Source organism: Marinobacter sp. LQ44, from assembly GCF_001447155.2.
Taxonomy (GTDB): Bacteria; Pseudomonadota; Gammaproteobacteria; order Pseudomonadales; family Oleiphilaceae; genus Marinobacter.
The window spans coordinates 798,929-856,599 of sequence record NZ_CP014754.1; the positions used below are offsets into that span (position 1 = coordinate 798,929).

Here is a 57,671-nt window from a genome sequence, read left to right on the forward strand (position 1 = left end):
GTAAAGCGGTGGAAGCAGCGTGGCTTAAGAAATTGCAGGATTTCCGCCCGCAGCTGGTACTGATTTCCGCCGGTTTTGACGGCCATAAACTCGACCCGATGGCAGACCTGAATCTGGAAGTGGACGACTATCGCTGGTTGACGGAAATGCTGATCAGCGTGGCCCATGACCACGCAAACGACCGGATTGTGTCAACTCTGGAGGGGGGATATCACCTGAAAGCGCTGGCCGAAAGCGTCACCGCCCACCTGGACCTGCTCAGCACGGTTTACTGACAAGTCCCGCTCCATTCAGCCTGAGAAATCCATACCCGGGCCGTTCGCCTGCTGTAACTCGGGGCGCTCGCCCTGCCGTTGCAAGCGAATGGTGGTACGGCGATTATCCGCATGCCGGCGGGAAACCGGGAACTGGTCACCGTGCCCACGCACAATCAGAAGGTCATCATCGATACCGCGGGATCGCAGATAGTCCGCCACCACATTCGCCCGCTCTTCGGACAGCGCCCGGTTATCGATGCGGCTGCCAACACTGTCTGAATGGCCGTCCACAAATATCCGCTCAACGGTGGAATCCGCCATTACGTAGGTCACGATGTTATCCAGCAGCTGCCTGTCGGTATCAGACAGGCTGGTACTGCCGCTGACAAACGGCACTCGGGAACGACGAATCTGGTCGTAGTTCACCGGCAGCAGGCTGGATACGCACTCCCGGTAGCCCGAGTACGGGCCTGAGAAATTAACGTTGGAAAGTTGGACCCGCACGGGCCGGTCATCATAACGGGCAGCTCGTGTGACGGTCGGGCGCATTCCCTGCAACAAGCCCTGAGTCATCAGCGTTGCCTCACGACTGCTGACCGTGACCGCCCTGGGCTGGTCAGAGACCGTTACCGAGCCGATGGCCCGGGGCGCCACGCCAGGACGCCAGGCTGGCGCTTCCACCACTAGCTGGCCGCGACCGGGGCGCATCACCGGGATCTCGGATTCCAGATAGAAACTCAACGCTTCGCCGGCCCGATGGCGGAAAACCGCCCTGCCGTATCCCGGTACCTCGTGTACCAGGGAACACTCAAACACAGATTCCGACAGGTACCACTGGCTATTCTCAATGCCGGCACCGTAGCTTGTCGCCAAAACAGGCGTAGCTGCCACTGCAAGCAAAGCCGACACGCCTGCAGCTGCCAGTTTTTGATGAAGCAAATGGCGAAGCGAATAAGTCATTGTGAGAGCGCCTCGAAAACCGGGTCTGTTTCCAACATGACTGTTTAACGGCGTTCAAAATGATTACTTGAGCCACAAAGGGGCTGGATTAGCAAAAACATTCCCATCCGCCTTCTGATATAATCCGCAAAACTTTTTGGCTGCTTTGAGGATACCATCATGACCAGAACACTCACCATCACCCGCCCCGACGACTGGCACCTGCACGTGCGCGACGGTGCTGTACTGAACAGCGTGGTGCCGGCAACGGCCGCCTGCTTTGGCCGGGCGATCATCATGCCCAATCTGGTGCCACCGGTAACCGACGCCGCAGCCGCCGTGGCCTACCGTGACCGGATCCGGGCAGCCGCCGGCAATACCGCCTTCGAGCCACTGATGACGCTGTACCTGACAGAAAGCATGACGCCGGAAACCATTCGGGAAGCCAAGGCCGCAGGTGTTGTCGCTGCCAAACTCTACCCGGCGGGCGCCACCACCAATTCAGAATCGGGTGTTACCGATATCCGCAATATTTACCCGGTACTCGAAGCCATGGCCGAGTGCGGCATGCTGCTTCTGGTTCACGGCGAAGTCACGGATGCCGACATTGATATCTTCGACCGGGAAAAAGTGTTTCTTGATCGGGTCCTGAGCCCAACCATCGAGGCCTTCCCAACCCTGAAAGTGGTGCTGGAGCACATCACCACGGCGGATTCCGCCGAGTTTGTGCGCGCCCATACCGGCGGCAACCTGGCCGCCACCGTGACGCCACAGCACCTGATGTACAACCGGAACCATATGCTGGTGGGCGGTATCCGCCCTCATCTGTATTGCCTGCCGATCCTGAAACGGAACAAGCATCAGCTGGCGCTGCGCGAAGCGGTTGCCAGCGGCGATCCTCGCTTCTTCCTGGGCACAGATTCCGCCCCCCACGCCCGCGACAAAAAGGAAGCCGCCTGCGGCTGCGCCGGTTGCTATTCTGCCTACGGCGCCATTGGCCTGTACGCAGACGTCTTTGAGGAACTCGGCATTCTCGACAAACTGGAAGCCTTTGCCAGTTTCAACGGCGCCGACTTTTACGGCCTGCCACGAAACACCGACACCATTACCCTGGTACGTGAGCCCTGGACCATGCCAGAGCAACTGCCGTTGGCCGACGGTAACATCGTACCCTTGAAGGCCGGTGAAACCGTTCACTGGCGCATGGCGTAATTCACTATTCATTCATAACACGAACATCGGAGTTCGAGTGTCAGAAGAAAACAAGCCGCCACATCCTATGTCCCAACGTTTCCGCGGCTTCCTGCCGGTGGTTGTCGATGTTGAAACCGCCGGTTTCAATCCGGAGCGGGACGCCCTGCTGGAAATTGCCGCCGTCATACTGACCATGGACGACGATGGCTTGCTGCGCCGGGGGGAAACCCACGTACAGCAGATTGACCCCTTCGAAGGCGCCAACCTGGAGCAGTCTGCCCTGGACTTCACCGGCATCGACCCCTGGAACCCGGAACGTGAGGCGGTTCCGGAGCGGGAAGGCCTGAGCGAAATCTTCTCTCCGATCCGAAAAGCGGTGAAAGCCCACGACTGCAAGCGCGCGGTACTGGTCGGCCACAACGCCACCTTTGACCACAACTTTGTGTTTGCGGCTGCCTTGCGGGCCGACATCAAACGCAACCCGTTCCACCCCTTCTCCACCTTTGATACAGCAACTCTGGCTGGCCTGGCCTATGGCCATACGGTGCTGGCACAGGCTTGTAAACTGGCAGGCATCCCTTTCAGTAACAAGGAAGCCCACTCCGCAGCCTACGATGCAGAAAAAACCGCAGACCTGTTCTGCGGCATTGTGAACCGCTGGAAAGAGCTGGGCGGTTTTCCGCCGCCACTCATTGAGCCAGAGGAAGAAGCGACAAGCTAACTGCCAGAACCCAAAAAACCCGCCGAAGCGGGTTTTTTCTTGCCTGGAGACGGCTTACCAGTAGATGCCTCGCATAATGGCCGCGAACGCCACCTGCTCGGTCGATACCTTGGGCTTCTCACCAGACTTGCTACCAGCGGCAGACGGAGAATCCGGGAACATCCGGTAACCGGTGTTCATGATAATCTCACCCATCTTCGGCGCCAGGGCATGCAGAACCTGGGCAAAGACACCCAGGCGAGTCGCAATACGCTTCGGCCGGTAAACGATGGCATCCGCCACCATCTGCGCCGCTTCATCCGGTGACAGCGTGGGTACCGAATCGTAAATCTTGGTCGGCGCAATCATCGGCGTTTTCACCAACGGCATGTTGATGGTGGTGAACGTGACGTTGCGGTCAGACCACTCCGCCGCCGCACACCGGCTGAAGGCATCCAGTGCTGACTTGGACGCCACATAGGCCGAGAAACGTGGTGCGTTGGTCAGTACCCCAATGGACGAGATATTCACCACATGGCCACGGCGGCGCTCCAGCATAGCAGGCGCAAAGCCCATGATCAGACGCACGGAGCCGAAGTAGTTCAGCTGCATGGTGCGCTCGAAATCGTGTAAACGGTCAAACGACAAAGACAGCGAGCGTCGGATAGACCGGCCGGCATTATTCACCAGTACGTCTACATGGCCGTGATTATCCAGAACCGTCTTCACAAAGCGATCACAGTCTTCCATGTCGGAAAAATCGCACTGGTACGCGTGGATATTACCGCCACGGGCTTCCAGATCGGCTGCCACTTCGTCCAGGGTTTCCTTGGTGCGGGCGCCAATCACCAGGATTGCACCGGCTTCCGCCAACTTCTGGGCCGTTGCCAGACCAATACCGGAAGTTGCACCGGTAACAACACACACCTTGCCTTCGACCGTGCCCTTCAGGGTGCGGTCCTTGAACAGATCCGGGTCCAGGTTACGCTCCCAGTAATCCCAGATCACAGGCGCATAGCTTGGCAGGCGCGGCACGTCGATGCCGGTGCCTTTCAGAGCCCTTTCAGTTTCACGAGCATCAAAACGGGTCGGATAGTTGATGAACGACATTACCGACGGCGGAATGCCCATATCATCCAGAACGGCACTGGCGATGCGCTTAACCGGAGGCAGATTCTTGATGCTCTGGCGAATGAACGGAGGAATAAAACCAAACATCCGGGAATCAATACGCATCCCCATCTTGGGAGCGTGGCCCGCCTCGCTGAAGATATTAAGAATTTCACCCACTTTGTAGGGATCAGAGTCCACCAGGTGGAAACACTTGCCGTCCTCTCCTTCGAGATGGGCAATGTGATCCATGGCATTCACCACGAAATCGACCGGCACTATGTTCAGGCGACCACCTTCAATACCGATGGTCGGCACCCATTGCGGCAAGGCGTGGCGAATCTTCTGGATCATCTTGAAGAAGTAGTACGGGCCGTCAACCTTGTCCATCTCGCCGGTTTCGGAATGGCCAATCACCATGCCGGGGCGATAGATACGGAACGGCACCTTGCATTCATCGCGCACCACTTTTTCGGACTCATGCTTGGTGCGCAGATAGGGGTGGTCCAGCTTCTCGGCTTCCTCAAACATGTCTTCCCGGAAGGTGCCCTTGAACAGGCCTGCCGCCGCTATGGATGACACATGGTGGAAATGCTTGGCCGCCATGGCCTCAGCCGCCTGAACCGCCGCCCGGGTGCCCTCGATGTTGGTGGCCGCCTGGGACTCTTCATCGGCGCCCATGTCATAGACCGCCGCCAGATGGAAAAAGTGATCGACATTTCCCTTGAGGGATTTCAGGGTCTTGGCATCGATTCCGAGGTTCTTGGTGGTCAGATCACCAATGACCGCCTTTACCCGGGACTCATCCACGCCCCACCGCTCGCGCAGTTTTTCGAGTTTGCCCTGGGACTGTTCACGTACCAGGACATACACGGTACCGCCTCGGGCGAGCAGCTTTTCAACCAGAAAGCGGCCGATAAACCCGGTACCGCCTGTCAGGAAATAATTCATAGGTACTCCATCCTGCCTGTTGCTCTGTTGTTGTCATTACACCAGCACAAGTAAGACTAAAGTCTTATCTGTATTCCATTGGCCGGCATTGTACTTAATTGCAACTTTCATGTATCGAACTTTTTTAGAGTTTTTACTCTGTAACCCTTTGTTTTTGTTAGAGTCTTTACTCTAAAAACCGGCCTTCCGCCTGGCAGAAAATGTCCCTGTTGCCGACACACTGAGTTTGAGATTAGCACAGTAACCACCTGCTGCGAGCCTTGCGAGCACAATTACCGATGGGCAATGCAAGGCTCGCCCGGCAATGCGATAATCGGGAACTTACCGCGCCTGACGGCGTCACTAACTAGTGTCCCTGAGAGTTACAAACCAGCATGCAAAACGACAGCCCGAATACCGAACGCTACATTGCCATCGCCCGCGCCTGCCTGAAAGCCATCAACGACACCGTCGCCAACAGTGGTAGTCGGGAGGAGAAAATCCAGGCGGTCTATCAGGCAATCGACAAAGCTTTCCAGGCGGAGTTTTCCGAATATCGGCAATCCGTTGCCATCATGGCAACCGTACTTGAACGTATCGCGTCGGGCGAGCTGGACGCCGACAAAGCCGCCAGCCTTGCCCGCAAAACCCTGGACCAGCAACCCGCTGGTATCCAATCCGGGATCATGCACTGAGCACCCCCCCCACTTTGACCGGACAGAAGAGGCACCATGACAGCTGACCACCCCGTGTTCCAGAACCTGTACCGTTTCCAGTTTGTTTTGTTATTTTTACTTGGCAGTGTGCTGCTCAGCCCTCTGGCTGTTGCCGGCGCATCGCCGACCAAAAGCCCCAACGACCCTAACGAATACCGGTTTCTGGAACTGGACAACGGCCTGCGGGTGATTCTGGCCTCAGACCCCGAAGCCGACAAAGCTGCCGCCTCAATGAATGTCGCCGTTGGCAGCGGCAATGACCCCGCCGACCGCGAGGGTCTGGCACATTTCCTGGAACATATGCTGTTCCTGGGAACCGAGAAGTATCCGGACCCGGGCGAGTACCAGCAGTTCATTCGCAGCCATGGCGGCAGTCATAACGCCTTTACCGCATTTGCCGACACCAACTATTTTTTTGATGTCGAGGCAGAATTCCTTGAGCCGGCCCTAGACCGCTTCGCCCAGCAGTTCTCCCACCCGCTGTTCACACCGGAGCTGGTCGACCGGGAACGTAACGCCGTGCACTCGGAGTACACCGCCAAGCTCAAGGAAGATGGCCGCCGGTTCCTGTCTGTTCTGAAGGCCGGGGGCAACCCCGATCACGCCTTCAGTCAGTTTGCCGTCGGTAACCTGACAACCCTGGAAAACACTGAAGAGAATCCCCTGAGACCAGACCTGATCCAGTTCTGGCAGGACCAGTATTCCGCCAACATCATGACACTGGCAGTTTACGGCCCGCAGCCCCTCGACCAGTTAGAGCAGATGGTCCGGGAACGCTTTATCGCCATCGAAAACCGAAACCTGACGGCCAAGACACACCCACAGCCGCTGTACGTTGAAAGCAGATTGCCCGAACGCATTACTGCTGAAAGCCTGCGAGATTCCCGCAGCATGACGCTGTCGTTCCCGATCCCATCGCAGCGGGACAATTACCGGACCAAACCGGCATCCTATGTGGCCAATCTACTGGGCCACGAGGGCCCCGGCAGCCTGTTTGACACCCTCAAACAGGCGGGCCTGGTGGAGTCGTTGTCCGCTGGGCTGGGAATGGATACCGGGGATCATGCCACCCTGGACATCCGTATGTCTCTCACGCGGGAAGGACTCGAACGGCAGGACGAGATCATCGCGCTGGCGTTTCGGTACATCGATAAGGTCCGGCAATCCGGAATCAACGAAGACCGCTTCGAGGAAATGAAACAGCTTGCGGTGATTGACTTCCGGTTTCGCGAGCGTAGTGAGCCGATGCGCGAGGCCATGCGCCTGTCCAGCCTGTTACGGAACTATCCACCGGAAGATCTGTTGAGCGCGCCCTGGCTGATGGATCGTTACGCTCCGGAACAGTACAAAGCGCTTCTGGAACGCCTGACCCCCGATAACCTCAAAGTCTGGGTGTCTGCTCCTAACCGGAATTTCGAAGCGCCGCAACTTACGCAGTGGTATCAAACACCCTGGCAAAGAGAGCCGCTCAGCGTCGACAGTGAAGTAGATTCCGCGCTCGCTGAGAGCCTGGCCCTGCCCGCCGCCAACCCGTTTGTTCCAGAAAACCTGGAGCTGGTGCCCGGGAACACCATGGCTCAGCCAGTGCTGCTGGACGAACTGGATGGCCTGGCTGTCTGGTACGCCAGGGACACCCAGTTCAACACGCCGAAAGCCAACGTGTTTATCAGCCTGCGCACTCCGCAGGCGAAATCCTCCGCCCGCAACGAGGTACTCACCCAATTGCTGGTGGACGCCATCGATACCAACCTGAACGCCTGGGCCTATTCCGCGCGACTGGCCGGGCTGGACTACAGCATTTACCCACACCTTCGGGGTGTGACCATCCGTGTGGGTGGCTATAACGACAAGCTCTACAAGCTGGTGAACCGGATTCTGCTGGAATTTGCAGATCCGAAGTTCACCGAGCAGCGTTTCGACGTTGCCCGGCAGAGACTGATCGATGGTTTTGAGAACAAAGCCAAAGACCGACCGGTTCAGCAAACCTCCGAGTTCATTCAAACGGCTCTCATCGATGGCACCTTCCCGGTGCCAGAAAAACTCGCTGCCGCGCGGGAAGTTACCCTGAACGAACTGGAAGCATTCGGCACACGCCTGGTTGCGCAAACCGATCCGGTCATGCTGGCCCACGGCAACCTGACAGAGGCAGCGACACTGAACATGGCGCGGCAGGTTCAAGCCATGGTATTGAACAACCGGGAACGCACCAAGGTAGACCGCTCACGCATGCGCCAGCTACCGCAGGGACTCACCCGGGCGACCTTAAACCTGGAGCATCCGGATACCGGTTATACGCTGTACTTGCAGGGGCGCGATACCTCCTACGAGGAGCGGGCAAAGTTCCGCCTTCTGGCCCAGATCCTGAGCAGCCCCTTCTACGAGGACATCCGCACCAACCGCCAGCTGGGCTACATCGTTTACGCTACCGCTTTCGAGATTCTGGAAACACCAGCCCTGGGGTTGGTTGTGCAATCTCCGGACGCAACGGCTGAAGGCATTGACCAGACGGTAATGGAATTTGCTGAGGGATTCGAGGGCCAGCTGGCAGAGTTGAGCGCCGAACGGCTAGCCCGGGAGAAGCAGGCAGTGATCAGCCAACTGCTTCAGCGAGACCGACAGTTGAGTGACGTGTCGGGCCGCTACTGGCGGGAAATCGACCGGGGGAACATCGCCTTTAACAGCCGGGAAAAACTCGCGGACGCCATTCAAAAGGTTACCCTGGATCAGCTGAAAACGACCTTCCGCGGCACAATGATAGAGCGGCAGCGGGCACTGCTGGTGGTTACCGGCGATGATGGCGAAAACAGCCGGTCCGTTCTTGACCAACTGCGCCAGCGGGATGCCGTGCCAGCCCGGGTTGAACGTTAACGTTCACCAACCATTCGCCGGAAGCGCTGCCAATCTTCCGGTTCGTCCACATCCCAGCGGGGTTCCAGCAGGTAGACGCTGAGCCCCGCCGCATCCATCCTCTGCAGGGTTTGCTGCATAACCTCTGGCGTGCCCCAGGCAATACCTTGCAGCGCACCGGGCGCCAGCCTGCGAGCACCAATCAACACATAACCACCATCATCCGAGGGGCCGAGCACGACATCGTAATGCTCAAGAGCGGCAACTGCGGAGCGCACATAACCGGGGTCTACGGAAGGACAATCACTGCCAATCACCACGGCCCGCTGATGAGAGGCAATACCCTGCCCCAACGCCCTGGCCATGCGCTCACCCAGATCGTCACCTTGCTGAAAAGACTGAGGCAATCCGGCGGCCTCGATATTGGCCAGCAAGGGATCAGCTTCCTCCGGAGGCTGATCCAACGGACGATCCCACCAGAAGCTGACGTCGTAGCCCGTGGCACAAAGATTATCCAGCACCTCCAGGCTCAGGGTGATATGGGCCTGGAGCGCTCCCTCAACCCCGAGGGCCGGAATTAACCGGGTTTTTACCCGGCCCGCCTGCGGCCACTTGGCAAACTGCATGAGAACCGCCGGTGATTGATCAGTGTTTTGCATGGCGCACGTTCCTCCGCCAAAGGGCCGCCAGGGTTTCGGGGCTGTCACCCCGCCAATAACGCCAACGCAGGCGCCACATCAGCACAATGGTGGGCCACACACCGCCCTGCTCCCAGCGCCGGCTGTCGGTAACTACCGGCGACGAGATACAGTAAGGGCGTGCCACCAGTTTCAGGCGTTTGGACAACTCGACGTCTTCCATCAACGGCATGGCGCGATAGCCACCCAACGCCTCGAAAACGTCCCGACGCACGAAAATACCCTGATCTCCCGTGCAAACGCCGGTGAGCCGGGAGCGCCAATTCATAAACCAGGCAATCACGGAAAACATAGGGTGCCGGCCGCCGAGGCGAACATCAAATCGCCCCCAGGGGCGAGCAAGGCGCTGGCTTTCACTTAACTGTTCGAGGGCATCGGGGGGAAGGCGCGTATCTGCATGCAGGAATAAAATCAGGTCGCCGCGGGCAACGGCAGCGCCCGCGTTCATTTGCACCGCCCGACCAGGTTCCGATACCAGCAACCGGTCACACAACGGGCGTGCCAGGTTAGCCGTGTTATCCGGGCTGCCGCCGTCGACCACAATCAGCTCGTGGCCGGCCTGCCGGACGGGCTGTAGCCTCTGCAAAGATTCTTCAATACCGGCCGCCTCCCGCCACACGGGCACGACCACGCTCAAAGACAAAGCAATCCGGGAATTGGCATCCATAAAAGCGACAGACCAAGAGAACAAGGCCCAACCATAACCGGACGCCCCTTGAGCCACAAGCCCTTGCCGGCTATCATACCGCCTCTTCTGAAATGCCCCCGTAGCTCATCTGGATAGAGCGATCCCCTCCTAAGGGATAGGTAGCAGGTTCGAGTCCTGCCGGGGGTACCAAACAACCTTATTCAAGTGTTGTTATTAGCCTCGACCACTGAACACTCTTGCAACCTGAGAGAGAAGGTCAACCGCCTCTAGCAGGGTACCCGGGAAACGCCCCAGATTGGCTTGCCCCATCGATATCCAACCATCCCCAGCAAACCCGCAAGCAATAGTAGTAAACCGGAAGGCTCGGGGACCTTGGCCGGCGGCAACTTGTTAAGGCGACCAGTCAGCCAGTAGTAGTTCCCAGAGTCCCGATCACCAACGTGCGCACCCTCAAACGGTGCGGTTAGGTGCAGGTTGTCGAAAATATCCTTGCCGGCCTCGAGGTAAAACAGGTCGAGAAAAAGGAAAAACTCAAAGTTATCCACCACAAAGGGTTCGAATCCGTTCTCGTAAAGGGCGTCGGTATCGGATATCGGTTGGTCATATATCAACGGCACAAGCCCAGTCCAACTGAACGTTATGGGTTCACTGGTAAACTGAACAGAAACCAGGCCACGCAGCACCGAATTAACCTCGATGATTGCGGTGGCATTATGACTCTCGTACGGGTTCATAATGGGGTGGTCGTAGCTGTAGGTGATCAGCGCTGCGTTTGTGGCCGGTGCCACACAGGCAAGCACAATAGTCAGTAGATTCTTCACGCGTTCAGTCCCTCGATTTACCTATGATCCATCAGGGTAATTTCAAGCAATTATTGAACCATAGCACGTATCACCGGGGCTTTAAGACGGCCAGCAAAACGGCGCATCACACACATGTAAAATATTCTGACACCGAATATTTGGAGCGCTCACGCTTAGCTGCGCCCAGTTTGGGGTTACAATACCGCCTACCCTGTCACCACCGGAATCCATCGAATGGCCCGCTTTAACGAAATTGGCACCGCAACCATCCCCGGCAACGGCACCCGCTTGCGCCTGCTGCAGCGCAATGACGAGTTTTCCATCAAGATCGCCGGGGCGCCCGGCGAACTGATGAACAGCCGGTTGCATGGTTCTGAAGATGCCCTGGCCACGCTGGCCTGTGAACGCCTGAGCCACCTGCCAGAGCCGCGGATCCTGATTGGCGGGCTGGGGATGGGTTTTACCCTGGCGGCGGCATTGGCATCAACCGGTGAAAAAGCGCGGGTGACAGTGGCGGAGCTGGTCCCGGAGGTTGAAACATGGAACCGCGGGCCTCTGGGCTCGGCGGCCGGCTATCCGCTGAACGATGCCCGAGCCCAGGTGCACATAGGCGACGTAGCAGAACTTCTGAGGCAGGGTGATGGCAACTGGGATGCCATTTTGTTGGATGTCGATAACGGCCCGGAGGGCCTTACCCGCAAGGAAAACAACTGGATCTACTCACCCGAAGGCATTGCTGCTGCCCAGAAATCCCTGAGTAGGGACGGCATTCTGGCCTACTGGTCCGCCGGCCCGGAACACGCCTTCACCGAACGCCTGCGCCGGGCAGGCTTCTCGGTAGAGCCAGTCGTTGTGCGCGCCCTGCGCCCCGGCAAAGGCGCACGCCACACCATCTGGCTGGCCTGGTAATTTGGGGTAATTTGGGGTCAGACCCCAGAACATTTCACCGCTTCAAATGTCTTGGGGTCTGACCCCAAATTTTATTGCAGCACTCGAGGGCGCCTGGCGGGAACAAACCACAGGCAAACCCGCGTGATCCAGCGTAACAGCAACAGGACCGGCAGCAGAATCAGGAACCAGCCGGGTACCTGTACCATCCACGGTGGCACGCCGAGCACCTTGGCCGCACCGGCGAACAGGTCGTTCAGCACCAGCGGGTGTCGAACGGCCACATAGGCCAGGGCAGCCACGGCGGGCCATTTGGCATGACCAACCATAACCGAAGCCATGCGCCCGGCCCTGGCAAGGCGCGTGCTGTAAGCCGCTGAACGGGCAGTGACGGTAGAAGCCCGGGCCGTGGTGGCTGCCGCCCTGCCCGCTTTCAGAAACTTCACCGCACTGCCGATAACAATGGCATCCACGGCGGCCCAGCCGACATCGCTGGCACGAATGGGCTGATCGGTGCGATACCGGGATTCCAGGGTGCGAATACCGCTGGTAAAGAACTGGGTAACGCCTTCGGTGATGCGATCGGTCCAGATCCACTCGATATTCCCGTCCGGGCCCACCACAAACTGACCGGTGAAATCCTGCCCTTCCTTGTTGGCAAAATTGACGGCATACCAGGCGCGCTGTTCAGGTGTGAGGGTTTGGCGGGTTCCGGCCACGCGATTCATCAGCTCTATCGATCTGACCGGGTTCTGGTAAAAATGGATAACCGGAGGGATCAGGTACTCACCGTGGGCTTTCAGGGCATCCTGAAACTCAGGTTCCTCCCCAAATAACTCCATCAGCAACCTGGTGTGCTCTGGATACACCTGCAGCGCCGCCTGGGCCTTCAACAACAGCAGGCGGTCGTCTCGATAATCAAGCAGCAGGGCCTGCACCGGCAGTGGCTCGGCAAGCACGGCCGAACGGGCGCCGAATACATCCTGGGCATGCAGGCGTACCAGCCGCTCTTCCACCGGTTGCGGCGGGAACCGAACCGCTACCAGCATGGCAATAACCAGCGCAATCAGCGCCAGCCAGAGCACACCCCGGCGACGGTGGGTTCTGAACAGCACAGGCTCTTGCATCGCGTACTCCCGGCGACCTGAAAGGTTTCAGTCTACACGGAACGCCGGCACCATAGGAGTCGTACATCGCTAACCGCTGTGCCGTCAAGGAACACAGGAGAGTGCAAGCCAATTGACCCGTAGCGGTTAATTACATAAAAGTACCGCAATCCGCTTTACGGTTTGCAAGAAACGGATACCATAGCCTCAGGTAGTGCTTTCCGGACCCGTCTTGATGGATATTCTTGAGCAGAAACGCCGCATTATCACCACCGCCATTGTTGCCGTGGTTATGACGGGCATCATTATTGCCGCAGTGGTTTCTGCTCCACTGATCAACCAGATTCACACCCAGGCGGCACAGACAGCTGGGGGCGTTGCAGACGCGAAAGCAGAGAACGTCAGAGCTGTTTTTGATCAGCACCAGGACCTGGCCCGCCAGACCGCCAGCCGGTCAGAACTGGCAAAGGTGCTGGGCCAATACGCCAAAGGCGAGGTTTCGGCCGGTGTGGTGTACACTTTCTCCCACCCGAGACTGCAAGACGCAGCGCAAATCATAGAAGACCTTGCAGTATTAATCCGATACGACGCTGCCGGCAACGAACTGGTCAGGGTCGGGCCCTGGGCCAATGATCTACCTGCGGGTATCCCTCTCTCCGATACCCTGGACATCAATACTTTCGCGCTGGTGTCCGGCGAAACCAGCAGCCCGCTGCTGCAGGCGGCAAGCCCAATACTGGCAGATGGACGGGTGGTAGGTTATGACCAGCTTCTGTTCTCGCCAGACTCACTGACGCGGGTCTTCCAGAGTCAGCCGGATTCATCACTTTGTCTGCTCGACAACCGGAGAACAAAGCGCATTATCCTGAACCCACAGACGGATCAGATCGAGCTGACGGCCCCTGAGGGCTGCCTGGCCGTCAGGCAGGGAGTGTCCACCCGAGACCGCTCCGGTGCTTTCCGGGCAAGGCTTGACGATGGCTCCAGAGTGCTCACGTTCCACCGGCCACTGGCGGATTATGGCTGGGAACTGCACATGTACTCCCGAACCTCACGGGTTTTCGCCGACGTCATCGTCGATATCATGATCAGTATTCTGGCTATCCTTATGCTCTCTGCTCTTGCAGGGTTGCTGGTCTGGAGGTCACTGAAACCGATAGTCGGCGCGATGGTAAAGCAAACGTCTCAGATCGCCCGTTCCACCGAAGAGCTGCGGCTGGCCTACCAGGTGTTCGAACACACTCATGAGGCGATTCTGATCACCGATGCAAACTTTATGATCGTTCGAGCCAACCCTGCCTTTTCCGACATTACCGGTGAAGAAAACAGAGCGTTACATCGCAAGCTACTGACAGACTTTCTGGACAGTCATAAAGGGAAAGGTGTTGTTCTGGAGGAGATTCGGAAACAGCTGATCACGGTGAACGCCTGGCAAGGTGAGGTCTGGCTGAAGGGCCATCAGGGCCTCACCATTCCCAACCTGATGACGGTGTCACCCGTCAGAAACAAAAATGGCCAGATCCGGCAACTGGTGCTGACATTCAGTAATATCACGGAGCGGGTACAAGCCGAGAAACAGATGATCCGGCTTGCCCATTACGATGAACTGACCGGCCTGCCTAACCGGGTGGCACTTGAGAACCACCTGGAGCAGGCCATTCAGCAGGCGCGCCGGGATAACAGCCATTTTGCCCTGATGTTCCTGGATCTGGATAAATTCAAGCCAGTGAATGATAACTATGGCCATCAGGTGGGTGACGAGCTGCTACGCAATGTTGGCAAGCGTCTGAAACACTGCATTCGCAGTGGCGATGTGGTGGGCCGGCGAGGCGGCGACGAGTTTGTGGTGATTACCGGGCCGCTGCATGGCGATGATGACGCCAAGCCTATTGCCGACAAAATCGTCGCCGTGCTTAACGAAACCTTCCACATTCAGGAGCACAACATTCAGATAGGCGCCTCGGTGGGCGTTGCGCTCTATCCGGATGATGGCATGGCGGCCGAGGACCTCCTGAAACAGGCTGATGCCGCCATGTATCGGGTTAAAACCAGTGGCCGTAACGCCGTGGCCTACGCCTGAAGCCGCTCAGGCCTGCTCATATTCCTGCACCAGCTGGCCGAGAAAATACAGGCCTGCAGAACCAAGAAAATACCGCCCGGCACCGGCCCGGAACACCAGATTTCGCTTCTCCAGGTAATCCAGGGCTTCAGCGAGGCCCTTCTCGAACCGGGCCGCCCGGAGAATGTCCTGGTACTCGTCGTCTCCGGCCATGGCTTCAAGGTCCTGCTCATTCAGGCCTGCGTCTGCACGCCCCAGATAATCCAGGTCCCTCCCGCTGCGGGCAAAGTAACGCCCAATTATCAACAGCACCACCTGCACCCTGAACGCATTCTCATCGTGCTCCTCACTTTCGTCGTCACTGCTCTCCTTCAGGAAGAAAAATGCGCCGGTTTCATTGAACACAAGTTCACTACCCAGATGTTCGTAAAAGGTGCGGAAGTGGGACAAGTGGTTGTACAACAGGTTGTATAGCGGATTGGCCCGTAGCTCCGAGCGGTTGTTGTCCCACACATCCCGCACGATCACCCGGCCGGCCTGAAACTCACGGTAGATGGCGGCGCTGTGGGCGGGCAGGATCTGCTCGAAGCTGCCGACTGGCGCTGCGCTCAGGCTGTTTTCCGTCTCGGTCATGTCAGAAAAATCAGGCATGGCTTGGCTCTTGTTTGATGTCGGTTACGCCGGGCTCAAGCCGGCGTTTTCGGTAGACGAATTGCTCGCTGTCTGGTGCCTGTTCAAGGGTACGGAAGCGGTTGGTGGTAACCACCTGCATTCCCTCAGGTGGCGAATTCACCAGCCGGTTCAGGGCTGCCAGCAAATCCGGAAAGCGGTAGCCGGGAATAAAACCATCCAGCCGGCCGTGCAGCTCCCGCACCAGATCTGCCGTAGGCCGCAGTTCCAGCGTTTCCAGCCACTGGTAAAGCTGGTTGATGCGCTGAACGTCGATCCGACTGTGGCGACCGCTGCCATCCACTTCCTGCAGTACCGGCACTTCCGCTTTGCGGCGCAAATCCGTCAGGCGCAGGTCCAGTTCGCTGAACAACAATTGGTAGTAGCTGGACGACTGGCCAAAGGCATAATGCTTCGGCCGCTGTTGTGCCCGCAGGCCCACCAGGAACCCGGTGCTGCGGGCAAACTCCCCACCTTCCAGCCACTTGCGGCGCAGGCTGAGGGTTTCAGTATCCCCCTTGAGCGCTCGCAGCTTGCCATAGAAGTGCTCCATGGCATTGTACTGGGCCATGCCCCGGCGGGTCTTGCGCAGGAAGTGCTCCACCTCCTGGGCCACTGCCTGAATGGGTTTATAGAGCGCATTCAGGCTGAGGGATGAGCGGAATATCTGGTCAGCCAGGCTGTGATTGTCGTTGGTCTCCAGCAACCGCACCATGGCCTCCAGGGTTTCGAACAAATTGCTGCCATCGGGCAGCCGGGTGTCCGGATTCAGGAATACCAGGGTGGGTTTGATGTGCCGGTCGTAAAGGGTCACGATCTGCTCAAACAGGTTCTGGCGAAATTCCAGGTACTTTTCCGGTGCCCGGCTGGCATCACCAGACAAGTCCGCCAGCTGGGCACTGATGGTTTGCATACGCAGCACGTTCTGACGCAACAGGCCGATGAGCTGGCTCACCCGTTCGTTCAGGTCGTCCCGCAGTTCGGTGTAATTCGGGTCTGCTTCACTGAAACTGCTGGTTTCCAGACGATTACGCACATCCCTCAGGGTCACCAGGTGGCCCCGCAGGCGGGCGTCGGTCAGCTCCTGGTAGAGCGAGGCGTTACAGGCCCGCATCAGGTTGATCAGGGCGTCCTGGAACACCAGCCGGCGCTCGCCGTCGGCTTTGATGATGTCTATGATCAGGCCGCTACGGAACAGGTTCTCGGTGTTCAGGGCCAGCCGCACCCGCTCCCGGTCGGCCCTGCCCAGATTAGCGGTATAGTCCATTACCTCGGCCACCAGGTCGCTCTCACGAATGTAGCGGGCCTCATTCCGGTCCATGCGTTCGATCATCCGGAACAGGATCTTCGGGTGCTCGAACAGCAGCCGGGTGGTGTCCAGGGTGCTGAAGCGTTTACTCATCCGCCAGCTCCAGCAGGCTGTTCTGGGTCTGGTCGGCCCAGTGGCTCAGGGCCTCGCCGCCGGTAAAACCCTCGGCTCCACCCCAGAACACCAGAGTGCGTTCCTTGCTGTAGGGCCGCGCGGTGCGCATCTGCCCCACTTCCAGGTGCCGGCCAATCAGGTAGATAACCTCGGCGCTGGCACTGTGGGTGGCCGCGGAAAACAGGTTGAAACCCTGCTGGCGCAACCGCTCCAGCAACGACGGCATCTGGCTGATATCCACGCTGGCCAGCTCGTCCAGCACCATGGGGAACGACAGCGTTACGCCCGGGTAGAGCACTCGTTTGAGCAGGCGGTATACCAGTTCCAGGTTGATCAGCGCGGTGGTGGAGGTGGACTGGCCCTTCTTGTCGAGATTGGCGGCGTTTTCCTTGCGGGTGCGGTAAGAAATGCCGGTGATCACCTTGTCCATGGTCAGGCGTTTGCTGCCGCCCTGCTCCCCGAAAAAGTCCGCCACGAACACCCGCAGGCGGTCGTAGAAGGCGTCGGACTGCAACTGGTTGCCATACGGGTCGATGTTGTTGGCTTCTTCCACCAGATTGCGGAATTTCGGGTCGGTGTGGATGTCCACCCGGATTTCCACCAGATCGTTGATGCGCACGCCGTCCAGCTCCCGGTTAAGCTGGGCTTCGAATCGGGCAATGTGCTCGTGGTTGGACTTCAAGGCCTGGCGGTAGCTGGCGACGGTTTCATTATGGATGCCAACCTGCTGCTCCAGCACATTCCAGCGCTCGGCCATGCCGGCGAATAGGTCTGAAAGGCTCTTGAAAGTGCTTCGGATAACAGACGATGCCGGGCTGTCTTTCTGCAATTCGCCTTCTGTATCTTCATGGATACCCAGGTACACAAACTGGCGCAGGTGGTCGAGGATATTGCGGCGGCGCTCTTCCAGGTCGTCCAGCTGGCTTTGCAGCTCGTCGAAGGCGGCAGCCGATACGCGCTCAATGTCCAGCGGCTGTTCCGCCTGCACGGCCTTCAGGTGCGGGAAGCGGTGCTCCACGGTGCCAACGCTCTTGCTCAGGGCCGCCAGCTCCCGCTCCCGTTCTTCAATGCGATCTTTCTCGGCTTTCGCTTTCGCGGCTTTCGCCTGAACCGCGTCCTGTTTTTCCTGCTCCAGCCGGGCCTGTTCGTTCAGTTTGGCAAGCTGTTCTTCGGCGGCCTGTTTTTCTTCGGTGGCGTCTTTCAGGGTGGTGGCTGCCGCCGGGTAGCGCTGCAGCGTTTCCAGGTCTTTCTCGATAGACCGGATTTCTTTCTCAGTGCGCTCGATCAGCTGAGGTCGGTCGTGTTCCTGATTGGCGGTGTCGGCCAGCTCTGAGCGTTCTTTCTCCAGGCTGTGCAGCTCACCTTCAATATGATGGCGTTGCTCGGCAAAGTTGGTGTGCCGGGCCGGCTGGCTCTGGTACTCAGTATCAAACCAGTCGAACCCGCCATCGTTGGGCGCAAAAAGACGAGCGAAGGCTTCAATGGTGGCTTTGCTATCGGCATCCAGATCCTGGCCGGGGCTCGCCATCATCAGCCGGGGGTCAACCGCCCGCAGAGGCGCGGCGGTGGCCTCGTCCAGCTGGTTCTGCAGCTGCCACTGCTGTTTGCTTTCCCGGTCTTTCAGAGTTTCCAGCTTGCGCTCCAGCTCCTGCTTCTTGCGCTGAATCTGCTCCAGTCGGATTTCCGCCTGGGCGGCGCTTTTCAGGGCGGCCAGGTGCCCGCGTTTGCCCTCGAGCTCCTCTTTCTGGATCTCGGCGATTTCCTGCAGGGTCATCTCGCCGTATTGCGAGACCAGCAGCTCACCGTCTTTCTGGTTCTGCTCGGACTGTTTGATGCGCCGGTCAGCGGAGCGGATCTCGCCTTTCAGGCCGCTGGTTTCCTGCTCCAGTTTCTTCAGGGTTTGCAGTACGTGGCGCAGAGTGTCGTTCTGTTCGTTAAACGCATCCAGCGCCACCCGCCGTTTGGCGCCAATGTCCGCCAGGGCACTGGCCACGCCGTCCCGGAAGGCCGCGAAATCGTGCTGGCTGCGCAGTAGGGTCTGGTAGGCCTGGTAATCCCGGTTCAGCTTTTCAAACCTTGGCCGCTCTTTCTCGATGCGGTTGAGCTGGGTTTGCTGCTGTTTGAGCTGGTCGTGGCGATTGAGGAAATCATCAATATTGAAGTCGAAGGCATCATCGGCAAACTTTTTGTCGGCCTCGATGATGCTGGCCACCGCATTGGCCATGGCCTGATCGTCTGCCTTCATCTCGAACAGCAGCAGGATCAGGGTGCGCAGGGATTGCACCCGGCGTTCGTCCGACTCGCCCAGGGGCAACACGGAATAGCGCACCGCGTCGGCGTTCATCAGCTCGCTGCTGTAAAGCATGGATTTGAGTTTGGCCGGGTCGTTGACCAGCCTGGTGTCTTTGGACAGCCTTTTCAGTGCCTCAGACAGCCGACTGAACGACAGCTCCGGCACCGCCTGGCCGATGCCGTCTTCACCGTCGCCGTTCCAGAACAGCGGCCGCAGCTGGTCGTAGCTCACGGGTATAAAGGCCCGGCCATAGCTGAGCTGGCTGGCGTTGTCGCGGTACAGAATCTGGCAATGGGTACCCGCCGGGTTCTCCGCCTCCATGATCAGGAAGCTGAACTGGCTGGGGAAATAGTGCTGGTAGCTTTCTTCGTTGGTATAGAAGCTACCTGCGCTGGCGTTACGGAAGGCGAATTTCTTACGGCTGTTCTTGAAGTTGTTTTCCGGCAACAGGAACAGACGCAGGGAATTGAGCAGGCTGGATTTACCCAGGTTGCCCGGCCCCAGGATAAGGCCGTGGTTGTCCACCGGAATTTCCACGTAACAGAAGCCGGCGGAATCCACCAGTATCAGGCGACGTATGCCAAAGGTGAAAGTACTCGCGCTCGCCTGTGGATCACTCATCCAGAATCATCTCCTGTTCCATGAATTTGCCGGTGGCCCGGAAAGCCTGCGCCAACGACACAAACCCCAGATCTTCCGCCAGCATGATGGCCTTTGTAAACCTTTCGGTGGTGTCCGCTGTTTTGCGGAAGCGGCTCAGCCAGGGTTGCCAGTCAGCCGGCTGAAGATAGCAGGCCTTGTCGCCCAGCGCCGATCGCACCGATGCCAACATCTGCAGGCCGCCGGCATCGTAATCAAAGGCGCAGAGCACCTCATCGTAACCGGCCAGCCAGTTCAGGTCTGCCGCGCGGGTAATCCGGTTACCGCCACCGAGCACGACATCGCAGTTTGTGAGACCTAAGGTCTGGCCCAGACAGTCACCGGCAAAGGCCAGCATCTGGCGGTAGTGATAGAAATTTCGCTCATTCTCCACCACCAGCACCCGGGGCGCTGGCCGAAAACCGATATCCACCGAATCTCCGGTAATCACCACCGAATCCGGCCGGTTGCCTGTCAGGGCGTTATGATACACTAGGAGGAAACTCACCTCGGTGCCGTGGCGGTGGGAATCGCCCTTCTTCGCCGCATCTACCCTGCTAACGGGCGCAGCGGCCTGTCGCTGTAACGCCGCAAACGCAGCTTCATCCAGAATGGTTACCTGCCAGCGATTGGCGCCAACCTTCTCCGTTGCGAACAGCTCCCGATGCCGCCTACGCATTGCATCCGGTAGCTTTTTGAGAAAGGCCTCGTAGTTGATAGCCTTGTTCTTGAGAATTTTCTCGAGGTAGTCGTTCAATGGCTCACCTGTTCCCGCCTTGGTAAACTTGCCGGAAAGTTTACAACCCGAGGCAGATTATGTCCCTGAAGTACCGCGTGATTCCCGTCACTCCCTTTGAACAAAACTGCACCCTGCTCTGGTGTACCGAAACCAACAAGGCGGCGGTGGTGGACCCGGGCGGCGACCTGGATCGCATTCGGGCAGCGGTGGAAGCCGAGGGCGTCACTTTGGAGAAAATCCTGCTTACCCACGCCCACATCGACCATGCCGGCGGCACGGCAGAGCTGGCCAAGTCGGCCGGGTTGCCGATTGAGGGGCCCCATAAGGACGACAACTTCTGGATTCAGGGCCTGGCCATGCAGGCGCAAATGTTCGGGTTCCCGGCGCCGGAAGTGTTCACGCCTGATCGCTGGCTGGAAGACGGCGACACGGTAACGGTGGGTAATGAAACCCTGGAAGTACTGCATACCCCAGGCCACACCCCTGGCCATGTGGTGTTCTTCCATCGCGGCTCAAGACTGGCCCAGGTGGGTGACGTGCTGTTCAATGGCTCTATCGGCCGAACGGATTTCCCGAAAGGCGACTACAACACCCTGATTCATTCCATCCGGGAAAAGCTGTTCCCCCTGGGGGACGATGTGAACTTCATCTGCGGCCACGGCCCCATGTCCACCTTCGGCCGGGAACGAGCCACTAATCCGTTTGTATCCGATCACCGGGGCTGAGCGCCCCGGTGCCCGCGGCCGAAATTATTGTTGCGACAACCGGAACTGCTCGATGGTCTTGCGCAGGGCTTCGGCCATAGCCAGGAGATCACCGGCAATGCGGGCGGTTTCCTGGGCATCGCTGGAGGTCTGCTCCGCCGAACGGCTGATTTCAATCACGTTGTGATTGATGGATTCCGACACATTGCTCTGCTCGTTGGCCGCACTTTCCATTTCTTCATTCAGGCCGGTGATTTCGCGCACCGCCGCAGCGATGGTCTGCAATTCCGTTTCCACTTTCAGAATTGATTCCACCTGATGCTGGGCCAGTTCGGAGGCATGGCGCATGGTGCCCACGCAATCCACCACCTCTTTTTTCAGGCCGTCAATGGTGTGGCGAATCTCCTCTGTGGACGCCTGGGTGCGGGACGCCAGTGCACGCACTTCATCAGCTACCACCGCAAATCCACGGCCCTGTTCACCCGCACGGGCGGCTTCGATGGCGGCGTTCAGGGCCAGCAGGTTGGTTTGGTCTGCAATCTCGGAAATCAACTCCAGCCGGGTTGCCATCTCGGTAGTGCGCTGGTCCAGCTGTTCGATTCGCTGCGCACCGCTCTGCACCTCGGTATTCAGTGTCTCAATACCTTTCACGGCGTTGTGGGCCAGTTGTTCACCGGTCTCCGCCGCCTTCGCTGTGTCTGCGGATTTGCGAGCGGTATTCACCGCGTTCTCCCGCACCTGAACTGCGGATGCCGCCATCTCTGTAGTGGCGCTGGCTACCTGATCGGTATTGTCTCGTTGAGCGAGAACCTCACGTTCCGTGGTTTCCGCCTTGCCGGCGATGGTCCGTGCCGCTGCTTCAACCTGGGCAGCATTGTCCATGACCGTATTCATGCTTTCCCGAATCTTCGCCACCATTCGGTTAAATGCCCTGGACAGTGAACCGATTTCATCGTTGCGTGTAACCTCCAGTTCAATGGAGAGGTCTGAGTTCCTGGAGATTTCATCCATCCGGTCATGGAGCCTGCGCAACCGGGAGAACACCAGCCGCCCCAGAACCAGGGCGGTCAGGAAGAAAATCACCACAAAAATGACCACCTGAACACCACCACCCACCAGCAACTGCTGCTGCAGGCGGGCATCACTCTGGGCCAGGGAGTAATCCACACGAATAGCCCCCAGAATGTCCCCTTCCTGGGCCTGGTGGCAGCCAAGGCAATTCACGCCCTGATAGTCGGCCTGCGCAATAACCGGCTCGATCAGGGTATAAACCCGGCCCTGGTCATTTGCCGAGTAAAGCTCCACCCGCTCGCCACGCAGTGCCCGCATATCCTCAGGTTCGCGACGCCTCTCCTCCGCGTTGCCGGCGCCGTACATCGCGTTCAACTGATCACTGCGCACCACCCGGATGTCCAGAACATCCTCGGATGCCTTGGCCCGATCACGCAGTACATCCCGATTGTTGATGGTGCCTGTCACCATCATGGTGTTGAGCCCGTCAAAGTAGGATTTTGCCAGCCCGTCTACATATTTGTGGCTGAACTCCTCAAGATGCGCTCGCTGCGACTGGGCGCTGTAAACAACGGTGAACGCCAAAATGATGGAAAACGCCACGGCCAGGGCCGACAGCAGCAAAAAGCGGATCGAGTGTTGTTTTTTCATGGTACCCCGGCAGCGGAAGATCAACTGAACAACCACCTGTTATGACGGCAGTTTCGGGTATAACTTTATAGACATACGTCAATTTTTATATGACCCAGATCAGCCCGATGCCATCCCTATGACACTCGTTGCAAAGTTTTACATTTCCACGCAAGTACAGACTGCGAAACCTCAAGAACAACCTGGCCCAAAACCTGCTTGTTACTCACAAACACACCCCATAATCGAATTTCCGGCAGTTATTTACCGCCGAGGAGGAAATGCACCATGTCTTTGCTGACATCCCTGATACAAGCCAGCACACGCTTTCAGCAAGCCATGGACAGCCGCCAGGCACCCGCAGCCAAGCCCGATGGCGAGAAACCCGCTGCCACGAAGCAACCCGAAGCCGCCGGCAACCCGGGTGATGACCGCTTTACCCCGTCCGGGCAGTCAGAACTGGACCCCGGCAGCCTGAAAGCTCGCAAGCTCCCACTCGGCCAGTACAAACAGACCGTTGCGCAGGATCTCTCCTTTGTTCGTGAAACCCTCCGGCACAAACTTGCCGAGTACAACCTGCACCCGGCAACGGCCCTGAGCGTGGGAAAAGGCGAGAACGGCAATGCGGTAGTTGAGGGGAAGCTGCCAGAAGAGCTTCGCGAAAGAATTGAAATGGACCTGAACAACAACCGGGGCTTCCGGGAAGCCTTCAGTCGGCTGAGCGTCAGCGAACCGACACTACACTTTATGGATAACGCCCTGAAGCTCAATCAGGCCTACGGCGTGAACAACTCCCTGCTGGATTCACTGCTCAGCGACAACCAGCAGTTCAACGGATTACAGGATGTCATCCACCGTTACGACAGCCTGAAACGCAATGCCAACAGCGGCCAATCCGACTTCGGTAACAGCGCACAACGCTACGCCTTCAACCTGAACACCCGGGCCTGATGCCCGGGTGGCATGGGTCTTTGACCGTTAAACCTGAAACGGAGCGGGATCACCTTTACCCACCCGCGTAACCTCCGGGGCATCCCCGAGGAAGTTCACCACGGTAGTCGCTTCCATACCGCAGAACCCGCCATCAATGATCAAATCCAGCTCGTGTTCCAGAACACCCCGGATTTCATAGGGATCGGTCATTGGCTCCGTTTCATCGGGCAGAATCAGGGTACTGCTCATGATCGGCTCGCCCAACTCGCCCAGCAGCTCCCGAACAATCTCGTTATCCGGCACCCGCACGCCAATAGACCGACGCTTGGGATGCAACAACCGGCGCGGCACCTCACTGGTGGCTGGCAGAATGAACGTATACGGCCCCGGCGTGAACGTCTTCAGCAAACGGTACTGCGTGTTATCCACCTTGGCGTACACACCAATATCCGACAAATCCCGGCACACCAGCGTAAAGTTATGCTTGTCATCCAGCTTCCGGATACGCTTGATACGATCCGCTGCCTGCTTGTCACCCAGGTGACAACCCAGCGCATACCCGGAATCCGTGGGATACACAATCACCCCACCCTTGCGAAGAATATCAACCGCCTGGTTAATCAACCGCTTCTGCGGATTCTCAGGATGGATCTGGAAAAACTGACTCATGAATTCACTCCCTGTCCCAATTTCGCAGCCATGGCGTCATCGCCCTTCGAACCGCCCATACAACCGGGCGAATCCGGCGCCGCCTGACCACTGGCCGCCCACTCCTCCGGCGTATACAAATGCAACGCCAAAGCATGCACAGGCCCCGCCAGCTCTTCCGCCAACACTTTATAAATGGCCTGATGCCGCTTAACTTTCATCTGACCGGCAAAATCCGGCGACACCAGCGTCACCTTGAAATGGGTTTCCGAATTCGGCGGCACGGAATGCATGTGGCTCTCGTTCTCCACAGCCAGCAGCTGCGCGGCAAAACCGTCTCTAAGTTTTGCTTCAATTGCGTTCTGAACTTTCATAACTACTCCACAACCGTCCGTTTAAGTCACCGCAGCCGCCTCCCCCAACACAACCAGTCTACTACACAACAAACGATAACCCCGAAGCCCTTGACACAAAAGCCCCAAACAGACACATTCCGATGCCACTCAGCGAACCACCAACACCATGCACCTGTACATCGCCGAAAAACCCAGCCTGGCCAGAGCCATCGCCGCCGCCCTCCCCGGCCCGCACCAGAAAGGCCAGGGCTGGATCCGTTGCGGAAACGGCCAGGAAGCCGCCACCGTCAGCTGGTGCATCGGCCATCTGCTGGAGCCGGCCGAGCCCGCCCGCTACAACCCGGCATGGAAAAAGTGGCGCCAGGAAGACCTGCCCATGTTCCCCGAACAATGGCAGCTCACCCCCAAAGACAGCGTAAAACAGCAACTCAAGGTGCTCGAATCCCTGATTCGACAGGCCGACGTGATCACCCACGCCGGCGACCCGGACCGTGAAGGCCAGCTTCTGGTGGATGAAGTACTGCGCTACGTTGGCACCACCGTTCCGGTAAAACGGGTACTGATTAACGACCTGACTCCCAGCGCCGTTGCGCGCTCCATTCAGGCACCCAGAGACAACAAGGAATTCCGCCGGCTATCCCATTCCGCCCTGGCCCGACAAAGGGCCGACTGGTTGTATGGGATCAACCTCACCCGGTTCTACACCCTGAGCTACCAGCAACAGGGTCAGGACGGCGTTTACTCGGTTGGCCGAGTACAAACACCGGTGCTCGGCCTGGTTGTGGAGCGGGATAACACCATCGAGAACTTCGAGCCCAAGCCCTGGTACCGAATTGAAGGTCAATTCCAAGCCTCCGAAGAGGACGCGGACCAACGCCCGTTTACCGCCCGCTGGCTGCCGGATGAAACCTATGAAGACCATCTGGACGAAGAGAAACGCCTGCTCAGCAGGGACGTGGCCGAGCAAATTGCCCGTGCCGTGAACGGTCGGCCTGGCACCATCGCAGAATCCCGCTTCAGAGACCGGCCCGAGCCACCGCCCCTGCCGCTGTCCCTGTCGGCACTGCAGATAGAAGCCGGGCGACTGTTCCGGATGGGTGCCAAAGACGTGCTGGACACCGCCCAGAATCTGTATGAACGGCACCAGTTGATCACCTACCCCCGGTCCGACAACCGTTACCTGCCCGAGGAACATTTTCATCAGCGGGAGCAGGTGATTCGCGCTATTAGCCGGGTATCCGGCGAGCTGGAAGCGCTCACAGGGCAACTGGACAGCAACCGGCGCTCTGCGGCCTGGAACGACAAACAGGTGGACGCCCACCACGCGATCATTCCAACCGTCCGCCCTACCCCGAATGGCAAGCTGACGGCCGCCGAGGAAAAGATCTACAACCTGATCAGCCGCTACTATCTGATGCAGTTCGCCCAGGATGCGGTTCACCGTGAGGGAAAACTGACGGTGCAGGTTCAGGAACACAGATTCCGGGCCACCGAGACGGCGATACTCACCCCCGGCTGGAAAGCCCTGGAGCTGAAACTTCGGGAGAACAACAACGAGCCGGAAAAACCCCCGCTGCCAAGGCTGGGGAGCCGTGAGCCGGTCACCTGCAGCAACACCACGGTAACCGAACGCAAAACTCAGCCACCCCAGCACTTTACCGATGCCACCTTGCTGTCGGCGATGACCAACATCGCTCGTTTCGTGGCGGCCCCGGAACTGCGTAAAACCCTGAGGGAGACCGATGGCCTGGGCACGGAAGCCACCCGCGCCGCCATTATCGACACACTGTTCCGGCGAGATTACCTGTACCGGGAAAAGCGATTCATCCGCGCCACCGACAAAGGCAAGGCGCTGATTTCGGCGCTGCCGGACACTATCCGTACCCCGGACCGTACAGCGGTCTGGGAAGCAACACTGGAGAGCATCCGCCGCGGCGAAGACGACCCCAGGGCATTTCTGGAGTCGCTAAAGCAGGAGATCCGCGAATTCATTCATCGGGCGCCCGATGCGACCGGAACTCCTGCCAGCAAAACGTCTGTGCATTGCCCAAAGTGCCGGGCGCCCATGATCGAGCGGGAAGGAAAATTCGGACGTTTTTTTGCCTGCACCCGCTACCCAAAATGTAAAGGCACGCGCCCTCTGGAAGACAGTGCACCAGCAGACGGAACCGGGCAGAAACCCGTGCCCTGCCCCCATTGTTTTTCACCCCTGGTGAGGCGCCAAAGCAAAAAAGGCTGGTTCTGGGGCTGCAGTAATTTCCCGGCCTGCCGACAAACAGTGAATGACGCCAACGGCAAACCTGAACTGTAGTTACGGAATTCTACATATCACTACTGAACGCAGCCTCATTTTTTGGGATACTTGGCCTCTAATGCAGGGGATTTCTACTCCGCTCTGTGCCAAGACCACGAAATCGGCAACACCATCGAGGGCCAAGCTCAATGCGCATTGCTCTGCTGGAAGACGAACATGAACAAGCGCAACACATTCAAGCCATTCTCTCCGAGAAAGGTCATCACTGTGACAGCTTCCCCACCGGCCAGGCCTTTCTCGGTGCCGTTCTGCACCGAAGTTATGACCTGATTATCCTGGACTGGCAAATTCCAGACATGACCGGTATCGACGTGCTGGAGAATGTGCGCGCCCAGCTGGACTGGCCCATTCCGGCCATTTTCCTGACCCAGCGGGACAGCGAGGCCGACATCGTCCGGGCGCTGGATGCCGGCGCCGACGACTACCTGTCTAAACCGGCCCGGGCGGCCGAGCTCACCGCCAGGATCAATGCCCTGGCCCGCCGCAGCAACCCTGACAGTGACAAAGAAGTGCTGGTTTACGGTCCGTTTGAAGTCAACACCCGGCAACGAGTCATCCTGCTGCACGGTGAACCGCTTACCCTGACCGACAAGGACTTCGACCTCACCCTGTTCCTGTTTCAGAACCAGGGCCGGCTCCTGACCCGCGAGATGCTGCTGGAACGCGTGTGGGGCCTTGCCCGGGATATCAACACCCGGACCGTTGATACCCACATGAGCCGATTACGCCGCCGGCTGGGTGTAAATCCGGAGAACGGATTCCGCATCAAGACCATTTACCAGCGCGGCTATCGCCTGGAAGCGATCAAAGCCACTGAAGCTGACGAGCCCCGGGAAGACAGTGCAACCAATGCTTGACCGAAAACGCCAAAGCGTCACAGGTTTGCTCCTGTTGATTGTAACCAGCCTGCTGCCCGGCGTGGCTGCCGCCGAGATATCGGTTGCCCGAGGCTCTTCTTCCGCCTCGCCCGCTCAGCAATCGGAAAGCACCCAGGAATGGGTGTATACGCTCCGCTCCGGTGAGACACTCAGCGACATCGGCCAGTCCTTGCTGATGGACCGGGTAACCATTGGCCAGGTGCTGCAATACAATAACCTGCCCGGTAACGCCAGGCTGTCTGCCGGGGAACAAATTCGCATTCCTCTGGCCTGGTTGAAGCGCCAGCCCGAGCCCGCCAGGGTTAGCTCCGCCAGCGGTAATGTTATTCACGTATCGGGCACCACCGGCCAGAAAACGTCACTGACCGAAAATTCTGTCATCCGGGTGGGCGATGAAGTGATCTCCTCTGCTGGCACCGCGACTATCGTCCTGGCTGATGGCTCCGAACTGCGTATGGCGCCCAATTCCAGACTCATTTTCAACCGCCTCACCCAATACGGCAAAGCCGGAATGGCAGATACCCGTGTTCGCCTTCAACGGGGCGAGGTGCATACCCGAGTAAAACCGGTGCTGGAAGATGGTGCCCGGTTCGAAATCGAAACCCCATCAGCGGTCGCCGCTGTTCGAGGTACCGTGTTTTCCATGCAGACATCCGCCTCTGGCAGCAGCGTTCAGGTAACCGAGGGCGTGGTTGATTTCGGCCAGCCGGGCCAGATACGCCGGATTCCTGCAGGCTATGGCGCCAGCGTGTCCACCGCGAGCGCCACCCCCATGAACATCCGCCGGCTACCACCGGCCCCGGTGCTCAACCCCATCACTCCGGTTCTCACACAGCTACCGGCTGAACTCAGCTGGCAGCAGGACGGCGCCAACCGGTATCGCGTCGATATCTTCGAAGAGGATGGCGGCACCTGGCTGCAAAGTCGGGAAATGCCTGGCCATCGCTTTGACATTAGCCAACTGGACAACGGGCGCTACGAACTCCACCTGGCCGCACTGGATCGTCAGGGCATCACCGGAATGCCGGCCATCACGTCGATCGAAGTTGACCTGCAGGCACGAACACCTGATCTGCTCTCGCCAGAACCCGGTGAGAGCGTGAATGACGACATGCCAGAGTTCCAATGGCGCCTGAACGGTACCAACGAAGTTGCTCGGGTTGAAATCGCAGAAGATGAAGAATTCCGACGGCTGATTACCTCCAGTGAATGGGCGCCAGACAACCGAGCCCTCCCCTCCCGACCGCTAAGCCCCGGCCAGTACTACTGGCGAGTGGTCAGCGAGGCCGGCGGTAACTCCGTGGCCGCGTCCCAGCCCCGGTCACTGGTTGTGAACGGCACGTTGCCGCCGGTACGAATCATCAGCATCAACTACCTGGACAACCAGGTGCGCGTGTTCTGGGAGAAGGTGGATACCGCAAAAGACTATCGCCTCCAACTATCGGAAGAGCCCGAATTCAACAACATTATCAAGGAAGCAAACGTGGCAGATACCACAGCGGCCTTGCGCCTGATTCCCGGAAGAAGGTATTTTGTGCGCGTCAAAGCTCTTTCTGATGGTCCGCTGGCAAGCCGATGGGGCCCGGGGAGGGAGCTTTACCTGGATTAAATACCTCCACAACAAGAACGAACCGCACGGCCCATGAGAAGGGATTGGTTAACCTTAAAGACGACACCCTGGTCTCTGGGCTTACTGCTCACAGGCATCCTGCTATTACTCCAGATAACCACCCTGGAAGAGCGCATCAATTTCTGGCTTTACGACAAAGCCATCACCACCTGGTCCGCGCCCGTTGATGACCGCCTGGCTCTGGTGGGCATCGATGAACATAGCCTGGACGCGCTCGGGCGCTGGCCCTGGGACCGAAACCTCCATGCCCGGCTGATTGACCAGCTTGCCGAGGCCGGCGCGGAAGTCATTGTGCTGGACATCCTGTTTCCTGAACCCTCCCCCAGCGACCAGGCCCTTGCAGACGCCATGGAGCGCCATGGCCGGGTTGTGCTGCCCATACACTACTCACCGGCAACACCAACACAACGGATGGCCGAACAACTGCCCGCACCGCTGCTGGAAAAGACAGCTGCTGCACTCGGGCACGTGCATATTGAGCTGGAAGACGATGGCGTGGCCCGCGGCCTGTACCTTTACAACAGCCTGGGCAATCATCGCTGGCCCGCGCTGGCGCTGGCGGCACAGGATCGGGTCAACCCCAGTGGCCACGCACCGGATGCGCCTGCCTATACCAACGTCCGCAGCGAATTCCGCTTTGTGCCACTGGCCGGCGGAGCAGATACAATCCCTGCCCATTCCTACGTCGATGTGCTGAACGGCGCCGTGCCCCCGGAGACCTTCGCTGGCAAGACCGTCTTCATCGGAGCCACGGCGGTCGGTTTTGGCGATATTCTTAGTACACCGTTTTCCGGCCTGGGCAGGCCCATGAGTGGCGTTGAGTTCCACGCCAACGTTTATTCCGCCAGTCGCCAGGGCACACTGATCTCCTCCGCACCTGGCTGGGCCTCCATTGCACTGACACTGGTGATCCTCCTTGGCCTGGCCAACTCCCTGCCGAGACTCAAGCCCGCAGCCACCGTCCTCGCCTGTAGCACAGGTTTTGTCCTGGTGTTGATCACCTACTTTGTGGTCCTACGCAGCTTGCATTACCACCTGTCAGCCGCCAATGCCCTGTTGTTGCCCATGATCGCTCTGCCGGTGGCCAGCGGTCTTCGGCTTGCGATGGCCAACCGCTTCCTGAACCGTCAACTGGATGACTTGGCCAGAACACCGCAACTTGCCTTGCCAGACCCCTCACGCAGGCACCCTCACCAACTTCTCGAACACCTGAGCGCGCTACTACAGCCCCAGGGTTGGCTGCTGGCGGAAGGCAGAGACCTGCTGGCAGTCAAAGGCATGACACTGGCCGATGTCCCGACCAACATCCAAGTCGGGCAATGGAGTCATCATGGCAACCAGAGCTGGATACGCCTTATTCGCGGCGGCAGCGGGTACCTGCTCGGGCTCACCCTCCCGGATGACCTGAGCCGGGAAGTTATCCAGCTGTACTTGCAGAACCTTAAACTGGAAGACCCAAGCGCGCCCGCCCTTGAGCCGGGCGCCCAGGAGAACCTGTCCCGGCGCATTGAAAAAGTCCGAACCGCCACCGAGCGCCTCAGCCAGATGCAGGCATTCATCAGCCATAGCTTCGAGCGCATGCCAGACGGCATAATCGTAACGGATGAGCTGGGTGTTATCCGCTTCGCCAACCGGCACATTGAAGCCTGGTTCCGGGAGCCCATGCCGAGCCTCAGCGGACTACCCCTGACGCGCCTGCTGGAAGGCCATGACCCAAGGGACGCGGCGCCCTGGTATGAAACCGTGTCTGAGACGTTGACCCTTCGGCAAAGCCGAACCGTTGACCTCAAAATTCACAACAAGGACTTCCTGATTCACCTGGCACCGTTCGCATTGCCAGACAGCAATCAATTCGGAATCATCGCCAACATCTCAGACATTTCCGAGCTTCGGGAGCAGCAGCGGCAGCACCGGGAAGCCATCGACTTTATTTCCCACGATGTTCGCTCTCCGCTGGTGTCTCAGTTGGCATTGATTGAGCAACTGAAACGAGACCCTAGCCATATTGATGAGCGCCAGCTTGAACAACTGGGCAGACTGGCCCGGCGCAGCTACCACCTGGCGGAAGAATTTGTGCAGCTGGCGCGGGCCGAGCAGCTGACGGAAACCCGGTTCTACGAGTGTGAGTTTCTGGCTATCGTAGAAAACGCACGGGACAGCGTGTGTGAGCAGGCACAGGAAAAACAGATCAGTCTGCAGGTGATTGGCACCGAGGACCTCTGGCTGAAGGGGAATGCGGAATTGCTGGAACGGGCAGTCATTAACCTGATGACCAATGCAGTCCAATACAGCCCGTCGGGATCTGCAATCACGGTTCAGGTATACCGCGCTGGCCACCTGGCATGCCTCGCCATCGCCGATGAGGGTAGCGGGATAGATCAGGCAGAACTACCGATGCTGTTCGATCGCTACCACCGGCAGAAACGCAGTGAGCTGGCAGGCACCCACGGCACCGGGCTGGGCCTGTCGTTCGTGAAAACCGTTGTTGAAAAACATCGGGGCGACATCTCTGTTGAATCCACCGCAGGCGAAGGCACCACTTTCATCCTGAAACTGCCCATTGCCGACCCGATGCCATGACTTGCTCACGCCCCTCAGGACCGAATGGTCTTGCTGACAGGCGCTGAGGGCTCGCTGACCAGACCCTGCTTATCTTGCACCTGGATCGTGAAGTACCAGGTACCGGAATCCAGATTATCCACCGTGTAACTCATCTCCGGGTAGACGTCGGCCTCGCCAATGATCACCTCACCAGACAGATTCTCGACGTCCTGGCCGTACCGGATCACATACTTGTCGAGCTCACCCATGGCAATACCGTCGCCATTGACTCGGGTAGAGGGTGCTGACCAACTCAGGACAGCTGCACGGGCCAGCTCAGGCTGCACACCCGAAGGGCCTGACCCAACATTACCGGAGGTATTGGAGCCCGAGGTATTTGCACTACTCCCGACATCGGAGCCACCTCCACCACAGCCGGTGAGCAGAATCCCTAGTAAAAACGCGGCCGTCCATGCCTTTGACAATTTGATGACGCGTTTCATTGGCTACTTGCACCATTATTCCGTCGACTTTGTGAAATTCTATAAAATCGGATCGGATGATGATGCGAATGACGTCATTTTTGAAGTTAGAAAATTGTCATTTTTTTGACTTTACAGTTGGTGAAAAATTGTGCATCCGATCAGGCAAAACGCCAAACGCAGATCGTATAAGAGATGAGTTCAGGAGGTTATCGGGCGCAGAAAACGAAAAAGGCCAGCTAAAAAGCCGGCCTTTTTCTGATTGGTAGCGGGGGCAGGATTCGAACCTACGACCTTCGGGTTATGAGCCCGACGAGCTACCAGACTGCTCCACCCCGCATCAAAACTTTTAACGAAATCTTTTGTTTACCGGGGTTGCCCCGATCAACGTGGCGCGAATATTACAGCGCACCACTCAGCCTGTCAATCCATATTTTCAAACAAGTCGGTGGGATAACTCAATTCGGGAGCCACACTCTCGCGACCCGGCTGAAAGAAACCTGCGGAATCGATTGCCTCCTGAACCGGCCGAAAAGATCGGCGATGCTCCGGCGTTGCCCCCAGGCGCATCAGCGCTTCCAGGTGCACCGGCGTGGGGTATCCCTTGTGTTGCGCCAGGCCGTAACCCGGGTAAGTTTGCTCCAACAGCGCCATTTCCCGGTCACGGGTCACCTTGGCAATGATCGACGCCGCGCTGATGGCCGGGTGCCGACTATCCCCTTTTACCACCGGTTCTGAGGGCCAGCGCCAGTTCGGGCAGCGGTTGCCGTCTACCAGCACGTATTCCGGTGCTATGGAAAGGCCATCCACCGCTCGCTTCATGGCCAGCATCGTCGCCTGGTAGATGTTCAATTGATCGATCTCGCCAGGCTCACAGCGCCCCAGACACCAAGCCGCGGCCTTCTCAACGATCTCGTCATAAAGCGCCAGGCGCCGCTTCTCAGTGAGCGTCTTGGAATCCGCCAGGCCCTGAATAGGACGCTCCGGGTCCAGGATAACCGCTGCGGTAACGACAGCACCGATCAAGGGCCCCCGGCCAACCTCATCCACACCTGCAAGGCGCCAGCCTTGATAACGGCACTCAAACGGTGGGAGTTCTTTGCCGGCCATCAGCCCTGGCGCTCCAGCAACTCGGAAATCGCCATGGCAGCCCGTTCATCGGCATTCTGTTTAAGCGACTGGTGAAGGTCGGAAAAGGCTTGCTTCAGGTCGGCCCGCTCCTGCTCGTTTTCCAGCCGCTCAAGCACAGCAGCACCCAAACTTTCAGGGGTGGCATCGTCCTGCAACAGTTCCGGCACTAATGGTTTCTGGGCGAGCAGGTTCGGTAACGCCACCCAGGGCACTTTTACCAGTCGCGACAGCAACTTGTAACTGAAGTTGCTCAGTCGGTAGCCCACCACCATTGGCTTTTTGAGCAACATCGCTTCGAGGGTCGCGGTACCCGAGGCAAGCAGCACCACATCACTGGCAGCCATCACCTCCCGGGAGCGGCCACGAACCAGCGTGACCGGCAACTTGACTTCCAAGGACTCCACCAACCCCTGAACCTGCCGTTCCCGGTCCCGGTTTACACAGGGAATCACCAACTGGATATCTGGCCTGCGGGCCTGTAGCCATCGGGATGCCTCCAGGAACAGCGTCCCAAGGCGTTCCACCTCCCCCCCCCGGCTACCAGGCAAGACAGCCAGTACCGGCTTGTCTTGCTCAAGCCCAAGGCTCTCCCGGGCGGAGCCGGTATCCGGTTCCATGGGAATACGATCAGCCAGGGGGTGCCCCACGAAAGCGACCGGCACCTGGTGCTCTTCGTAGAAACGGGCTTCAAAGGGAAACAGCGTGAGCATCAGGTCCACAGACTTGGCAATCTTGAAAATGCGCTTCTGACGCCAGGCCCATACCGAAGGGCTCACATAATGAACCGAGGGAATACCTGCCTCCCGACACCGGCGCTCGATAGCCAGGGTGAAATCCGGAGAATCAATGCCAATCACGACATCCGGCGGCGTAGCGAAAAAATAGTCCAGCAAGCGGGCGCGGATACTGAACAATTCGCGAATACGCCCCAATACTTCCACCAACCCCATAACGGATAACCGCTCCATGGGGACCAAAGAATGAAAGCCTTCAGCGATCATTTCGTCGCCGCCAATACCGACAAAGCGAGCATTCGGATAGCGTTTGCGGAGAGACCGGATAAGCCCGGCACCGAGGATATCCCCCGATGCCTCACCGGCGATAATGGCAATGGTCAACTTGCGGGAACTGACCATGTCAGCCTGTGCGTGCGTCACCGGCAGCCTCCTGCCGGATCAGCGGATGATGCCGCGATCCGCTCCCCGGAGCGAGTCGATCAGCGGGCGAACCTCTGGCACGTCAGCAAAGCTGCCCTCAAGTTCTTCCAGTGCCTGCTCTGTGGTCAGGCCCTGACGGTAGATCACCTTATAGGCCCGGCGTAAGGTCAACAAAACTTCCTTGCTGAAACCCCGGCGCTTAAGCCCCTCCACGTTCATGCCGTGGGGCTGGGCTGATTGCCCGCTAGCCATGACATAAGCGGGGATATCCTTGAGCACGATACTGCCACCGGCCGCCATGCTGTGAGGCCCGATATGGCAGAACTGATGCACCATGGTGCCGCCGCCGAGGATGGCGTAATCACCCACGGTAACGTGACCCGCCAGGGTGGCACAGTTCGCCAGAATGGTGTTGTCTCCAACGCAGCAGTCGTGGGCAACATGCACGTAGGCCATCAGCAGGTTGCCATTGCCAATGCGGGTTTCGCCCCGATCCTGGATGGTTCCACGGTGGATGGTGCAGTTCTCGCGGATAACGTTGTTGTCGCCGATCACCAGTGTGGTTGGCTCACCGGCGTACTTCTTGTCCTGACACTCTTCCCCGATACTGGAGAACTGGAAAATGCGGTTATTGCGACCGATAGCCGTCGGGCCCTTGATCACCACATGGGAAAGAATCTCGGTGCCCTCACCGATTTCCACTCCCGGGCCAATGTAACTCCAGGGACCTACCGTAACGTTATCCGCCAGTTTGGCTGACGGGTCCACAATCGCCTGAGGATGGACACCCGACCAGTCATTTGTCGCCATCAAACTTCTCTCTCAGCGGTCAATATTTCTGCAACGCACGCGACTTCTCCGTCCACCAATGCGCGGCATTCGAATTTCCAGATACCACGCTTGCCAGACACAAACTCGGATTCCATATCCAGGCGGTCTCCCGGCAGCACGGGACGCTTGAAGCGCACTTTACTGGAGCCAGCCAAATATTGTATCACGCCATCAGACGGTTTCCGTTCCACGGTCACAAAACCGAGAATTCCGGAAAGTTGCGCCATGGCCTCAATAATCAGCACCCCGGGCATAATCGGGTTGTCCGGGAAATGCCCGGTGAAGAAAGGCTCATTGAAGGAGATATTCTTGTATCCCTTAATCGACTTTCCTTTTTCGACTTCGGTTACCCGGTCCACCAGCAGAAACGGATAGCGATGCGGCAAATACTCCAGAATTTCATCGATCTTCATCATCTTGCTTGGCCTCAGCCCTTTAGCTTCTTTTCCAGTTCCTTGATCCGCCTCGCCAGAATATCCAACTGCCTGAAGCGTACCGCATTCTTTCGCCATTGCCGGTTGGTATCTGCGCTGGTACCCGACGAATACACCCCGGGCTCTGCAATGTCCCCTGTGACCATCGTCATTCCAGTCAGTTGAACCTGATCCGTAATTTCCAGATGGCCGGCAACACCAGCGGCGCCTCCAAACACACAATGCCGACCAATCTTTGTACTGCCGGCGATACCCACTTTCGCGGCCATGGCGCTGTGGTCGCCAATGCGCACGTTGTGCGCAACCTGAACCAGGTTATCGATCTTTACACCATTGCCAATCACTGTGTCGTCAACCGCACCCCGATCGATCGTGGTATTTGCACCAATCTCTACATCATCCCCGAGCACCACGCCCCCAACCTGAGCAATGCGGTGCCACACACCACGCTCATTGGCAAAACCAAAGCCATCTGAACCGATGACTGCCCCGCTGAGAATATGACAACGCTGCCCGAGCACCACATCATGGGCCAGGGTAGCTCGCGGGCGTAGGACTGACTGATCACCGATCCGGGAACGGGCTCCGATGAAACAGCCTGCACCTATGACCACCTGATCTCCGATTTGCGCATCCGCTTCAATAACCACGTGCGGGCCGACACTAGCAGATTCAGCAACGGTAGCGGAGGGATCAACCACGGCGCTCGGGTGAATACCGGCAACCGGGACGGGCGTGGCGTCAAACCAGTGACTGATGCGAGCGTAGCCCAGGTAAGGATTGTCCAATAACAGGACATTGGTCGGAGCATCGGCAGCATTAGCTGGCGACACAATGACCGCAGACGCCCTGGTCTGGCCCAGATACTTGGCATAGGCGGGGTTGGCCAGAAAGCTCAGCTGCCCGGGTCCCGCTGCCTGCAGCGTCGCCAAGCCGGAGATCACTGTATCCGGATCTCCCCTTAGCTCCGCACCCAACGCCTCGGCCAACTCCTCCAAACGAAAGGATTTTTGCACCATTGAACCTTCTCCCGATGCGGTAGTAACAGGGCGTGGCCAGCTTATCGGTTAAGTTTCTCGAGCAATTCGTCGGTCAGGTTCATCTCCGGCTTTACGTAGACTACCGCTTCGCTCGGCAGGATCAGGTCCAGATTGTGCTCGTCCAGCAATTCTTTAACAGCCGCATCGACCTCAGGCCGGGCATTCTCCAGGAACTGCTGCTTACGTTGGCTAACCGTCTGATCCAGGCGCTGTTTAAGGAAATTGAATTCCTGTACTTTCTCCTGAAACTCCCCCGTCAGCTTGTTGCGCTCACTTTCATTCATCATGGCGCCATCTTTCTCGAGCCGGTCTTTCAGCTTGCGGGCCTGTTCCTGAGCCTCACGAACCTTGGCTTCTTCGCCGGCAAAATCCTGCTGAAGTTTCTCACTGAATGACTGTGCGTCGTTGGACGAAAACAACGCCTGGCGCAGGTCAACCACGCCAATTCTAGTCTCCGCTGCGAGCTGCAGCGAGAATGCCATCAGAGTTGCGCCAACAATGGCAGATAGACGTTTCATCGGGAATCTCCTGTGTTTCATCCTTTGTTTTTCTGTTTACTGCAATCAGAAGGTTTGCCCCAGCGAGAACTGGAACACCTGAGTATCATCGCCCGGCTTGTCATTAAGCGGTTTCGCCAGACTGAAAGCAAGCGGACCAACCGCGGTAATCCACTGGAAGCTAACACCTGCCGCCGTCCTTACCTCCTTCAGTTCCGGGTCAAACCCGCGATCAGTATCGAACACCTGCCCCGCGTCGAGGAACAACGACGTACGCATGGAACGTGTGTCGCCTGCAAAAGGTGTCGGGAAAATCAGTTCCAGGCCAGCTTCAGTCAGCAGGTTACCGCCGAAGGGGTCTGGACTGGAAAAATCAAACTCTGACGGCTCAGCACGATTACCGAGGGAATTTGCACGGTAACCACGCACGGAACCATAACCGCCGGAGTAAAAATGCTCAAAGAACGGCATCTGGGTACGATCGCCATAGCCATCCCCGTAACCCACCTCAGTGCGAGCCCTGACCACCCACCGCTGCGTATCTACCAGCGGGAAATAAAAATCTGTTCTGTGGGTGGCCTTATAGAACGTGAGGTCACTACCGGGCACCGCCACATCCAGCGACAGAGAATGGCTATAACCGCGAGTAGGCAGCACGCCACGGTTCAGCGTGCTGCGCCGCCAACTGCCGAACAGGAAATAGTTTGTGAATGAGTCACCTTCGTCGGCGATAAAGTCATTCACTTCAACAGAGGAAAAGATACCCGGCTTCAGGTTGGATTGGGTGACACCCACACCGAAATTGAGCCGGGTAATGGCGTCTGTCGGATATCCGAAGGTCAGCCTGGCGCCGTATTCGTCCAGCAAGTAGGAAGAGATATCCTGCTCTTCGAAATCGGTTTCTCTGGCAAACAGGCTGAAACCACGGCTAACACCATCGACGGTGTAGTACGGATCCAGATAGGAAATGTTGGCGCTTTTTACGGAGTCACTGACATTCACTCCAAACGACACCCGCTTACCCGTGCCAAAGAAGTTGTTCTCAGAAACCGCCGCACCCAGAATGACACCGGAGTTCTGGGAGAAACCAATAGACGCAGACAAGCTGCCTGTAGGCTGTTCGCTGACACTGTAATTCACATCCACCAGATCATCGGTTCCGGGTACCGGAACGGTTTCAACATCCACGGTCTGGAAGAAGCCCAAACGTTCCAATCGAGTTTTAGAGAACTCAATGCGATCAGATGACGCAACGCCCCCTTCCATCTGGGTCATTTCCTGACGCAACACTTCATCCTTGGTGGAGATATTGCCCTCAAAATTCACACGCCTGACATAAGCGCGCTTGCCCGGCTCAATAAAAAAGGTCACCGCCGCTGTATTGTCTTCGCCGGGTTCAGGGACGGCATTGACGTTGGCAAAGGCGTAACCTTCACGTCCGAGACGGAAAGACAATGCCTCGGAGATGGAGGTCATCTGGGCGCGGGAGAACACATCTCCCTCTTTAACCGGGATCAGTTTGCGCAACTCTTCTTCTTCGACGATCAGGTTGCCTCGAAGGCGAATGTCCGAAATCGTGTACTGGGGGCCTTCATCCAGGGAGATGGCGATAAATACCTGCTGCTTGTCGGGTGAAATGGACACCTGGCTGGATTCTACGGTGAAATCCAGATAACCGCGGTCGAGATAAAATGAACGCAACGACTCCAGATCACCGCTCAGGCGCTCCCGGGCGTACTTGTCTTTATTGGTAATGGAATTCCACCAGCTGCTGGTGCGCAACTCAAACAGGCTGATCAGTTCTTCATCACTGAAATCCTGATTTCCAACAATATTAATGTGCTTGATCGAGGCAACGGTGCCTTCGTTGATATCAAGACGAACCGCTACCCGGTTTCTTGGAAGCTCTTCAGCCGTGGCACGCACTCGCGCGTTATAACGGCCCTGTGCGATATAAGAGCGCAGGATCTCAAGCTCCAGCCGCTCCAGGGTGGCCCTGCGGAAAACCTGACCTTCTTCAAGCCCGGCACCCGCAAGCGCATCCATCAACATATCGGTTTCGATGTTCTTGTTGCCGTCGATCTCAATGGACGAAATGGAAGGGCGCTCTTTGACCGACAAAATGAGTACACCACTGTCACGGCTGGCTTCGATGTCGGTAAACAGGCCGGTCCTGAACAACTCTTTGATGGCATTGGCCAGACGGGTCTCGTCGATCTGTTCGCCAATGTTTACCGGAAAAGCCGAGAAGACCGAGCCCGCTGAAACCCGCTGAAGGCCTTCTACCTCGATATCCGCTACCGTGAATTCATCCGCCAGCACAGGTTTGATACCAGTTGCGGTAATGGCTAGGCCAACGGCTACAGCTAGAAGGGAACGTCTCATTCAGTTATATCGCCTGGTTAATGTGCGGTAAGGAGCCCGCAATTCTCACAACCGCATCAGGTCGTTGTAAAGAGCAAACACCATTAAAGTCAGAATCAAAGCCATACCAATTCGTAATCCAAGTGCCTGAACCTGTTCAGATACCGGCTTTCGGCGTATGGCCTCGATGGTGTAATACACAATGTGGCCACCATCCAATACAGGAATCGGCAAAAGATTCAGCACCCCGAGGCTGACACTCAGGTAGGCCAGAAAACGGATAAAATCTTCAAACCCGGAACTGACACTGGCCTCAGCCACTCGGGCAATGGTAATCGGCCCACTCAGATTGGTGGGCGACAACAGGCCCGTGACCATTTTTTTGATGGCCACCAGCGTCAGTCGGGTATCCGCCCAGGTTTGATGCACCGCATTCGGAATGGCTGCAAAGGGGCCGTAACGAACTTCACGCAGCAACTCGTCTGGCCAGGTGATCGCTTCGACACCTGCACCCACGAAGCCAATTTCCTGGCCATCGTCGAGGGTTCGGGTAGCCGGGCGAACGGTAAGCTCCAGGGGCGTCCCATCACGCTCTATGGACAGCTCAAGGTCGGTTTCAGGCGCATTCCTGATATAGTCCACCAGGGCAAACCAGTCGGCCACCGGCTCGCCGTCCACGGCAACAATACGATCGCCACTCCGAAGCCCTGCGGCAGCAGCCCGGCCATCGCTGGTGACCTGCCCCAACACAGCCGGCACCGCCGGTCGCCAGGGCGTGATACCAAATTCTGCCAGGGGGTTGGGCGTATCATTGCTCAGGCGCCAGCCATTCAGGGCTCCGTCGACTGTGCCCCTTGATCCGTTCTGTGACACCTCAAGTGTCACCAGGCCATGCTCTCCGGTTCGCTCCAACAGGCGCATGTTAATATCACGCCAGGACGTCACCCGGTGACCATCCACAGCATGGATTTCCATGCCCTGCTGCAACCCTGCCCTGTCGGCCACACTGCCGGGCGTCACATCCCCTACCACCGGCGCAACGGTTGTTACACCCACTACGCTCAGCAACCAGTAGGCGAATATGGCAAACAGGAAATTCGCCAGCGGGCCGGCAGCTGCGATGGCAATTCTCTGGGACGGCGGCTTGGAGGTAAAGGCCTGATCTTTCAGCCCCTCCGGTACGGGGCCTTCCCGTTCATCGAGCATCTTGACGTAGCCGCCCAACGGGATCGCCGCCACCGCAAACTCGGTACCGTGGCGATCGTACCAGGAAAACAAGGGTTTACCGAAGCCCACAGAAAATCTGAGCACCTTGACCCCGCACCGCCGGGCCACCCAGAAGTGACCATACTCGTGCAGGGTCACCAGGATTCCCAGTGTTAACGCAAGTGCCAGAACGGTTTGAATAATCTGCATAGAGTTTCCGGTTTGAGGCCGTCGGCCAAGATGAACATTCCCGCAGGACTCAGACAGACAGCAGGCTTATCTGTTCCCTGGCCCGGCTGCGAGCCTCGGCATCCTTCCCAAATATGGTATCGAAGTCGCTCGCCGGAACGACCGGCGTCGCCGCCAAAGTCCGCTCTATGATAACGGGGATATCGGCGAAGCACAGCTTGCCGTCCAGAAACGCCTCCACTGCCACCTCGTTGGCGGCATTCAGCACCGCTGGTGCCGTGCCACCACTGGCAAAAGCCTCGGCGGCCAGCCGCAGGCAGGGGAAGCGCTGGAGATCCGGTCGTTCAAAATGGAATTTACCAATGGCAAACAGGTCCAGAGGTGCAACCCCCGCTTCGATACGCTCGGGCCAGGCCAGCCCGTTGGCAATTGGCGTACGCATGTCCGGGCTTCCAAGTTGGGCAAGAACGGAACCGTCCGTGTACTCCACCATGGAATGAATAATACTCTCCGGATGAACGTGAACCTCAACCCGGTCTGGCGTGGTATTGAACAGCCAGCAGGCCTCAATCAGCTCCAGCCCTTTGTTCATGAGCGTGGCGGAGTCGACCGAAATCTTCTGGCCCATCGACCAGTTCGGGTGCGCACAGGCCTGAGACGGAGTAACGCTGCGGAGCTCTTCTGCTGCCAGGGTTCGAAACGGCCCACCAGAGGCGGTCAGCAGGATCCGGGTAATACCGGCGGCCTTCGGATCCCGAATTTTGTCTGCTGGCATACACTGGAAAATGGCGTTGTGCTCGGAGTCGATGGGCAGCAACTCCGAGCCTGAGGCGATTACCGCGTCCATAAACAACTGGCCAGACATCACCAACGCTTCCTTGTTGGCCAGCAGTACCCGTTTCCCGGCCCGCACCGCCGATAAGGTGGGTGCCAGTCCCGCGGCGCCAACAATGGCGGCCATGACGGTGTCGGCGTCTTTCGCAGCGGCTACGGCACAGAGCCCTGCCTCACCGCCAAGCACCTGAATATCCGGACAATCGACCAGCAACTCCCTGAGCTGGTCCGCAGCAGGTTCACTGGCCATGACAGCAACCTTGGGGCGAAACTCCCGGCACAGGGTCGCCAATTCCGATGCCCTTGTGCCCGCTGTCAGCGCGTAGACCGAGAACCGGCCCGGGTGTCGGCGAATCACATCCAGGGTGCTGAGCCCGATAGAGCCCGTTGCCCCCAATACGGTAATGCAACGTGTTGTCATAGTTACCAGTGACCGGTGGTCAACCAACCCAGCAGGGTGATTATCAGGGCAAACACAGGAATGGCGGCGGTCAGGCTATCAATGCGATCCATGATCCCGCCATGGCCGGGCAGCAACTGACTGCTGTCCTTGATCCCCCGGAATCGCTTGAGCATGCTTTCAAGAAGGTCGCCCAGCACCGACACAAAACCGGTGACCAATGTGGCAACGATCAACAGAGCCATTTGAACAGGCGTGGCGGCAGCCAGCAGACTGGCAACAACGGCGAGCAAGGCGACCGCCGCCAGACCTCCCCACACACCGGCCCAGGACTTACCAGGGCTGACCCGGGGCGCCAGCTTGGCCTTGCCGAACGCTCTGCCCGCAAAATAGGCGCCAATATCAGCCACCCAGACCACAAGAAATATGTAGAGGATCGCCAGACGGTTATCTGCCAGGTCACCGAACTGAAAACCTCCGGTTCGCAGGTGGTTCAACCCCACCCAGGCCGGAATCAGCACCAGCAGGCCCATCACCGCCCGCACGGGCACGACACCCCAGGAATCCGATCCAGCCGGATACCGGCGCACCAGCCAGAAGCACACCAGCCACCAAATCACGGCAAGCCAGAGCACAGCCACCGAAGGCACGTTCAGCAGCCCATAGAGTAACGCCGCAACAACAGCGGCGTAGATCACCCGACCCGGCTGCGCCTCAATGCCCGACATATTCGCCCATTCCCAGGCACCCAAGGTAATAATCGCGCCGGTGAACAGGGCAAACCCCAGGGGCGACGTAAAAAAGATGCCGCCAATCGCGATGGGAGCAAGAATAAGAGCTGTGATGATGCGGGTTTTTAACACGGTATAAGTCGCTGTATCGTTATTGTTGTGAAGCTCGCGCCGCAATCTGGTCGTCGGTTTGCCCGAAACGACGCTGGCGACGGCTGTAGGCTTCCAATGCCTTGCGCATTTCCTCAGCCTTGAAATCCGGCCAGTAAACGCTGGAAAAGTAGAACTCGGTATAGGCCAGGTGCCACAACAGGAAGTTGCTGATGCGCTGCTCGCCGGCGGTACGGATCATCAGGTCCGGCATCGGCAGGTCGCCGATACTGAGGTGCTGCTGGATCAGGTCGTCGGTAATGTCTGACGGTTCAAGTTGACCAATCCGAACCTGCTCTGCCACTTTTCGGGTTGCCTGGGTTATGTCCCAGTGGCCCCCGTAGTTCGCCGCAATCACCAGAGTCATCGCTGTGTTGTCGCGGGTCAGGGCCTCGGCTTTGTCCATATGTTCCTGGAGCGCCGGATTGAAAGCCGAGCGATCACCGATTATGCGCAAGCGGATATTGTTGCGATGGAGCTTCCGGACCTCGCGCTCAAGGGCAATCAGGAAAAGCCTCATCAACGCCGACACTTCGTCTTTCGGGCGACGCCAGTTCTCACTGGAAAAAGCGAACAGAGTGAGTACCTCCACCCCTTCCCTGGCGCAGGTTTCCACCACGGCCTTTACCGCATCCACACCAGCCTTGTGACCAGCCACTCCCTTGAGCCGATGAGCCTTGGCCCAGCGGTTATTGCCATCCATGATAATGGCCACATGCCGGGGACAGTTGTCTGCCATCACCGGAATTTCTGCGGTTATTTGTGCCGTCATGAAACCCTCTGTGCGGCGGAGCATCCACCCCGCCGCGTGCTTTCTACTGAATGGACCCGGCGATCAGACCGCCATCAGGTCCTCTTCCTTCGCCTTCAGCATCTTGTCGACTTCAGCGATGTATTTGTCAGTCAGTTTCTGGACTTCGTCTTCGCCCCGGCGCTGATCGTCCTCACTGATCTCTTTTTCCTTGAGCAGGTCTTTGATCATGCTGTTGGCATCGCGGCGAGCATTACGGATGGACACCCGGCCATGCTCCGCATCCGCTTTCGCCTGCTTGACCATTTCCTTACGGGTTTCTTCGGTCAGCATCGGCATGGGCACTCGAATCACATCACCGCTGGTAGACGGATTCAGACCCAGATCCGACGTCATGATGGCTTTTTCGATGGTGGGAACCAGATTCTTCTCCCACGGGGCAACCATCAGGGTGCGATTGTCTTCAACGTTAACGCTGGCAACCTGCTTCAACGGCGTTTCCTGACCGTAGTAGTTCACCATCACGCTGTCCAGAATCGCAGGGTGGGCACGGCCGGTGCGAATCTTGTTGAAAGCCGAGTGCAGAGCCTCCAGGCTCTTCTTCATCTTCTTCTCGGCATCTGCTTTGATATCGTTAATCACGTCAGCATCCTCGAAACGTTCGTCTGGTTATAGTGCAGTATCCGGCCAGATTTCTGCAGCCGGCAACCAATTATTCAATCAATGTGCCTTCTTTCTCACCGGTCACAATGCGGGTCAGTACGCCGGGCTGGCTCATGTTGAACACTCGTAGCGGCATACCGTGATCCCGGGCCAGGCAGATAGCCGTGAGGTCCATCACCCCGAGCTTTTTGTCCAGAACCTCATCGTAGGTCAGGTAATCGTATTTTACAGCGCTGGGGTCAAGATGGGGATCCGCATTGTAGACGCCGTCAACCTTGGTGGCCTTCAGCACGGCATCGGCCTCGATCTCGATACCCCGCAGGCAAGCGGCGGAGTCTGTGGTAAAGAACGGGTTACCGGTACCTGCGCTGAAAATAACCACGTCACCCTCTTTCAGGTCACGTACTGCTCGCCGGCGGTCATAATGCTCAACAATGCCGCTCATTGGAATGGCAGACATCACACGGGTCCGGATATTGGAACGCTCAAGCGCATCACGCATGGCCAGACCATTCATGACCGTGGCCAGCATACCCATGTGATCCCCCGTCACACGGTCAAGGCCAGCGGCACTTAGCGCTGCCCCCCGGAACAGGTTACCACCGCCAATCACCAACCCCACTTGTACGCCAATACCGACCAGGGCACCGATTTCAAGCGCCATGCGATCAAGAACCTTGGGATCAATACCGAAATCGTGATCGCCCATCAGGGCCTCGCCACTGAGCTTCAGCAGAACACGCTTGTATCTGGGCTGGTTTTTTGAAGATGTCGGCATGGTGATCCCCTTATCGTCTGTTGGCTATCCGGCGCAAACCCGTTTCAGGCTTGTATCTGACATACTCCTCGAAAAAGGGGTATCTCAGATACAAGCCCGCCACGAAAGCCGGGCGTACCCGACTGACGTGGCAGACTCAGGTAAGCACTGCCACCTTGCGTGACAGCGCTCAGAAGAGGATCAGGCCTTGCCTGTGCCAGCGGCAGCAGCCACTTCAGCAGCGAAATCCACTTCTTCTTTCTCGATGCCTTCACCCACTTCCAGGCGAACGAAACCAACCAGCTCGCCACCGGCAGCTTTGATCAGGTCGCCCACTTTCTGGTCAGGGTTCTTGACGAACGGCTGCTCAATCAGGCTGTTCTCAGCCAGAAACTTCTTGATACGGCCACCCATCATCTTTTCGATGATCTCAGCAGGCTTGCCTTCCATATCCGGCTGCGCCTTGATGATCTCTTTCTCTTTTTCCAGCTCTTCAGCCGGCATGTCGTCGGGCTTGCCAACGCGCGGGTTAACAGCAGCCACGTGCATCGCGATGTCGCGAGCCAGCTCTTCGTTACCAGCGGTCAGGGCCACAACAGAGGCAATCTTGTTGTTGCTGTGAACGTAACCGCCCACAACCGGACCTTCTACCTTGATGATCCGACGAACGGTGATGTTCTCGCCGATCTTCTGAACCAGAGCCTCACGCTTGGCTTCCAGATCGCCAGCCATCAGGGCCGCAACGTCGGTTTCGCCTTTTTCGAAAGCAACGTTCAGAACGTCGTTGGCGAAGCCCATGAAGTTGTCGTCACGAGCAACGAAGTCTGTCTCGGAGTTCACTTCCAGAATGTAGGCAACGGTGTTGTCGTCAGACACCTTAACCAGAGAAACACCTTCAGCAGCGGTACGGCCGGCCTTCTTGGCGGCTTTCAGACCGGAAGACTTGCGCAGCTCTTCGATTGCGGCGTCAACGTCACCACCAGCTTCAACCAGTGCCTTCTTGCATTCCATCATGCCAAGGCCGGTACGCTCACGCAGCTCTTTGACCATTGCAGCGGTAATTGCAGCCATGTTCAGTCCTCTTAATCGTTTCCGAATTCGGTGGGGAGGTATGCCCGGTTTAACGAGCGGGCATACCTTACAACTCAAACGTGAAGCTTAAGTGTTACTCGGCAGCCGGAGCGGCGCCCGCAGCGTCTTCGCTTACTTCAACAAACTCGTCAGCACCAGCGCCTGCAGACTGGGAAGCTTCCAGGCAGGTATCGGCAACAGCCTTCACGTAGATCTGGATGGCGCGGATGGCGTCATCGTTACCCGGGATTACGTAATCAACGCCGTCCGGATCGCTGTTGGTATCAACAACACCGATAACAGGAATACCCAGCTTGTTGGCTTCCTTGATAGCGATACGCTCGTGATCCACGTCGATAACGAACAGCGCGTCGGGCAGGCCGCCCATATCCTTGATACCACCGATGGAGCGCTCGAGCTTGTCCATTTCACGGGTACGCTCAAGGGCTTCTTTCTTGGTCAGTTTGTCGAAAGTACCGTCTTTGCTCTGGGCTTCCAGATCACGGTAGCGGCGAATAGACTGACGGATGGTCTTGTAGTTGGTCAGCATGCCACCCAACCAGCGATGGTTAACGTAGGGCTGGCCGGAACGCTGAGCTTCTTCCTTGATGATCTTGGACGCAGCACGCTTGGTACCAACGAACAGGATCTTGTTCTTGCTCTCTGCCAGCTGCTGAATCACATTCAGCGCTTCGTTCATGGCAGGAACAGTCTGCTCAAGGTTGATGATGTGAATCTTGTTGCGGGCACCGAAAATGTACTTACCCATTTTCGGGTTCCAGTAACGGGTCTGGTGACCAAAGTGAGCACCTGCTTTAAGCAGGTCACGCATATTTACCTGAGCCATGATATTTACCTTTTAGCTTCGGGTTAGTCCTCCACGCGTCCGATTGCCCCAACCAGCCTCCTTTAAACAGGAGCTGGCACCCTGGGACAACGTGCTGACACGTGTGTGAATTTGCCGGATTCGTTTCCGGCGGGCGCGTTTATACCATAAAGCGACACCGGGGCGCCATTATTTTTAGCGCAACCCTATAGTCACGATAGCAGGCAGCTCGCCTTGTACCTGACCCCTCAGGCCCTTAAAATGCCTGTTTGATGCAAATCAACAGGTATAGCGATGCAAGTATCCATCAAGACTCCCGAAGAAATTGAAAAAATGCGCGTGGCCGGCCGGCTGGCGGCCGAAGTTCTGGAAATGCTGGACGAACACGTAAAGCCCGGAATTTCAACCGAGGAGCTCAACAGCATCGCCCACGATTACATCGTCAACAAACAGCAGGCTATTCCAGCGCCGCTCAACTACAAGGGTTTCCCGAAATCCATCTGTACGTCGGTCAACCATGTGATCTGCCACGGCATCCCAACCGAAAAGAAAATTCTGAAAGACGGCGACATCATTAACATCGACGTCACCGTTATAAAGGATGAGTACCACGGCGACACCAGCAAGATGTGGGTTGTTGGCAAACCCAAGCCCGGTACCGAACGCCTGATCCAGATCACCCAGGAGTGCCTGTATAAAGGTATTGAACTGGTCAAACCCGGCACCCGCCTGGGCGACATTGGCCACGTCATCCAGCAGCATGCCGAGAAGCATCGTTATTCCGTGGTCAGAGACTACTGCGGCCATGGCATTGGCAAGGGGTTCCACGAGGAGCCGCAGGTCATGCATTACGGCAAGCCCGGCACCGGTATGGAACTGCAGGAAGGCATGACCTTTACCATCGAACCGATGATCAACCAGGGCAAATACCAAACCAAACTGATGGCCGATGGCTGGACCGTGGTCACCAAGGACCACAAGCTGTCTGCCCAGTGGGAACACACCATCCTGGTGACCGCTGACGGCTATGAAGTGCTGACTAAACGATCGGAAGAGTCATTCTAAGTGGACCGAAGCGAGCTGGAATCCCGTATCAGCAACGACACCTCACCGGTATTTGCCGCCAGGGAACTGTTACGGGAAAGCTATAATGCTGACGCCGAAGCTTTCCGCCAGGGTGCCGATGTAAGAGCCCTGGTTCATGCCAGGGCCAACACCATAGACAAAGTGCTCCGGCTGATCTGGAACCGGTACCCGTTTTCCCGCTCCTCCGACATTGCCCTGGTCGCCGTCGGCGGCTACGGGCGCGGCGAACTACACCCCCACTCAGACATAGACCTGCTTATCCTGACCCGCCACGGTATAGAAGAGGCCTGGCAGGATGACCTGGGCGCCTTCGTTACCCTGCTCTGGGACCTCAAGCTGGATATCGGCCACAGCGTGCGCAGCATGGAAGAGTGCCTATCCTCGGCCCGGCAGGACATCACCATCCTGACCAACCTGCTGGAGACCCGAACCATCGCCGGCCCCGATGGACTGCGGGCAGAGCTCAGTGAGCTGGTCTATTCCGATGAGGTCAGCTCGGATCGTGACTACTTCCTGGCCAAGCGGGAAGAGCAGCAACAGCGCCACAAAAAATACGGCGACACCGAATACAACCTGGAGCCTAACGTTAAAGGTTCCCCCGGCGCACTTCGGGACATCCAGACCATCGGCTGGATCACCAAACGCCACTTCGGCCTGCAGAACATTGCCGACCTCACCCGCTTCAGTATTCTGACCGAAGAAGAACACCAGATCCTGCACCAGGGCGAAACCTTCCTGTGGCAATTGCGTTATGGCCTGCAACTGATTGCCGACCGCAATGAAAACCGGCTGCTGTTCGACCACCAACGTGCGCTCGCGGAAATGCTCGGCTACAAAGATGAAGGCAAACGGCTGGGCGTCGAGCTGATGATGCAGTCCTACTACCGCACCGTACTGGCCTTGGCAGAGCTGGCTGACGTTATCCTGCAGTACTACGACGAAGCCATTATTGGCGAGGGCAGTGAAGACGAAATCCGCCCACTGAACAAACGCTTCCAGATTCGCAACCTGTATATAGAAGCCATCAACAACCAGGTGTTCGCCTACGCCCCCTACGCCATCATGGAAATCTTCGTGCTGGTGGCCCAGCACCCTGAAATCAAGGGCATACGGGCGACCACCATCCGCTCGTTAAGGGCCCACCGACACCTGATTGACGACGCCTTCAGGTCAGATCTGGCAGTCACCACCCTGTTCATGGAACTGTTGCGCACGCCACACGCGCTGGACCAGACTCTGTCTGCCATGAAAAAGTACAACGTACTGGGCCGCTACTTGCCGGAGTTTGGCCAGATCATCGGCCAGATGCAGCACGACCTCTTTCATATATACACGGTCGATGCCCACACCATGCGCGTGATCCGCAATATGGCGCGGCTGAACAGTACCGACGTTCGCAACGAATACCCTCTGGCGTCCCGGCTGATTCATCGGTTGCCCAAACTGGAAACGCTGTTTATTGCTGGCCTTTATCACGATGTGGCCAAGGGCCGTGGCGGTGACCACTCAGAACTGGGCGCCATTGACGCAGAAGCCTTCTGTGAACGCCACCACTTGAGTGAGCGGGACACCCAACTGGTGTCATGGCTGGTGGAAAACCACCTGCTGATGTCGATGACCGCCCAGCGCAAGGACATTTCAGACCCGGACATCATCCAGGCCTTTGCCCGCGCCATGCCCAGCCAGGCCCACCTGGATTATCTGTACATCCTGACGGTGTGCGACATCAGCGCCACCAATCCAAAACTCTGGAACACCTGGCGCGCATCCTTGCTGCGCCAGCTTTACATTGAAGCCAAGCGCGCCCTGCGCCGTGGCACCGACACGCCAGTCGACCGCCAGGCCTGGATACGCGCCACCAGGGAGGAAGCCCGTCAGATCCTGCACGCACAGAAGATGACCGATGAGCAGATTGATCCTATCTGGGAAACCGTAGACGAGGATTACTTCCTGCAGGATTCCACCGTAGATATTGCCTGGCAGACGGCAGCCATCATTCGCCACGGCGACAACCCGGACCCATTGGTGCTGATTCGTGACACCCGGGGCGGGCCGACGGACGGTTACTCACAGATCATTATCTACATGAAAGACCGGGTTGCCCTGTTTGCGGCAACCACGGCGGTGCTGGAACAGCTGAACCTGAACATCGTAGATGCCCGCATCAACTCCAGCGAAGGCCCCCACTCGATCAGCTCTTACGTGGTATTGGATGAACAGGGTCAGCCACTGGGCGTTGATCCGACCCGCAAGGAAAGAGTGCGCAAGCGTCTGATCGAAGAACTCGATGACCCGGAAGACTACCCGGACATTATCCACCGGCGCACCCCCCGGCAGCTGAAGCACTTCGCTTTCCCAACCGAAGTGACCTTCTCCAATGACACCATCAATCAACGCACCGTGATGGAAGTCATCACCCCGGACCGCCCCGGCCTTCTGGCCCGCATTGGCCAGGTGCTGCTGGAACACCGGGTGCGACTGACCAACGCCAAGATTGCCACCCTGGGCGAGCGCGTAGAAGACGTATTCTTCATCACCGACGAACATGGCGAGCCGCTGCGCGACCCGGGCGTGTGCCAGGCCCTGCAACAGGACCTTTGCCAAATGCTGGACGATATTGAATGAACCTGAATCTCGAAAGACTTCACCCTTACCCGTTTGAAAAGCTGGCCAAACTGAAAGCCGGCATCACCGTGCCGGACCACCTGAAGCCAATATCACTCGGCATTGGCGAACCCAAGCACCCGTCACCGGCGTTTGTGAAGCAGGTGATCGCCGACAACCTGGACAAACTGGCTAACTACCCCACCACCAAAGGCATCGATGAGTTGCGCGAAGCCATCGCCCACTGGGCCAGCAAGCGCTTCCAGCTGGCCGAAGGTAGTCTGGACCCGGCTCACAACGTGGTTCCGGTCAACGGCACCCGTGAGGCTATTTTCGCCCTGGTTCAGGCGGTGGTGGATGCCAGTAAACCAGCTACTGTTGTCAGCCCTAACCCCTTCTACCAGATTTACGAAGGCGCAGCGTTCCTGGCCGGGGCGGACCCGGTGTACCTGCCCTGCGACGCCAGCAACGGCTTTATTCCGGATTTCGACGCGGTGCCTGAATCGGTCTGGGAAGACTGCCAAATCCTGTTCCTGTGCTCCCCGGGCAACCCCAGCGGCGCAGTCATCCCCCGGGAAACCCTGGTAAAGGTTATCGAACTGGCCGACCGTCATGATTTTCTGATCGCCTCCGATGAATGCTATTCCGAACTCTACCCGGACGAAGCCAACCCGCCCGAAGGCCTGCTGCAAACCTGTGCGGCCATCGGTCGTCACGACTTCAAGCGCTGCGTTGTGTTCCACAGCCTGTCCAAGCGCAGCAACCTGCCCGGCCTGCGCTCCGGCTTTGTGGCCGGTGATGCCGAGGTACTGGCCGGCTACCTGAAGTACCGTACCTACCACGGCTGCGCCATGCCCGTTCACAACCAGCTGGCCAGCATTGCCGCCTGGAGTGATGAAGACCACGTGCGGGAAAACCGGGCCGCCTACCGGGCCAAGTTCGAAGCGGTGGTGCCCATCCTGCGCGAAGTGATGAACGTGGACTTCCCGGATGCCGGTTTCTATCTATGGCCGGAAACGCCGATGGATGATGAAACCTTCGCCAAGGAGCTGTCCGCACAACAGAACGTGCACGTGCTGCCGGGCCGTTACCTGTCCCGAACGGTAGATGGCCACAACCCAGGTGAGAACCGAGTGCGCATGGCGCTGGTAGCGCCGCTGGAGGAGTGTGTGGAAGCAGCCCGGCGAATCGTCGATTTTGTAAAAGGTTTCAAAGCATGAAGTTATATGGCATCAAGAACTGCGATACCGTGAAAAAAGCCCGTAAGTGGCTGGACGACAACGGCATCGTCTACGAATTCCACGACTTCAAGAAAGACGGCCTGACCAGCGAGAAGCTGAGCCAGTGGGAGCAGGCCATAGGTTGGGAAACCCTGATCAACAAGCGGGGCACGACCTGGCGAAAACTTCCCGACGAGCTTCGTGATACCATTAACGCCCAAAGTGCCCACCAGATCATGCTGGAGAATACTTCCATCATTAAACGCCCTGTGGTTGAGCGGGGTGACGAAGTAACCGTGGGCTTTAACGCAGACGAATGGGCTGTTTGGATTAACTGATTTTTTAGCCACGGACACTCACAGACGCTCACGGACAAGTGATTAAGAATTCTTGTTTTTGTCCGTGCAAGTCCGTGAGTGTCCGTGGCAAACATTCTTTCAATTATTGAGCACAGGAGCAGATCAGATGAGTTTTGCATTCGGCATTGGCATCGGCACCCAGAACAACCAGGGCGAGTGGCTGGAGGTGTATTACCAGCAACCGATCATGACCCCAGGCAAAGACCTGATCGACGTGGTTGAAACCGCGCTGGACTACAAAGGCGGCAATCAGGCCATTGATGTTAAAGCCGAGCAACTGACCAGATTTGCCAACGCCCTGCGCCAGCTGGGCCAGACCGACCAGGCGAAACTGGCGGAAAAAGCGGCCGAGAGCAAACGCCCTGTGGTTGTTACCGTGCTGGCTACCGACGATACCGCCTCCAGCACCCCGGAAGTGTATCTGAAGCTGCACCTGATCTCCCACCGGCTGGCCAAGCCCCACAGTGTAAAGCTGGACGGTATTTTCGGCCTGCTGCCGAACCTGGCCTGGACCAACGAAGGCGCCATCGACCTGAACGAACTGCCCGAGCGCCAGCTGCAGGCCCGCATTGAAGGCCGCACCCTGGAAGTGAAATCGGTCGACAAGTTCCCGCAGATGACCGACTACGTCGTACCCAAGGGCGTGCGTATCGCTGACACCGCCCGTGTTCGTCTGGGCGCCTACGTAGGCGAAGGCACCACCGTGATGCACGAAGGCTTTATCAACTTCAACGCCGGCACCGAAGGCACCAGCATGATCGAAGGCCGCATTTCTGCCGGCGTGATGATCGGCAAGGGCTCTGACCTGGGCGGCGGCTGCTCCACCATGGGTACCCTGTCTGGTGGCGGCAACATCATCATCTCCGTGGGCGAAAACTGCCTGCTCGGCGCTAACGCCGGCATCGGCATCCCACTGGGCGATCGCTGCACCGTTGAAGCTGGTCTGTATATCACCTCTGGCACCAAGGTGAACCTGCTGGATGACAACAACAAACAGGTAGAAGTCATCAAGGCCCGCGACCTGGCCGGCAAGAACGACCTGCTGTTCCGTCGCAACAGTCTCACTGGCGCTGTTGAGTGCAAGACCAACAAGTCCGCTATTGAACTGAACGAAGAGCTGCACGCGAATAATTAATCGCTTGGGTTAGCCACGGACGACACGGACAATCACGGACAAAACCCTTTCTTGATGTCCGTGAACGTCCGTGTTGTCCGTGGCAAATTTTCTTTTTTTACACAGGTTTCCCGCATGTCATTATCACCCACTTTAGAACTCGCCATGGACCTCATTCGCCGCCGCTCGGTGACGCCGGATGACGCCGGCTGCCAGGAACTGATGATGTCCCGCCTGGCGCCACTGGGCTTTGCGGGCGAGAACCTGCGGTTTGGTGACACGGATAACCTGTGGGCCCGCAAGGGCTCAGACGGCCCGGTACTGGCGTTTGCCGGCCACACCGATGTGGTGCCAACCGGCCCGGAGAAAAACTGGGCGCACCCGCCGTTTGACCCTGTCATCAAAGATGGCTATCTGTATGGCCGGGGCGCAGCAGACATGAAGGGCAGCCTGGCGGCCTTCATCACCGCCTGCGAACGCTTTGTGGCGAACAACCCTGAGCACCGAGGCTCCATCGCCCTCTTGATCACCAGCGATGAAGAAGGCCCCGCCCAGGACGGCACGGTGAAAGTGGTAGAAACCCTGGAAGCCCGCAACGAAAAGATGGACTGGTGCCTGATTGGCGAGCCTTCCAGCACCCATCAGGTGGGCGATGTTATCAAGAACGGCCGCCGGGGCTCCCTGCACGGCTACCTGACAGTACACGGCGTACAAGGCCACGTGGCCTACCCACACCTGGCAGAGAACCCCGTGCACGCGGTGGCGCCGGCACTGGATGCACTGGCCAGGGAATTCTGGGACAACGGCAACGACTTCTTCCCGCCGACCACGTTCCAGATCACCCGGATTGAATCCGGCGTTGGCAGCAACATCATTCCCGGCGAATGCCTGGTGCACTTCAACTTCCGGTACTGCACGGAAAACACCGCAGAAAGCCTTGAAGAGCGGGTAGTGGCCATTCTGGACCGGCACCAGCTCAAGTACGATTTGCAGTGGCACCTCAGCGGCCGCCCCTTCCTCACCGACAAGGGCGCCCTGGTTGCCGCCAGCCAGAACGCCATCCGCTCCGTCACCGGCCGCGAGACCGAGCTGTCCACCTCCGGTGGCACCTCTGATGGTCGCTTCATCGCACCGACTGGCGCACAGGTCGTAGAACTCGGCCCCCTCAACGCCACCATTCACAAAGTGGACGAATGCGTAAAAGCCGAGGACCTGGATACCCTCTCCGAAATCTACGAACAGATACTGGAAGAACTGCTGGGATAATCAATAATGCGGAGGCGGAGTCTCATCCTCCTCCGCCTTGATGTTCGAGGGCGAAATATCCTTCAACTGCTTGTGCAGCACCTTCTTGGCATCCCACAGCTCCCGAATATCCATCTCCTGCTTCGCCACCTGCTCACTCAGGGTATTGATCACATCGTCCTGGAACGCAAGTCGCATTTCCAGCTCTGCAAGCCTGTCTTCCAGTGTCTTTTTGCTCATGAGATTTGGTCAGCCCTTTCGGTAATCTGGTATGATGCCGCCTTTTACCGCCAACATTGAACATTGGCGGCGTTCATTGGCCGGGCATGCCATGTTACCCGATGTCCGGCTTTTTATCGTTAGTGTTAACCCATGGAGAATATTCAGCCAATGCGTAATCCAGCCAAAGCGATCCGTCTTTCCCTTATGATCGCCATTCCGGCACCCCTGGTACTGTTTCTGCTGCTGTCTGTCACACCGCAATTCCTGGCCGCGCTGAGCGCTGGCAACCTCGCCGAGGCACTGGGCAGTGTTGGTGGCCTTGCAGCGTACCTGATTGCCTTTGTTATTTTTGCCATCACCGGTTTTCTGGCCATCGCACTTGCCACCAAGCAGCCCTCCGCAGCGCCGGCTTCCAGAAGCCAGAGCCGCCCGGCACGCAACAGTCGCCAGAACAACGTTTATGATGACGAAGAAGACGATTTTGACGACACCACACCGGAAGGGGACGAGGAAGGCACCGTCAAGTGGTTCAACGTCAAGAAAGGCTTTGGCTTCATCGTCCGCGACAGTGGCGACGAGATCTTTGTGCATTTCCGCGCCATTCGCGGTCGTGGTCGCCGCGTATTGCGCCAGGGCCAACTGGTTCGGTTCAACGTTGTGGAAGCCGACAAAGGCCTGCAAGCAGACAACGTGTCTATCCTGAGCGAGTAATTTCGTAGCTCAAGATACGAAAAAGGCAGCCTCCAGGGGCTGCCTTTTTACGTTCTGCTAGTCGGTTCAGTTCCAGACCACCAATTGCTCGCCCCGGTGGTCCAGGCGCCACCACTTCTCATCTCCCACCGGATCGCCTTCTTTCCAGTCACCGGTGCTGCACCGTATCTCCCCTTCCATGGCCCGCCAGGCACTGCGGGCGCAGTCCAGGTCAGTGTTCCAGGGCAGATCATCCCCCTCCATCAGCACAGAGGTAAACCTCTTTCCAAAGGCGCCGGGATACAGGGTGATCCGCAAACGGGTACCGTTGAACCACGCACTACCCTTCACTACCGAAGTGACATCCGAATCGTCCAGTTGAACGTCATCAAGCTGGTTCTCCAGCCAACCGGATATGGCCGCCGGCTCCAGATCACGAATATAAATTTCCAGGTCCTGCACCCAAGGTATCTCCCTGCTGTTGTTCACAATTCAGCACATAGTGAACCGGCCCGGGCCTGGCTGCAACCCATCGTTCCAGTTCCTGGCGAAGATCCTCCACCAGTAACCGACGCAGGGTGCCGGAACGCTTACGTTCGTGCCAAACCACCTCAGCAGCAGCCTGCTCAAGATCCAGTTGTTGTATCTGCAGCTCTACCCGCTCAGCACACTCACCCCGGGCGAGGGCCACCAGGGACTGACGCCGAAGGGTGTCGTGCTCTGCCGCCAGAGCCACCGCCTCCAGCGGTCCCCGGCTGGCAAACAGGTCAAGCCTGGCGGCTGCCCGGTGCAACCATTCGAGCATACCGCCGGGCGTTGCTATACTTCGGGTTTGGCGAGACGCCGCATACTCCATCGCTGCCGGCGACAATTGCAGGTTCCAGCGCTTTTCGATGGCTGGCTGGTGTGCTGTCAAGATCGCTCTTCTCTGCGCCTCACTAACACCCGGCATCGCCATGGTTTCCAACTCCCGGCCCAGTATGGCAGTCAGCCGGTTGCTGTCTGTTCGTCCTTTATCCCTGTCGTTTGATGCCAGCATCAGGATTGGCCCCTGCCATCCTGTCACCAGTTCGCGCGCAGCGCCATCCGGCATGCTCATCAGTTCCAGTAGGTCGAGCGGTGCCACATTGTCCAGAATCATCGCTGGCCACGGTGCAACTCCGTCCCCGCCTGGCGGGACCACCGGCTGATCGGACGCCATCACCTCTGCCTGGCGTCGCAAGTCCATCTGCACCCAAGAGAATCCCGGCGTCGCCAGCAACATCCTCAGCCAGGCGGTTTTCCCGCTACCACGGGGGCCTGCTACCCAGATC

The 57,671-nt window shown here is 57.9% G+C and carries 52 protein-coding genes and 2 tRNA genes (2 of these 54 running past the window's edge); 21 read left to right on the forward strand and 33 right to left on the reverse strand.

Annotated elements, in window-relative coordinates; genetic code table 11:
• Positions 1–275, forward strand: the final stretch of a protein-coding gene (locus ASQ50_RS03770) for a histone deacetylase family protein (RefSeq protein ID WP_058090224.1). The gene continues 652 nt to the left of window position 1, outside the view; only the last 275 of its 927 coding nucleotides appear in the window; the start codon falls outside the window, past its left edge; it ends in the stop codon at positions 273–275.
• A gap of 15 nt (positions 276–290) precedes the next feature.
• Here ASQ50_RS03770 and ASQ50_RS03775 read toward each other — a convergent pair whose 3' ends face one another.
• Positions 291–1,217 (reverse strand): flagellar protein MotY, encoded by a 927-nt coding sequence (locus ASQ50_RS03775; protein WP_058090225.1) that lies wholly within the window; start codon positions 1,215–1,217, stop codon positions 291–293.
• Positions 1,218–1,376: 159 nt separating this feature from the next.
• On the opposite strand from ASQ50_RS03775, the gene pyrC reads away from it, so the two are divergent.
• Both pyrC and rnt read left to right on the forward strand, forming a co-directional pair.
• Positions 1,377–2,408 (forward strand): dihydroorotase, encoded by a 1,032-nt coding sequence (gene pyrC / locus ASQ50_RS03780; protein WP_058090226.1) that lies wholly within the window; start codon positions 1,377–1,379, stop codon positions 2,406–2,408.
• Positions 2,409–2,445: 37 nt separating this feature from the next.
• Positions 2,446–3,111, forward strand: a complete 666-nt coding sequence (gene rnt / locus ASQ50_RS03785) for a ribonuclease T (protein WP_072676981.1) — start codon at positions 2,446–2,448, stop codon at positions 3,109–3,111.
• 54 nt (positions 3,112–3,165) lie between these two features.
• Here the strand turns inward: rnt and ASQ50_RS03790 are convergent, their stop codons facing one another.
• Positions 3,166–5,151 carry an SDR family oxidoreductase gene (locus ASQ50_RS03790; protein WP_058090227.1) on the reverse strand — a complete coding sequence of 662 codons (1,986 nt, stop codon included), beginning with the start codon at positions 5,149–5,151 and terminating at the stop codon, positions 3,166–3,168.
• Between the two features lie 374 nt (positions 5,152–5,525).
• On the opposite strand from ASQ50_RS03790, the gene ASQ50_RS03795 reads away from it, so the two are divergent.
• Positions 5,526–5,825, forward strand: coding sequence for a hypothetical protein (locus tag ASQ50_RS03795; protein WP_058090228.1), 300 nt, complete (start codon positions 5,526–5,528; stop codon positions 5,823–5,825).
• A gap of 36 nt (positions 5,826–5,861) precedes the next feature.
• On the forward strand, positions 5,862–8,714 hold the full coding sequence (locus ASQ50_RS03800; RefSeq protein WP_058090229.1) for an insulinase family protein: 2,853 nt from the start codon (positions 5,862–5,864) through the stop codon (positions 8,712–8,714).
• On the opposite strand, the gene ASQ50_RS03805 is transcribed toward ASQ50_RS03800, so the two are convergent.
• Both ASQ50_RS03805 and ASQ50_RS03810 read right to left on the reverse strand, forming a co-directional pair.
• The gene (locus tag ASQ50_RS03805) at positions 8,711–9,352 is read right to left on the reverse strand and encodes a TIGR04282 family arsenosugar biosynthesis glycosyltransferase (RefSeq protein WP_058090230.1); all 642 of its coding nucleotides are present in this window, start codon (positions 9,350–9,352) and stop codon (positions 8,711–8,713) included. The two genes, ASQ50_RS03800 and ASQ50_RS03805, sit on opposite strands and share 4 nt — an antisense overlap.
• Positions 9,339–10,058, reverse strand: a complete 720-nt coding sequence (locus ASQ50_RS03810) for a TIGR04283 family arsenosugar biosynthesis glycosyltransferase (RefSeq protein ID WP_058090231.1) — start codon at positions 10,056–10,058, stop codon at positions 9,339–9,341. The genes ASQ50_RS03805 and ASQ50_RS03810 overlap by 14 nt, the downstream gene beginning before the upstream one ends.
• A gap of 94 nt (positions 10,059–10,152) precedes the next feature.
• Between ASQ50_RS03810 and ASQ50_RS03815 the strand changes: the two genes are divergently transcribed.
• Positions 10,153–10,229, forward strand: a tRNA-Arg gene (locus tag ASQ50_RS03815).
• A gap of 77 nt (positions 10,230–10,306) precedes the next feature.
• Here the strand turns inward: ASQ50_RS03815 and ASQ50_RS03820 are convergent.
• A complete protein-coding gene (locus ASQ50_RS03820; RefSeq protein WP_058090232.1) occupies positions 10,307–10,861 on the reverse strand; it encodes a PEP-CTERM sorting domain-containing protein in 555 nt (184 codons plus the stop codon).
• Between the two features lie 216 nt (positions 10,862–11,077).
• Here ASQ50_RS03820 and ASQ50_RS03825 point away from each other — a divergent pair, with 216 nt between their 5' ends.
• On the forward strand, positions 11,078–11,752 hold the full coding sequence (locus ASQ50_RS03825) for a spermidine synthase (protein WP_058090233.1): 675 nt from the start codon (positions 11,078–11,080) through the stop codon (positions 11,750–11,752).
• A 71-nt stretch (positions 11,753–11,823) separates the two neighbouring features.
• Here ASQ50_RS03825 and ASQ50_RS03830 read toward each other — a convergent pair whose 3' ends face one another.
• On the reverse strand, positions 11,824–12,858 hold the full coding sequence (locus ASQ50_RS03830) for a hypothetical protein (protein WP_058090234.1): 1,035 nt from the start codon (positions 12,856–12,858) through the stop codon (positions 11,824–11,826).
• Between the two features lie 214 nt (positions 12,859–13,072).
• Between ASQ50_RS03830 and ASQ50_RS03835 the strand changes: the two genes are divergently transcribed.
• A complete protein-coding gene (locus ASQ50_RS03835) occupies positions 13,073–14,917 on the forward strand; it encodes a diguanylate cyclase domain-containing protein (protein ID WP_058090235.1) in 1,845 nt (614 codons plus the stop codon).
• A 6-nt stretch (positions 14,918–14,923) separates the two neighbouring features.
• On the opposite strand, the gene ASQ50_RS03840 is transcribed toward ASQ50_RS03835, so the two are convergent.
• Genes ASQ50_RS03840 through ASQ50_RS03855 form a run of 4 tightly spaced genes read right to left on the reverse strand, consistent with a single transcriptional unit; the run spans position 14,924 to position 20,677 of the window.
• Entirely contained in the window at positions 14,924–15,547 is a 624-nt protein-coding gene (locus ASQ50_RS03840; RefSeq protein ID WP_197492718.1) for a condensin complex protein MksE, read from the reverse strand.
• Complete coding sequence (locus ASQ50_RS03845; RefSeq protein ID WP_058090236.1) at positions 15,540–16,967, reverse strand: hypothetical protein; 1,428 nt, start codon at positions 16,965–16,967, stop codon at positions 15,540–15,542. Before ASQ50_RS03845 ends, ASQ50_RS03840 begins: the two co-directional genes overlap by 8 nt.
• Positions 16,960–19,902, reverse strand: a complete 2,943-nt coding sequence (locus tag ASQ50_RS03850; RefSeq protein WP_058090237.1) for a hypothetical protein — start codon at positions 19,900–19,902, stop codon at positions 16,960–16,962. Before ASQ50_RS03850 ends, ASQ50_RS03845 begins: the two co-directional genes overlap by 8 nt.
• Positions 19,895–20,677: a Wadjet anti-phage system protein JetD domain-containing protein gene (locus ASQ50_RS03855; RefSeq protein ID WP_058090238.1), complete on the reverse strand. Its 783-nt coding sequence runs from the start codon at positions 20,675–20,677 to the stop codon at positions 19,895–19,897. The genes ASQ50_RS03850 and ASQ50_RS03855 overlap by 8 nt, the downstream gene beginning before the upstream one ends.
• A 59-nt stretch (positions 20,678–20,736) precedes the next feature.
• On the opposite strand from ASQ50_RS03855, the gene ASQ50_RS03860 reads away from it, so the two are divergent.
• The gene (locus ASQ50_RS03860) at positions 20,737–21,384 is read left to right on the forward strand and encodes an MBL fold metallo-hydrolase (protein ID WP_058090239.1); all 648 of its coding nucleotides are present in this window, start codon (positions 20,737–20,739) and stop codon (positions 21,382–21,384) included.
• A 24-nt stretch (positions 21,385–21,408) separates the two neighbouring features.
• Here ASQ50_RS03860 and ASQ50_RS03865 read toward each other — a convergent pair whose 3' ends face one another.
• A complete protein-coding gene (locus ASQ50_RS03865) occupies positions 21,409–23,025 on the reverse strand; it encodes a methyl-accepting chemotaxis protein (protein WP_058090288.1) in 1,617 nt (538 codons plus the stop codon).
• A 267-nt stretch (positions 23,026–23,292) separates the two neighbouring features.
• On the opposite strand from ASQ50_RS03865, the gene ASQ50_RS03870 reads away from it, so the two are divergent.
• Complete coding sequence (locus tag ASQ50_RS03870; RefSeq protein ID WP_058090240.1) at positions 23,293–23,955, forward strand: hypothetical protein; 663 nt, start codon at positions 23,293–23,295, stop codon at positions 23,953–23,955.
• 27 nt (positions 23,956–23,982) lie between these two features.
• On the opposite strand, the gene ASQ50_RS03875 is transcribed toward ASQ50_RS03870, so the two are convergent.
• Together ASQ50_RS03875 and ASQ50_RS03880 are read right to left on the reverse strand one after the other, a co-directional pair.
• On the reverse strand, positions 23,983–24,606 hold the full coding sequence (locus ASQ50_RS03875; RefSeq protein ID WP_058090241.1) for an L-threonylcarbamoyladenylate synthase: 624 nt from the start codon (positions 24,604–24,606) through the stop codon (positions 23,983–23,985).
• Positions 24,603–24,959, reverse strand: a complete 357-nt coding sequence (locus tag ASQ50_RS03880) for a BolA family protein (RefSeq protein WP_058090242.1) — start codon at positions 24,957–24,959, stop codon at positions 24,603–24,605. Before ASQ50_RS03880 ends, ASQ50_RS03875 begins: the two co-directional genes overlap by 4 nt.
• A 148-nt stretch (positions 24,960–25,107) precedes the next feature.
• Between ASQ50_RS03880 and ASQ50_RS03885 the strand changes: the two genes are divergently transcribed.
• From ASQ50_RS03885 to ASQ50_RS03900, 4 genes are all read left to right on the forward strand, one after another.
• Positions 25,108–27,252 (forward strand): DNA topoisomerase 3, encoded by a 2,145-nt coding sequence (locus ASQ50_RS03885; RefSeq protein ID WP_058090243.1) that lies wholly within the window; start codon positions 25,108–25,110, stop codon positions 27,250–27,252.
• A gap of 131 nt (positions 27,253–27,383) precedes the next feature.
• Entirely contained in the window at positions 27,384–28,112 is a 729-nt protein-coding gene (locus tag ASQ50_RS03890) for a response regulator transcription factor (RefSeq protein WP_058090244.1), read from the forward strand.
• Positions 28,105–29,742, forward strand: a complete 1,638-nt coding sequence (locus ASQ50_RS03895) for a FecR domain-containing protein (protein WP_058090245.1) — start codon at positions 28,105–28,107, stop codon at positions 29,740–29,742. The genes ASQ50_RS03890 and ASQ50_RS03895 overlap by 8 nt, the downstream gene beginning before the upstream one ends.
• Positions 29,743–29,775: 33 nt before the next feature.
• Positions 29,776–32,343 carry a CHASE2 domain-containing protein gene (locus tag ASQ50_RS03900; RefSeq protein WP_058090246.1) on the forward strand — a complete coding sequence of 856 codons (2,568 nt, stop codon included), beginning with the start codon at positions 29,776–29,778 and terminating at the stop codon, positions 32,341–32,343.
• A 14-nt stretch (positions 32,344–32,357) separates the two neighbouring features.
• Here ASQ50_RS03900 and ASQ50_RS21320 read toward each other — a convergent pair whose 3' ends face one another.
• From ASQ50_RS21320 to rpsB, 17 genes are all read right to left on the reverse strand, one after another.
• Positions 32,358–32,807 (reverse strand): fibronectin type III domain-containing protein, encoded by a 450-nt coding sequence (locus tag ASQ50_RS21320; RefSeq protein WP_227513258.1) that lies wholly within the window; start codon positions 32,805–32,807, stop codon positions 32,358–32,360.
• 242 nt (positions 32,808–33,049) lie between these two features.
• A tRNA-Met gene (locus tag ASQ50_RS03910) sits at positions 33,050–33,126 on the reverse strand.
• Positions 33,127–33,209: 83 nt separating this feature from the next.
• A complete protein-coding gene (rnhB, locus tag ASQ50_RS03915) occupies positions 33,210–33,896 on the reverse strand; it encodes a ribonuclease HII (protein WP_058090247.1) in 687 nt (228 codons plus the stop codon).
• Entirely contained in the window at positions 33,896–35,053 is a 1,158-nt protein-coding gene (lpxB, locus tag ASQ50_RS03920; RefSeq protein ID WP_058090290.1) for a lipid-A-disaccharide synthase, read from the reverse strand. Before lpxB ends, rnhB begins: the two co-directional genes overlap by 1 nt.
• 39 nt (positions 35,054–35,092) lie before the next feature.
• A complete protein-coding gene (lpxA, locus tag ASQ50_RS03925; RefSeq protein WP_058090248.1) occupies positions 35,093–35,884 on the reverse strand; it encodes an acyl-ACP--UDP-N-acetylglucosamine O-acyltransferase in 792 nt (263 codons plus the stop codon).
• Positions 35,884–36,321: a 3-hydroxyacyl-ACP dehydratase FabZ gene (fabZ, locus tag ASQ50_RS03930; RefSeq protein WP_058090249.1), complete on the reverse strand. Its 438-nt coding sequence runs from the start codon at positions 36,319–36,321 to the stop codon at positions 35,884–35,886. The genes lpxA and fabZ overlap by 1 nt, the downstream gene beginning before the upstream one ends.
• A gap of 11 nt (positions 36,322–36,332) precedes the next feature.
• A complete protein-coding gene (gene lpxD / locus ASQ50_RS03935) occupies positions 36,333–37,358 on the reverse strand; it encodes a UDP-3-O-(3-hydroxymyristoyl)glucosamine N-acyltransferase (RefSeq protein WP_058090250.1) in 1,026 nt (341 codons plus the stop codon).
• 41 nt (positions 37,359–37,399) lie between these two features.
• On the reverse strand, positions 37,400–37,897 hold the full coding sequence (locus ASQ50_RS03940) for an OmpH family outer membrane protein (protein ID WP_058090251.1): 498 nt from the start codon (positions 37,895–37,897) through the stop codon (positions 37,400–37,402).
• Positions 37,898–37,942: 45 nt separating this feature from the next.
• The gene (gene bamA / locus ASQ50_RS03945) at positions 37,943–40,261 is read right to left on the reverse strand and encodes an outer membrane protein assembly factor BamA (protein WP_058090252.1); all 2,319 of its coding nucleotides are present in this window, start codon (positions 40,259–40,261) and stop codon (positions 37,943–37,945) included.
• A 45-nt stretch (positions 40,262–40,306) separates the two neighbouring features.
• Positions 40,307–41,656, reverse strand: a complete 1,350-nt coding sequence (gene rseP / locus ASQ50_RS03950; protein ID WP_058090253.1) for an RIP metalloprotease RseP — start codon at positions 41,654–41,656, stop codon at positions 40,307–40,309.
• A gap of 49 nt (positions 41,657–41,705) precedes the next feature.
• Positions 41,706–42,890: a 1-deoxy-D-xylulose-5-phosphate reductoisomerase gene (gene ispC, locus ASQ50_RS03955; protein ID WP_058090254.1), complete on the reverse strand. Its 1,185-nt coding sequence runs from the start codon at positions 42,888–42,890 to the stop codon at positions 41,706–41,708.
• Between the two features lie 2 nt (positions 42,891–42,892).
• Complete coding sequence (locus tag ASQ50_RS03960; protein WP_058090255.1) at positions 42,893–43,732, reverse strand: phosphatidate cytidylyltransferase; 840 nt, start codon at positions 43,730–43,732, stop codon at positions 42,893–42,895.
• A 19-nt stretch (positions 43,733–43,751) separates the two neighbouring features.
• On the reverse strand, positions 43,752–44,522 hold the full coding sequence (gene uppS / locus ASQ50_RS03965; RefSeq protein ID WP_058090256.1) for a polyprenyl diphosphate synthase: 771 nt from the start codon (positions 44,520–44,522) through the stop codon (positions 43,752–43,754).
• Between the two features lie 63 nt (positions 44,523–44,585).
• A complete protein-coding gene (frr, locus tag ASQ50_RS03970; RefSeq protein WP_058090257.1) occupies positions 44,586–45,143 on the reverse strand; it encodes a ribosome recycling factor in 558 nt (185 codons plus the stop codon).
• Positions 45,144–45,213: 70 nt separating this feature from the next.
• Complete coding sequence (gene pyrH, locus ASQ50_RS03975; protein WP_058090258.1) at positions 45,214–45,942, reverse strand: UMP kinase; 729 nt, start codon at positions 45,940–45,942, stop codon at positions 45,214–45,216.
• 180 nt (positions 45,943–46,122) lie between these two features.
• On the reverse strand, positions 46,123–46,992 hold the full coding sequence (gene tsf / locus ASQ50_RS03980; protein WP_058090259.1) for a translation elongation factor Ts: 870 nt from the start codon (positions 46,990–46,992) through the stop codon (positions 46,123–46,125).
• A gap of 94 nt (positions 46,993–47,086) precedes the next feature.
• The gene (gene rpsB, locus ASQ50_RS03985) at positions 47,087–47,839 is read right to left on the reverse strand and encodes a 30S ribosomal protein S2 (protein ID WP_058090260.1); all 753 of its coding nucleotides are present in this window, start codon (positions 47,837–47,839) and stop codon (positions 47,087–47,089) included.
• A 273-nt stretch (positions 47,840–48,112) separates the two neighbouring features.
• Here rpsB and map point away from each other — a divergent pair, with 273 nt between their 5' ends.
• The 6 genes from map (at position 48,113) to dapE (ending at position 55,467) form a co-directional block, all read left to right on the forward strand.
• On the forward strand, positions 48,113–48,883 hold the full coding sequence (gene map / locus ASQ50_RS03990; protein ID WP_058090261.1) for a type I methionyl aminopeptidase: 771 nt from the start codon (positions 48,113–48,115) through the stop codon (positions 48,881–48,883).
• Positions 48,884–51,529 (forward strand): [protein-PII] uridylyltransferase, encoded by a 2,646-nt coding sequence (locus ASQ50_RS03995; RefSeq protein ID WP_058090262.1) that lies wholly within the window; start codon positions 48,884–48,886, stop codon positions 51,527–51,529. It abuts the gene before it with no gap.
• Complete coding sequence (dapC, locus tag ASQ50_RS04000) at positions 51,526–52,728, forward strand: succinyldiaminopimelate transaminase (protein WP_058090263.1); 1,203 nt, start codon at positions 51,526–51,528, stop codon at positions 52,726–52,728. Before ASQ50_RS03995 ends, dapC begins: the two co-directional genes overlap by 4 nt.
• The gene (locus tag ASQ50_RS04005) at positions 52,725–53,066 is read left to right on the forward strand and encodes an ArsC family reductase (RefSeq protein WP_058090264.1); all 342 of its coding nucleotides are present in this window, start codon (positions 52,725–52,727) and stop codon (positions 53,064–53,066) included. The genes dapC and ASQ50_RS04005 overlap by 4 nt, the downstream gene beginning before the upstream one ends.
• A gap of 127 nt (positions 53,067–53,193) precedes the next feature.
• Complete coding sequence (gene dapD / locus ASQ50_RS04010; RefSeq protein ID WP_058090265.1) at positions 53,194–54,222, forward strand: 2,3,4,5-tetrahydropyridine-2,6-dicarboxylate N-succinyltransferase; 1,029 nt, start codon at positions 53,194–53,196, stop codon at positions 54,220–54,222.
• Between the two features lie 114 nt (positions 54,223–54,336).
• A complete protein-coding gene (dapE, locus tag ASQ50_RS04015) occupies positions 54,337–55,467 on the forward strand; it encodes a succinyl-diaminopimelate desuccinylase (protein ID WP_058090266.1) in 1,131 nt (376 codons plus the stop codon).
• On the opposite strand, the gene ASQ50_RS04020 is transcribed toward dapE, so the two are convergent.
• Positions 55,468–55,686 (reverse strand): SlyX family protein, encoded by a 219-nt coding sequence (locus ASQ50_RS04020; RefSeq protein ID WP_058090267.1) that lies wholly within the window; start codon positions 55,684–55,686, stop codon positions 55,468–55,470.
• Positions 55,687–55,836: 150 nt separating this feature from the next.
• Between ASQ50_RS04020 and ASQ50_RS21715 the strand changes: the two genes are divergently transcribed.
• Positions 55,837–56,379, forward strand: coding sequence for a cold-shock protein (locus ASQ50_RS21715; protein ID WP_058090268.1), 543 nt, complete (start codon positions 55,837–55,839; stop codon positions 56,377–56,379).
• Between the two features lie 66 nt (positions 56,380–56,445).
• Here the strand turns inward: ASQ50_RS21715 and ASQ50_RS04030 are convergent, their stop codons facing one another.
• The gene (locus ASQ50_RS04030) at positions 56,446–56,820 is read right to left on the reverse strand and encodes a hypothetical protein (protein ID WP_058090269.1); all 375 of its coding nucleotides are present in this window, start codon (positions 56,818–56,820) and stop codon (positions 56,446–56,448) included.
• On the reverse strand, positions 56,792–57,671 hold the 3' portion of the coding sequence (locus ASQ50_RS04035) for a hypothetical protein (RefSeq protein WP_058090270.1). 533 nt of this gene lie beyond the right edge of the window; 880 of the gene's 1,413 nt are visible here — the last part of the coding sequence; its start codon lies beyond the right edge, outside the window — the gene reads right to left on this strand; its stop codon occupies positions 56,792–56,794. Before ASQ50_RS04035 ends, ASQ50_RS04030 begins: the two co-directional genes overlap by 29 nt.

Coding starts and splice junctions, on each gene's coding strand:
- ASQ50_RS03775 (WP_058090225.1), bottom strand. CDS start 1,217: ATGACTTATTCGCTTCGCCATTTGCTTCATCAAAAACTGGCAGCTGCA.
- pyrC (WP_058090226.1), top strand. CDS start 1,377: ATGACCAGAACACTCACCATCACCCGCCCCGACGACTGGCACCTGCAC.
- ASQ50_RS03790 (WP_058090227.1), bottom strand. CDS start 5,151: ATGAATTATTTCCTGACAGGCGGTACCGGGTTTATCGGCCGCTTTCTG.
- ASQ50_RS03795 (WP_058090228.1), top strand. CDS start 5,526: ATGCAAAACGACAGCCCGAATACCGAACGCTACATTGCCATCGCCCGC.
- ASQ50_RS03800 (WP_058090229.1), top strand. CDS start 5,862: ATGACAGCTGACCACCCCGTGTTCCAGAACCTGTACCGTTTCCAGTTT.
- ASQ50_RS03805 (WP_058090230.1), bottom strand. CDS start 9,352: ATGCAAAACACTGATCAATCACCGGCGGTTCTCATGCAGTTTGCCAAG.
- ASQ50_RS03810 (WP_058090231.1), bottom strand. CDS start 10,058: ATGGATGCCAATTCCCGGATTGCTTTGTCTTTGAGCGTGGTCGTGCCC.
- ASQ50_RS03825 (WP_058090233.1), top strand. CDS start 11,078: ATGGCCCGCTTTAACGAAATTGGCACCGCAACCATCCCCGGCAACGGC.
- ASQ50_RS03830 (WP_058090234.1), bottom strand. CDS start 12,858: ATGCAAGAGCCTGTGCTGTTCAGAACCCACCGTCGCCGGGGTGTGCTC.
- ASQ50_RS03835 (WP_058090235.1), top strand. CDS start 13,073: ATGGATATTCTTGAGCAGAAACGCCGCATTATCACCACCGCCATTGTT.
- ASQ50_RS03840 (WP_197492718.1), bottom strand. CDS start 15,547: ATGCCTGATTTTTCTGACATGACCGAGACGGAAAACAGCCTGAGCGCA.
- ASQ50_RS03845 (WP_058090236.1), bottom strand. CDS start 16,967: ATGAGTAAACGCTTCAGCACCCTGGACACCACCCGGCTGCTGTTCGAG.
- ASQ50_RS03850 (WP_058090237.1), bottom strand. CDS start 19,902: ATGAGTGATCCACAGGCGAGCGCGAGTACTTTCACCTTTGGCATACGT.
- ASQ50_RS03860 (WP_058090239.1), top strand. CDS start 20,737: ATGTCCCTGAAGTACCGCGTGATTCCCGTCACTCCCTTTGAACAAAAC.
- ASQ50_RS03865 (WP_058090288.1), bottom strand. CDS start 23,025: ATGAAAAAACAACACTCGATCCGCTTTTTGCTGCTGTCGGCCCTGGCC.
- ASQ50_RS03870 (WP_058090240.1), top strand. CDS start 23,293: ATGTCTTTGCTGACATCCCTGATACAAGCCAGCACACGCTTTCAGCAA.
- ASQ50_RS03875 (WP_058090241.1), bottom strand. CDS start 24,606: ATGAGTCAGTTTTTCCAGATCCATCCTGAGAATCCGCAGAAGCGGTTG.
- ASQ50_RS03880 (WP_058090242.1), bottom strand. CDS start 24,959: ATGAAAGTTCAGAACGCAATTGAAGCAAAACTTAGAGACGGTTTTGCC.
- ASQ50_RS03885 (WP_058090243.1), top strand. CDS start 25,108: ATGCACCTGTACATCGCCGAAAAACCCAGCCTGGCCAGAGCCATCGCC.
- ASQ50_RS03890 (WP_058090244.1), top strand. CDS start 27,384: ATGCGCATTGCTCTGCTGGAAGACGAACATGAACAAGCGCAACACATT.
- ASQ50_RS03895 (WP_058090245.1), top strand. CDS start 28,105: ATGCTTGACCGAAAACGCCAAAGCGTCACAGGTTTGCTCCTGTTGATT.
- ASQ50_RS03900 (WP_058090246.1), top strand. CDS start 29,776: ATGAGAAGGGATTGGTTAACCTTAAAGACGACACCCTGGTCTCTGGGC.
- ASQ50_RS21320 (WP_227513258.1), bottom strand. CDS start 32,807: ATGAAACGCGTCATCAAATTGTCAAAGGCATGGACGGCCGCGTTTTTA.
- rnhB (WP_058090247.1), bottom strand. CDS start 33,896: ATGGCCGGCAAAGAACTCCCACCGTTTGAGTGCCGTTATCAAGGCTGG.
- lpxB (WP_058090290.1), bottom strand. CDS start 35,053: ATGGTCAGTTCCCGCAAGTTGACCATTGCCATTATCGCCGGTGAGGCA.
- lpxA (WP_058090248.1), bottom strand. CDS start 35,884: ATGGCGACAAATGACTGGTCGGGTGTCCATCCTCAGGCGATTGTGGAC.
- fabZ (WP_058090249.1), bottom strand. CDS start 36,321: ATGATGAAGATCGATGAAATTCTGGAGTATTTGCCGCATCGCTATCCG.
- lpxD (WP_058090250.1), bottom strand. CDS start 37,358: ATGGTGCAAAAATCCTTTCGTTTGGAGGAGTTGGCCGAGGCGTTGGGT.
- ASQ50_RS03940 (WP_058090251.1), bottom strand. CDS start 37,897: ATGAAACGTCTATCTGCCATTGTTGGCGCAACTCTGATGGCATTCTCG.
- bamA (WP_058090252.1), bottom strand. CDS start 40,261: ATGAGACGTTCCCTTCTAGCTGTAGCCGTTGGCCTAGCCATTACCGCA.
- rseP (WP_058090253.1), bottom strand. CDS start 41,656: ATGCAGATTATTCAAACCGTTCTGGCACTTGCGTTAACACTGGGAATC.
- ispC (WP_058090254.1), bottom strand. CDS start 42,890: ATGACAACACGTTGCATTACCGTATTGGGGGCAACGGGCTCTATCGGG.
- uppS (WP_058090256.1), bottom strand. CDS start 44,522: ATGACGGCACAAATAACCGCAGAAATTCCGGTGATGGCAGACAACTGT.
- pyrH (WP_058090258.1), bottom strand. CDS start 45,942: ATGCCGACATCTTCAAAAAACCAGCCCAGATACAAGCGTGTTCTGCTG.
- tsf (WP_058090259.1), bottom strand. CDS start 46,992: ATGGCTGCAATTACCGCTGCAATGGTCAAAGAGCTGCGTGAGCGTACC.
- rpsB (WP_058090260.1), bottom strand. CDS start 47,839: ATGGCTCAGGTAAATATGCGTGACCTGCTTAAAGCAGGTGCTCACTTT.
- map (WP_058090261.1), top strand. CDS start 48,113: ATGCAAGTATCCATCAAGACTCCCGAAGAAATTGAAAAAATGCGCGTG.
- dapC (WP_058090263.1), top strand. CDS start 51,526: ATGAACCTGAATCTCGAAAGACTTCACCCTTACCCGTTTGAAAAGCTG.
- ASQ50_RS04005 (WP_058090264.1), top strand. CDS start 52,725: ATGAAGTTATATGGCATCAAGAACTGCGATACCGTGAAAAAAGCCCGT.
- dapD (WP_058090265.1), top strand. CDS start 53,194: ATGAGTTTTGCATTCGGCATTGGCATCGGCACCCAGAACAACCAGGGC.
- dapE (WP_058090266.1), top strand. CDS start 54,337: ATGTCATTATCACCCACTTTAGAACTCGCCATGGACCTCATTCGCCGC.
- ASQ50_RS04020 (WP_058090267.1), bottom strand. CDS start 55,686: ATGAGCAAAAAGACACTGGAAGACAGGCTTGCAGAGCTGGAAATGCGA.
- ASQ50_RS21715 (WP_058090268.1), top strand. CDS start 55,837: ATGCGTAATCCAGCCAAAGCGATCCGTCTTTCCCTTATGATCGCCATT.